The organism is Endozoicomonas sp. ISHI1, assembly GCF_024606225.1.
In the GTDB taxonomy this organism is placed as follows: domain Bacteria; phylum Pseudomonadota; class Gammaproteobacteria; order Pseudomonadales; family Endozoicomonadaceae; genus Endozoicomonas_A.
Map to the genome: position 1 here is coordinate 1 of NZ_JAGRPU010000008.1, position 57,671 is coordinate 57,671.

Below are 57,671 nucleotides of genomic sequence, written 5' to 3' on the forward strand. Positions count from 1 at the left end.
CACCATCGAAAATCTGAATGTAAAAGGCATGGTGAAAAACCGCAAACTGGCAAGAGCAATCAGTGACGCAGGTTTCGGTAAGCTGAGAGAACTTGTTGAATACAAGGCAGAGCTGAGAGGATGTCAGGTTGTGATTGCAGATCGGTTCTTTCCCAGCTCGAAGAAGTGTGCGGTTCATACTTGCGACTACGTAAACGACAATCTCACCCTGTCTGATCGTGAGTGGCGTTGTCCAAAATGTAAAACTCTGCATAACAGAGATTACAGTGCGAGTTTGAACCTTGATAATTATGGTCGAGACACGTTACAGCTCGACGTTAAACCCTACGCAAGAGTGGAGTTAGACACGATTCGTCGTGCATCCACGGTGACGGCGTAGATAAGTCTACATAATTACAGATTATGTTAGATTTTTGGTAGCGGTGTTAACTATCTGAAGACAGAGCTGAAAAACTTCTGGAATGAACGGAAAAAGTTGATTGAAGTATTACGCTACCTCAGCCGAATGGAGCACATTGACCATTTGGAACACTGGGAGGCTGATGCCGAAGCCGCTAAAGCACTGGCCGGTGCGCTGGAGAATACTAACGGTTAAATCTGACCCATTGCAGTTTTTAGCAGCTTGCGTTTTCCGATCAAGTTGCTATATGTTAGGTCACAGACCTGCAACGGTGCCCATTCTAATACGTAGCGAGTGGCCACGGTTGCAGGTTTTTTGCGTTTAGGGGTATGTAATGCAGAAAATCGCTTTTTTTGTGGATGGTGGCTACTTTGTTCGACGGATCAAGTTTTATCACCGGAAACATTTTGAAGCGCACGCATTAGAACCTCAGCATATAGTCACTGCAATATACAACCTTATCGCCTCTTAGTGATTTTGTTATTGCTGATATAAAACGGATTTCTGAGCGAGTTGAATTAGACAGGACGACCTGGCAAACAGAGCCTCATATTGATCCGGCTCCTGCCATTGTCGAAACGCCTGTCTATCGTAAAGAGTTCGGCCTCTGGTCCCACCAGAAATATTTTGTCAAAAAAGCATTTGATGATCACCAAAAAGGCGGGGCCAGATATATTCTGTCTGATCAGGTAGGGCTGGGTAAAACTGTGCAGTTGGCGCTGGCTGGGATGCTGATGGCTCTTCAGGGAAATAAGCCGGTGCTGGTTATTGCCCCCAAGCCTTTGACCCTGCAATGGCAGGATGAATTGATGGAGCTGCTGGATATGCCATCTGCCATCTGGACAGGCAAACAGTGGCTGGATGAGCAGGGTATCTCCTGGCCCTCAACAGGACCTGAAAGTATTCTTAAATGTCCAAGGAAACTTGGCATAGTATCTCAGGGGCTGATTACATCCGGCTCTGAAATCAGCCAAAGAACCAAAAGTATGCTGTTGGCCACGGCAACCCCGGTTCAGCTGCATCCGGTTGAAGCTTTTGATCTGTTAAGCATTCTTGCCTTGGGTAGTGATCAAGTTCTGGGTGATGCCTGGAGCGAATGGCGCAAGGCTGACAGAGCTGTACCCATGGTGATGGGCGATATGGAAATATCTGTCGACGAAGCTTTGGCCTGGAGTTGGGTCAGAAATCCGTTACCACAAGCTGAGGAGCACCGATCTTTCAGGGATCTAAGAAAACGGCTGCACATGCAACCGGGTGATTATGTTGCCGATGCTGCCAGCTTCAATCAGTTGCGTGGACCTGACAAAACAAAGCTTCGCCGGGTTCTTCCGGACTATGGGAGACAGCATAACCCCTTTATCAGACAAATCATTCGGCGCACCCGGGACTATTTGGAAGCTACCATTGACCCGGAAACTGGCGAGCCCTACCTGCAGCCGGTCAAGGTCCAATTGTTTGGTGAGGGAGAGAAAGACTCTATCTCATTACCTCTTTACTTCCAGAAGGCTTATGAGAAAGCAGAGGAGTTTTCAGAGGCATTAAGCAAAAGAGCTAAAGGGGCCGGTTTCTTCAAGACCCTGTTGCTGAGGAGAATAGGAAGCACGCTCTACGCTGGACAAAGAACGGTGGATAAGCTGCTTAGCGAGTGGGCTGGCTCTGGCGATGAGCAGGATTTTTCAGCTTGTCTGGAAGATGAGGATGATGTCGAAAATCTCTCCATCTCTGACTCCATGATCTGGTGGGTTAGGATTGGTGCTGGGTACAGATGCAGCCAGTGATGGACTTAACCTGCAAAGGTTAGGAACCCTGATCAACCTTGACTTGCCGTGGAACCCAACTCGCCTTGAACAGAGAAAGGGACGTATCCAGAGAATTGGTCAGATTCGCAATACGGTCAAAATACTGAATATGAGATACCGTGGTTCAGTCGAAGACCGGGTGCATGAGCTGTTATCAGATCGTCTGGAGGATATTCACGGACTGTTTGGCCAGATTCCTGATGTACTTGAAGATGTGTGGGTTGATGTTGCATTGGGAGAGGTACAGGAAGCCACAAAGCTGATCGATGGAGTGAGACGCCAGCATCCCTTTGATGAAAAGTACAGCCGGGTGGAGAACATTGATTGGGAATCCTGCCAGACGGTGCTGTCGTCGGATGAGCGGAGAGAAATTTTGAGTAAGGGGTGGTTGGTAGCTGATATATCAGCAGTCTGACCCAAGTGTCATGAATCAGAAAATAATCATGAACTGGAAATAGTTGGAGTCCCGGTTGAACCCTATAGGTTAACTGCATAGTTAGATTGTCAGAGGTATTCAGACTCTGGTAGTCAATGATTATGCGACTTTTATCTTTCTCGCTTTTACCTGTTGATCGACCATGGCCATCTGTAATGGACTGGCCATGGTCTTGATAACTGAATAGAGCTTCAGAGAGCAGGAGCGGTCACTGTCTTCATGGAGAGCAAATATGGCCTTATCGACAAAGTCTTCATCAGAGCAGGTTGCCGCGGCTGTCTGGATATAGGCGGTAAAGTAAGCTTTCTCATCACCGGTAAACATCCATGAGCCCAGTTCGTCAGCAAAGATGATCTCATCATCTACAATGCCCTCAAGCAGCTCATAGAGAATATCAAAGCACTCAAGGGCTACTTGGTACTCCTCTTGTCTGACCAGTTTCGTTGACTCAATAAATAACTCGTCAAGTTTTGCGAACCAGGCATCTGTCTCCTCGGGAATGTCCATATAGTTCCTGGAGTTAATATCAAAGGGTGCATAGTAGTCACCATCCAGAGAGCATTTCTGAAAGGCCTTTACTGCCTTGAGAGTGTGATCTGCTGATGCCGGGAATGAAAACTGCTCTTTTGACATAAGGCCACTAAAGATAGTGTCGCGCTGGTTAGTAGACATGGTTTCCCACGCGTTATCCAGTAGGTTCAAAAGCTCTGTCTGGGTTTTTTTATTGAGTATTTCAAAAAGAATAGACTTGTTCATTGTGTGTGTACTCTATAGCTGGAAAGTTTGAGACTTACCTTTGGCAAAGATGGTGATCCTTGAGAAAGGAGTTGATATCACCGGTGCTGAAAACGCAATCCGATAAGGGGCAAATGTTCAGGCAACGACATTGTAGGATAGCTTACTTTTAAATCGAACCCGGGGAGTGGACAGCTCGCTACATGCTACCTTCTGAGCACGAGAGCATTTTGTCAACAAGGTAGGCTTTAACGAAAATGAGGATGTCAGTCAACCTGAGCCATAGCCTATTACACGGTGCTCATTTTTTTCCCATTTATTAGGCACAAAAAAATACCGTCTGCTAATGAACTAGCAGACGGTACAGATTAACAGTCAATCCTGATAGCTAACTTAAGTGTCGGTATCTCCAACACGTTGTGGCAATTGCCAACCTGATTGGGTATCTGACAATCAGAATCTTAACCAGCGTAATTAGCCGCAGCAAAGTCCCAGTTTGCCAGTGCCCAGAAATTTTTCAGATATTCCGGACGCACATTGCGGTAGTCGATGTAGTAGGCATGTTCCCACAGGTCGCAGGTCAGTAGTGGTTTCTGGTCGGTCGTCAGAGGAGTACCGGCATTACTGGTGTTGACGATTTCTACGGAACCGTCGCTGTTTTTAACCAGCCAGGTCCAGGAAGAGCCAAAGTTGTTAACCGCTTTGTCATTGAATGCAGCAATGAAATCGTCAAAAGAACCGAAAGCTTTGTTGATGGCTTCTGCCAGTTCACCGGCAGGAGCACCACCACCGTTAGGGCTCAGGCAGTTCCAGTAGAACGTGTGGTTCCAGATTTGAGCAGCGTTGTTGAAGATGCCGCCTTCAGAAGTCTTGATGATTTCTTCCAGGCTCTTGCTTTCCAGCTCGGTACCCGCGACCAGACCGTTCAGCTTGTCAACGTAGGTCTTGTGATGCTTGCCATAGTGGAAGTCCAGAGTCTCTTCAGAAATATGAGGAGCCAGTGCATTGCGCGCATAGGGCAGTGCAGGAAGTTCAAAAGCCATCTTGTCGTTCTCCACTTGAGGGTTGGTCTTGTTTGACCTGATTCATCTCGCGCGACGATATTAACATTGGTTCGATTACGAATCTATGTGGTGGATAGTCTTGGGGCTTTTGATATCTCTTCAACCGCTGGGTGTTAGAAAAATACCTGGAATGGTATTGAGCGTCGAATATTTTCGGATTGTGATAGATGCTTTCCGTGCTTTTCCGGGTTTTCAGCGGCGATTATTAACTCTGTTACTGTTATTCTGTTCTCCTTTTCATAGTAATATTGCGCCTCAACGACCCTTGGCGAATAAATGCCCACAGTGGAATAGAGACAGATGAGAAACCCATGAGAGAAGAGGATAAGGCAATCAACGATATACCGGATTTCTCAATTGCAGCAGACGAGCGCCCGGGACGCAGGAAAGCCGCGGCTACTGACGGAAAGCCTACCGTCAAGAAAGGGAGTAGTCCCTCAGGTAAAAGTGGAAATGGCTTGGCCTGGCTCACAATGGTCATGATTATTGTGCTGGGAGCCGGTGGCGTCTGGCAGTTCAAACAGGTGCAACAGGAGCTGGCCGATACCCGACAGGCCCTGAAGGCCACGCAGGAAAAACTGAGTACCGTGACCGGAGAGGTCACTGCTACCGGTCAAAACCTTGATCAGAGTGGCTCAGCGCTGAGATCAGAGCTGGAAGTAGTGAGTTCTGAAATTCGCAAGCTCTGGGACGTTTCAAACAAGCGAAACCGGCAGTGGATCCTGATCAATAAGGATAATGTTGTTAAAGCGCTTAAGGAAGCAGAGGAAGCGGGCAAAACAGCAGATAAAGTATCTCGCCAACTGAGCGCGTTGCAGAAAAGTACGCGTGAGATGGATCGGTTAATGAAAGCCATCAGCAGTGAGCAAGTGGCCGCTCAGGGTGTCATGACAGACAGTCTTGAGAAGTTTGAAAAACAGTTTGCCGAAATGAAAAAGCAGGTGGCTGACCAGAAAACGCTTCAGGCTGAACTTATCAGGAAAGTGGAGGATCAGCAGCAGGCAGTTAAAGCCGTTGACTCATTCCGGGTGCAGGTCAACCGCAAACTGCAGCAACTGGAGGATACTGTCAGAGGTCTGACACATCCACCCGGGGAAGGTCTCGGTCTGGAATAATCCTCACTGCCGGAACAATTGGTTACAGAAGCTGATAAGTTCAAAACAACACCCTAACAGCTTCTGGAAACTGCCTTCCATTCAATGAAAAGCGAGATGCCATTTTAAACTGGCTACATTTAAGAATAATAATCCTTTTCGGAGTTGTGGGTCGATGATGGGCTTTTTTCCCATGACAGGGCGGTTATGTCTGTTGGTTGCGATGGCAACCATGACCTCTTCCTGCACACTATTAGACTGGTTTGAGAGTAAACCAGACACTTCCGAGTCCGTTAAAACTGTCGTAGAGAAACCATCAGACTGGACTTACTTTCATCAATGGCAGGTCAAGAACTCTCACTCCGCCCTTAAGTCTCTGGTACCTCACGAAGATATGACCCTGACTGGGCAGTGCTTATTTTCTGCAGATCTTATGGCTCTTCTGGAATCAAAACCAGAGGGTTTGTTGGTTCCTGTTATCAGGGTGGCCCGTGATCTGACATTGTCGCCAGATCTGGAAAACAGTGTGCGAATTTATCAGGTTCTCAGATCTCAATTTCTACTAGCCGGGGCTGGCGACAGCCTGACTTTTTATCAGACCCTTTTATCCAGCATTGAACATACCTGTCCAGTAAACATGACCCGTAAGATCGACAGCTGCCAGTTTAAAAAGTGGCTGTCATATGCCGGTTTAGGGGGAGAAAGTACTGTTTATGATGAAGCTCGGCTCAGGCGCTGGTATAAGTCTCATTCGTACATTAAATACATGATTATAAGTTCCGGTGAATTGTTTAATTCTGACGCCCTGCTGAGTGCACGTTATTCTGCCAATTCCAGAATTATTACCAGGCAGCCGCTTTTTGTGAGAGAAAAAAGTATCAGGCCCTATCTTGGCAAGGTTCGTTTTGACTGGGTCATTCCGGGTAATGGCGGGCAGAAACCTTTTATTAGTCTGGGCTCCTGCACTTTGAGCTGGAAAGAGCTTGAGAAACTAAGGCGCACGAATGGCCCGGACTGGTTGGATACGACGTCACTGGCAGAAGTCAACCAGATCTTGCTTCCCTATTTTATTGAACTTATGAGCAAGGCGACCAAAGCCATGTCAGGGCAACCCAATTGATAATACCGACATTTTGATGCTGCTTCGATGCCTTAAAGGCGATAGAGTCACCCATTGACGAGCTGTGCTTTCAAGCCACCGGAATGCAAAACTCCATAGAAACCCACTGCTAATCTTAAATTGTGAATTCATCCTACGGGTATGAATTCAGCATCTTAGGTGCCGGAATTTGAGCTGTTTCTTGGCAGTTGTGTTGTTTTTCAACGGATGTTGTAGACCGCATGGATTCAAGAAGCAGTGGCATTGGCCCATCCCATAGCCATCACCTGAACAGTACATCAATGCACGACTCCCAGACTTCTGAGGAGCAGATAAGTCATGGTGTGGGTTCGATTCAGCTGCCAAACAGGCTTCAAAAGGGCAATCGTCCGATCACAACCGCTATTGGAAACAGGGATATCGCCCGTGTCGAAGTTGGCGCACCTTCGATTCCAAAACCCTTCAGCATGGTTTGCAGAGCCTCTGTCCACCCAATCAGCCCGGTTCCTGAGCATACTCTTTTCAGGCTCAGAGAAAGCATTAGGCCGGAGATGGTGGAAAAGGCCTGCAGAAAAACCAGACTGCAGATGGCTGAACGTGTGAGCAGGCTTCATGATGAGTTGGGCTGGCGATTTAAAGTGCCTGCTAACTCCGAACAGACAGAATGTGCCCTGGGTGACAACAATGGGCATATAATGACTCTGGCCATGGCCCGGTCCATGATTCATCAGATTGAGGTCATGGAGAACGGTGTTGCCGATGCAATCACAGCGAATGGTCAATCAAAGGAAGCCTGGAAAAGGGGACTGTTGCAGAGACATAAGCTGGAGAAAATGCATCGTGAGGTTCTGGCTCTCGCTGAGTTCTACTGTCAGCAATCCCCCGGGCTAACACATTCTGAAGAGATTTCTATCCCTCAAGACAATGATCCATTTCGAGATCTTGATGTCATCTTTTCAGAGAATAGTTTGGGCATGCCACCGTTGGTGCCCAAACTTGCAACTCCCAGACCGCCAGATGGACCCGCTCTATCGCCTCAAAGTTTCGAGTTATCAAGGGCTCAGCAGGAACTGAGCGGTCTAAGAACAGAGAAAGAAGCATTAGGCTCTGAGCTACAGCAGACTCGTAAGCAGTTGGCTGAACTGACAGATGAGGTAGAAGCGCTTAAACAGAAAGAAGGGAAAGTGCCAGTACATTTTTCTGAAAGACTCAGTGAGCTTGAGAAAGAGCACACCGAATTAAGAGACGAGCTCAAGCAAAGGGATCATCAATTACGTCAGAAGCAGCACCGGATAGTTAACATCCATGATTCTTCTGTTGAAAGCAGAGAATTATCGAGTTCAGAAACGCCCGATCCCGATGATTGGCTGGGTGAGCTGGAAGCTGTGAACAGACAGCTTCAAGTCAAGATGAACGAGCAAAACCAACAGCTGGTTGAAAATGGCGTTACAATTTCACAACTCCAGACTCAGATTGATGCTTCTGGTCAACAGATAGACAGTCTGCAAAGTCAACTTCAGGCCGCCCATCAGAACCATCAGCAATTGGGTCAGCAGGCTGTTTCAGCTCTGGAACAAAAGAATCAGCTGGCACTGCAACTTCAGCAGGAGTATCTGGATAGCTATCGGGCACTTGAAAATGATTTGGAACAGGAAAGAGCCAGGCTGGCAGAGCTTCAGCGGAGCTATCAAAATGCTGAAGAGCGAGTAGCTGATTTATTCAGGCAAAATGGTTTGCTGCACTCTGAAATTCAGGCTCTCAAGCAGGGGCTTGAAGCGTCAAAGCAAGCCGATTCTGAAAGAGTAGAGCAACTTGAGACGCAGGTGAAAGAGCTGACAAAGCATCATGATCATTGGGTTCTGGCTCATGTTGAGGTCACTGGCAGGAAAAAAGAGGTTGAAGAAAAGGCGAGGAAACTGGAAGAGCAGCTGAATCATATCGAAGAAACCCATAAGCAAGAGCTGGATCAGCTTCAAAGGCAATTTGAGGCGGCAAACAGCAGAGCCCATTCAGCAGAGCAATCACTTTTTACCCTTGAAGGAGACCATAAGGGTGCGCTTGCTCGTGAAGAAGATCTGAGAATAGCATTGAGGGATACCAAAAGGGATCTTCAGGAAAAGTTAGAAGAGCTTCAGAAACAGCAGTCAGAGTTTGCTGTAAAAGCCCGGTCATTAAAAGAGATTCATCTGGAACGACAGAAATACGACGATGAAATCAGCGCTTTGCAACAAACCCTCATTGAGCACAAAGATCAGATACGCGGTAAGGAATTTATAGAGGGTCAGGCTCTGGAAGAAAAAGCGAAGCTTGAAGCCTTGTTGTTGACTAAACAATCTGAGCTCGAAGCTTTGCAGCTGAACTATGACAGAGACTTAAAAGGCCTGGAAGAACTGAATGTGCAGTTGGCTGAAGCCAGAGATGAGGTCACTTCTCTGAAAGAGCAAGTACAGAGTCTGCAGCTGGTTCAGAATAAGGGTTTGCAGGAAAGTGAAACTCATCAGGCTGAGATGGCGTTGATCGCAGAGCAACTGAGCCTTGCAGAACAAAACCATCAAAAAGAAAAAGCGAATTTAGAGTCAGAAGTCGAAAAAGCCAAAACCTCTGAGCAGATGGTGCAGGCTCAGCTCACAGCCAAAGAGACAGCACTGGATGAGTTACAGTCAAGGCTAGAGAGCACTGAGCGTGAACTGAGGGAAAAAATAGTCGACCTTGAGAAAGATCTTCGCTCAAAAGAGCATGACCTTTCACAAAGAGATCAGGAGCTGGTGGCCGAGAGGAAAAAAGTTCAGGAATTGATGGTCGGGAGCGATGCGCTTGAAGAGGAGAAAGTGAAACTCGAATCATCACTGGCAGCACTTCGCAGAGAGCTTGAGTTGGCTGAAAGGGCGACCCAGTCGTCGAAAGAAGAAGTCACTGAACACATAAGACAATTACAAGTTGCTGAACAGAACTCAGAGAAATTGCAAAGTAAATTGGCAGAAGCAAAAAGCAAGGAAAGAGAGGCGATGGAACGTCTTGCCATAGCCGATGAGTCTATTCCTGAATTGAAGAAGACGTCAGAGCGTTATCATCGGGAACTTCAGTCAAGCCAGCAGGAAGTGACTCGATTGACGGATCTGCTAGCGGGGAAAGAAGATGAACTGGCCGAGGCCAAAATCAGGGAGAACTCACTGTCATCTTCGATCTCAGCAAAGAATGACAGGGTTCGTGAGCTTGAACAAGCAGAGATTGAGTTCAGGCGTGAGGTTGAAAAAGCCAATCAAAGGACTCAGGAAAAGCAGCAGAAAGTGACTGAGCTTAGCCAGAAAGTAGACGATCAAAGTCGTTCTATTGAAAAGCTGACCCGTAGGGAGCAGCAGCTGATGGCTGAGAAAGCAATGAATGACAGTAAAGTGATTCAGTTGCAAGACAGTATTCAGTTAATTGAACAAGAGCGAGAAGAAGTCAGGCAAAAACTTCTGGAAGCTGAGCGTAGTTTACGAAGTGGTAGTGATGCGGCCGAGTTTGAAAAAACTCAATGGGAAAGCCAGGTCAGGGAGTCAAGATCCAGAGTGGCTGAGCTGGAAAGTCGCCTTAAAGAGACCGAAAAGAAAAGAGACCACTTTCAATCAGAATCCGATGCCCTTGCGCGTGACAGAGATCAGGTCAATAGGCAACTTCATGGCCTTCAGGTCAGTGTCGAAAGTCTGAAAAGTCAACATAGCTTTGAGTTGGAGAGGCTCACTGAAACAAACCAAGGGCTTGATCAGCAACTTCGTGAATCTCAGGAAGAGGTCAGGAAGACAAAACTTGAACTATCTCATAAAGACAGCACACTCGAACAAAAAGAACAAAGCATTGAATGGACTAACAAACAGTTACTTGCTTTGAAAAACAGTCTTGAAGAAAGTCAGGCCAGGGTGTTGAGTCTGGAGAGTGATGCAACAGCATTGGGCAGAGAATATGATGGCTTGGAGCTCGAAGTAAAAAGGTTAACTCAAGAAAGAGATCAAGCCCGTACGGCCTCTTTAAAGCAGAGCGAAGAGCTGTCTCTTTTGCAGGGCAGTCTTGAAAAAGCAGAAATCAATCTAAAGTCTCTGGAAAGGCAGCTTAACGATGAACAAAATCAGAAATCAGTAGCGTTGGCTGATCTTAAAAGCCAGATTCGTCTGGCTGAAGAAAACAAGGATCACTTTAAAATACTTTCAGAGACAGCAGAAGAGCAAAGCAAAATACTCGATACAAAGGTTGCTGAGCTGGAAGCCTTGTTGAGGGGCAGCGAAAAAGAAGCCCGCAGCTTACAAGTTAAAGTGGATGATCTCAATATCAGCCAGGATAGGGCGTTGAAAGAAGCTGAAGAGTTGAAGGTTGAATTAAAAACCCTGACAGATCAGTCCAGACAGGCAGCATCAATCCATACGTTTGCGTTGCAAGAGAAAGAGTTAGCCAATCAACAATTAGTCCAGAGTCTTGAGAAAGAACAGTACGAGCGAGATCAGGAAAAGCAAAAACTTGAAGAGGCTGTCAATAATCTTGAGCAGGAACGAAATAGTTTGCAGTCCAGGCTGGCTGAACTTCAGGTTGCCAGCGATCATCTTAGTGACTCTGATTATGAGTCAGATGCGGCTTCTGCTGACGACCTTTCCGAGGTGGAGTCTGTGAGTTCAACCGCTTTATCCGATCTGTTTTCTGATCAGGTTGATCCATCCGCCGAAGACGTTATTGACCTCACTCAAGATGCTTCTTTGCCCAAATGGACAGACCTGAGGGGAGTCGTTTTAGAGGTCAAGAGCGAAGAATATACTTCTCTGGGGCCCGGATCTTTTGTTATACCGAGCCTGATTCAAAAATTGAGTACGGCATGGTCTGATCTGGCTTCAGGACAGGAACTGATTGAAAAAGAGCAGGAACTTTATCATTTCACCAGCCCGGAGCATCTTCCGGGCAAGAGCAGTTCCCGAAAAGCAGTGATCTTGCTCCATGAGCAATTTCTCAAGGAGCTGAAGTCTATCGGGCAAGCCTATCAAAAAGCCCGGGGTTTGACCTCGGATGGAACTCTTGCTGATGACTTTACCCGCGAGATTGAACGGATTAAAGCCCTGACTCAGGACAACATACAAATACTGGCCAGGAGACAGGACGATTTTCAGGATCGGGTGGACAGGTTTGAAGCCTCTCTTGAAGCCTTAAAGCCTGATGCTCAGGCGGGTCCGGAAGACCCTGAGGTCATAGTTGATTCAGGGTTGACCAGCATAAGTACTGTGTTGGCGAAGAATCCGGAAGAGCTGGACAGGGAGTTCTATACACATGCCCTTTGCGCTATCGCCAGATCTGCTTCGGAGCGTCTGAATGAATCATGGAAGAAAAAAGTCGCAACGATCAGGGAGCCCGATGAAGGACATCGTGCTTTAAGAGACTACGAATACTCACTTCAGAGAATGCTTCCAGAACATCTGCCACCCAGGCTGGGGCGCAGTGTGCCTGAGCATGGTCGTGTATTTTTAGCAAAGTTGCTTGGAAGTCTCAAAACGGAGTTTGAAGTCACACTGGACGAACAGTTGGGAGGCGGTCATAAGACACTGGCAGACCTTTCACTGGAAGAGCGAATGGTCAGGGATCCACAAATTTGTCACAGTCTGTTAACGCTACTGTCCAGTTTACAGGAGCAGCATGAAGGTATTGTCAAACAACTCAGGCCCTCAAAGTTGGCGGCAGGGGCAACGCGATGGGTTGATTTTGACTACGCCGATGCTTCGTTGGTAGGACTCAGTCAGATCAGGGATGAATTTCAATTACCCGCAACACCAACAATGACAAAGGTACTTAAAACCATCCAAAGGGAGCTGAAAAGGCCCGGATCACTGGTTCTGACCATGGCTGTCAGGCAACACAGAGAGAATTACAACACCGAAAAAGAGAGAGACACACGCAGACGTAAGCTGGAAAAACAGTGTACGGAGTTACTGGCTCAGGAAACGAGGCTCGACCCAAAGCAGAAGTTTAGAGGTGTGACCCATGATGTTCATTTAAACCAACCTGTTGGACATCCTCATCAAGCCGAAATTGCCTGTTTTCAACCCGATTCGCCGGTTCCCCTGTTAGATGTTTCAGAACATGTGCAGACTCAGGCTGGCTTCAGGCACAGTGCTCTGACTCAGAACCCTGACTGTCTTATAAACAGTTTCATGAATGGTTTTAATAAGATGGCTGTCCATAAAACCAGCCTTGTTACCGGCGACCAGTATGTTGAATTATCTGAGGGTGCCCAATGTCAACCTTCACTGGTTTTTCATTCCAAAGCGGGTAAGCACTGGCAGATTCAGCTGGATGGACGAACCTGGTCTGTGGATCCAGCTTTTCTTCATGAGCATCCCAATTACCGGATCCCCTTCCAGGTCAGCACTGAAGGAAGAGAAAAAAAGCGGGACTGGATTCCTCTGAAAAGTGCTTCGGGACAAATCGTCATATTGGTTGCTCAGAAAACACCTTCCGATCAGCAGTGCTTTATGTATGAGCTGGGCTCGAACAATCAACTGATCCCTGTTCCCATCCAGGGAGAAAATCCCAGGGCCGAGCTGATTAAGGCGAATTTACTGAGCAAGGCGTGTTTACTGGAGACGGATAGTCCGACGCCATCCAGGGCACGCAAAGAGTATCCATCCGAAGTCCTTGAGCTTGAGTCGTTGAAAAATGCCTGGCTGCCCAATGTTTCCCTGGAGCAAATCGACGGATGTTACAGGGACGTCGTTCAGCAAGTGGACCGTCAATTGCTGAAGCCTCCATTTACCTGTTCACCTTGTGAAGGGCGTGTCAGAAGCCTGCCTGTTGAGCTTCCGGTAGTAAGAAAAGTGGCCCAGGAAAAATCAAGAAAGCCGAAAACCGGTGCTCACCAGGAAACCTTTCATCCAGAACAGTTTTCGCCCTTTACTGTCAATGCCAGTTTTGGCCACGTCGGTCAAGCGTTTCTGAAAGCGAAGAGAGAGCTGTTGGATGATAGTGCTCATAGTGCTACTGAAAGCATCATTAAAACGCTTGAAGGAGAGCAAGATGCTTTTCAGGGACAGGTCTTTAAAAACCTCTCGGTCTACTCCGGTTGCGAGTTGCAAACTCTCGGGCCCCGCGGGATGCCTGATGGGAAAACGTTAAAAATCAACAGGCAGTCGGTTCTGAGAAATTTTGAAAAGGTCATCGTTAACAACAGAAAGCACTGTGTTCGTACACTTCAGTTGAAAAAAGCTCTGGAAAAAAGTTTGGTCAGCTACATTCGCGATGCTTCTGAAGAGGATTTGCAGGGCTTTTCAGATGGCGAGCTGCTGGATCATGCTATTCGTAACTTTGAGAGGGGGCTGGCGCCCGGTGGTCGTGATGTTGACGGCTTTATCAAGCGCATGTCCCAATTGATGCTGGTGGATATTGATCTTGAGCAAAGCAGTCTTATTGGTCAGCAGCTTGAGATACTTCAGCATGAGCTGGTGGACCTGGACTTTGCCGCCTTTGAACAGGTGAGTCAACCTCATGAGTACATCAGGCGTTGTCAGGAATGGAACCTGAATATGGCGCTGCTGGCATCCAGGCAGAGCAATCTCAATAACAGAATCAGCAGTTACGATAACATTTTGCTGGATACCAAAAACCTGGCGCTTCTGTCCTTTGAAAGAAGGCATCATATTGTCTTGTCAGCCGATCAGGCCGAGGAACTGGCTGTGACACTGGAGGGGGTCAGCCAATGGGCCAATGGCCATGAGGTCGCCATGCTGTCTCACAAAGGCACCGGCTACGGTAAAAGTACACTGTTACTGGCGTTGACGGATCACGCTTCTGCGCAATTGGGCTCTGACACGCACCGTTCGGTCATTGTTATGGCTCCCAAAACGAACCAGGCAGAATTGGACAAAGGGTTGCGTGAGTATTATGCCCGCAAGGGGCAGAACTATTGTCGATTGAACCTTGAGACCTGCTTTGCAGCACCCGCTGAGTTATCCGTTGCCAGGTTGTTGGAGGTTGAGAATATCCTGTTGGGCTTACCCGCCGCTACATCAGTGGATGACAGACAATCTTTGTTAGCTCAGGGGCGGGTTCCGGTGGGAGCTTCGATCACGGATGTCCAGATTCTGATGCACCTGAAGCAGGCTTTGCTGGACGCTGAAGGTTTCATTCAGGACAAGCAGGCAATACTGGCAAAACTGGATGCCTGTCTCGATTTGCTTAGAAACTCAATGGTCTTTGCCGACGAGTTTGACAGCGAAATGGTGCCGCACACAGAGGCTGAGTCGATATCAGTGGCTCAGGCCGTTCAGAAGGTGATCAATGGGCTTGGCTATGCCTTTGAAGTAGAACCCCGGAGTATCAATCTGAAACATTCAGAATTCCTGTTTGGCTGTAAAGCCCGGCATTTACTCTCTGCGACTTTGGGAACTTTGTATTGTGCAGCGCTGGCCAGTGCTTCAGGCAGTGTTGAAGAAGTGCGTCACAAGGCAAGGACAGACCCGGTGACCACCAACCAACGTTTCTGGCACTTTCTGTCGCTGGCTGAACCGGTGTTTTTCAGTTCCTCCGACCCGCAGGGCAGGGACAAGGTGCTGACCGATGTTCTGCACAGGGTAGGCCCACGGCCCCAGATTATTTTCTTTGATGGTGCTGAATCGGGTGAAGAGTCTACGGCAAAAGCACACCAGATGAGTCGGACTTTAAACCGGGAACGGCTGGCTATGGGTGGCGTTCAGAAGTCTGTCATCTACTATGACCCTGACAAGAATTTGCAGATGCAGTATCAGGACGATCCGATCTATGGGCAGGGAGCGTCAGCTTCTTCGGAAACCATTACCCAGCTCAGGCGTTCGGGGGGGCAGAATACCGATGGTTACCTGAGTAAAGCCCAGTCCGTGGGCACTGACATGCCCCAGGGTGGTGCGACGGTGGGTATTTTTCACGGGCTGGTGGGTCAGGCTGGTGGTGAAGCCAATGAGAACTATCTGGTTCAGCAACTTGGTCGTCTTATCCGTGACAGCAAGGACTTGCATAAGGCTCAGAAGGTATTCATGGCCGTTGATTTGGATGCGGTTGAGGGCATCAAAGGCGCAGACAAACAGAAAGAGGCATTTACTCAGGCTCTGAAAGCCCTGGATGACTCCATGGCGAGCCAGGATAACCTGTTTCCTGAGGGGATAGAGAATGCCTCTCCTGCTCTGAAAAAAGTGATTGAGCAAACGGTGACGTTTCCTATTCAAAAAACTGAAGAAGGCGGAAAGGGTTATTTAGAGAGGCTGCCTCAAATAAGAAACGAACTGGCTGAGCTGGGTAAAAAGGAGTGGGCAGAGCTGGGTCTTTCTCAGGCAGCCTTTCAGGAGCTGGTTAACCTGAAAGCCTGCCAGTGGGCTTGTAAGAATGCATGGCTTGAACTGGTGGCCGTTGATGTTGCCAATCGTGAGAGAAGTAATCATACGCTTAGCTGTGAGCAAGCGTTGCAGCAGGCCAGGGTCAACAGCCATCTGGATAAAGTTTATGCGCAGGAGCATCACTGGCTGAATAATGAAGCTGTCAGTCTGGTGGATAACCTGGATTTGAAAGCCGCGGGCATTCCTGCGGAAGCGGTTGCTGTTGTCACTAGCAGCCTCAAGTCAGAAGTGACAAACTTTCTCAAATCGATGGATAGGCGGATTGTTCTGCCGGGAACGTATCAGGAGGATTTGCTTGAAACAGCGGATTCAGAACCGATGCGTGAGCGCCTCAGCGGTTACTTCGAGCAATTAAAGAGCGAAGGGGTCAGGCTGGATGGCAAAGACATGGTGAGTGAGACCAATGCCAAGCTGATTCATCAGAGCGACGTCGCTTTAGAAGAAGCTCAGTTGAAAATAACTGAGCTTTATAATGTTGTGAAGAAGTTAGGGGATAGAGCTTCAGGTTCTAAGTATTTCAGGGACATTATCGATAGCCTCGGGAACAGCAGGGAAAAGCTGAAGGCCGAAGGAGGCGTGCAGGAAGCGATGAAAACGGAAGTCACCCTACAGAAGGCTTACCAGCACATGATGGAGGCTGTCATGAAAGTCGTGATTAATCGGGGAGTATTGGATCTTGCTGCAATAGAAAAGCAGATGATGGCCGTGATCACTCAATGTGTTGATATTGATCCGGCTTTACAGCTATCTCTACGCAAGAATACTGTTGGTGTTACCAAAATCAAAGCTATGGATCTCACGCCGCCTGAAGACGTCTCTACCACCTTTCAAAAGTTCAGATGGAGGAAGAAGGGACAACAGGGGCAGTGGACGCTGATTGGGAATTCCAGGCAGGCGATTATGGATTGCGATGTTGCCAAAGATCATTTCAGCATTAAAGCCGACTGTATATCCAACAAAAGTCAGTTGAACAGTATGCAGGCACAAGCCGCTTCCCTGAAGGGCAGACAAACTGAGCTGAATCGTGCCGTCAAGTTATGCCAGCACCCGGTCCAAAAAGAGTTCAGGGACTGTGTGGATGAAGTTGAAAGGGCATTAATGCAGCAGTTTGGCGCATTTGCCAACGGGCAGAAAAAGATCACAGAGCGTGAGCAGCAGTTAATGCTCAGGCAGAGTGAGTTAAGGCAGAGCAGGTTGTACAAGGTTCTGGTTTAAATTTTATACAGGTAGGGCAGTAAAGGAATACAGATTATGTCTATGGTTCCACGCGGCAAGGAACGCCGCAGCATCAAGCGTCATCAGTTGAATGAATATCTGACTGTATACAACAGGAACACGCTCAGGGAAATAGGAAGTATTGGTAACATCAGCAGCAATGGTTTGATGCTCATCAGTACGGTACCGGTTCTCATTGGTGCGGTTTACAGTATGAGAATTAAGCTGCCCGGACCTGATGAAGAGAAAAACCATATTGACTTTGATGCCCGGTGTCACTGGTGTAAGCCAGACGTGGGTCCGGAGTTTTTTGATTCTGGCTACAGTATTGTCAATGCAGGGCATGATATTATTGACTTGGTTGAAGTACTCAAGGAGTACTTTTCTTTCACTGAGTGCTGACAGGTTGAGTGGAAAATATAGCTGACGATCACTCGGTTCATGCTTTTTGAGTGCAACAAGAGAATTGAATGTCCAGCCAGCCCACGGGCCGTTATCGGGTGCCTGATCTATTACCTGACTCCTCTTTTCAGTGGGAAGCGGAAGTCAAGCGAAGCCGTTTTATTACTTTCCTGTCCAGAGTGACCTCAAGAGCCGAAGCGCTCTCCTTCCAGCAATCTCTGAGAAATCAGTTTCCTGATGCCTCCCATCACTGTCTTGCTTTTATTGCCGGTCCTCCCGAGGGAAATACCGTCCTGGGTTTTGATGATGATGGTGAACCCGGCGGCACGGCTGGCAAGCCTATGCTCAATGTTTTACAGCATCGTCAGATCGGAGAGGTAGCGGTCGTTGTGGTACGTTACTTTGGTGGCATCAAGTTGGGAGCCGGAGGACTGGTTCGGGCTTACGGTGCGTCAGTTCAGTCAGCCGTAGAACAGTTGCCTGTGGTTGAATGTGTCCCCATGATTCAGGGAACTGCCTTGCTCGATTATGCCAATGAGCAAGCTTTTCGACACTGGCTGGAATCCCTGTCAGGAGAAATCATTCACTGTGACTATAGTGACCGGGTTGTTATCCAGATTAAATTGCCCGAAGCTACCAGAATTGACTTTACTTCCAGGGTGACAGAATCCCTGAAAGGGAAGATTTCATTGCATTGGCAGGAGTGAACATGCTGAGAAGTTTCTACTGGCACGATTACGAAACCTGGGGAACCGATCCTGCGACGGATTGGCCCTGCCAGTTCGCCGGGATCAGAACCGATGCCGGGTTGAATGAAATCGGGGAGCCTCTCAATATATTTTGCAAGCTACCCCGGGATCATCTGGCGCATCCCATGGCCTGTCTGGTCACCGGTTTGACACCACAGGCAGTCAATGAAAGGGGGATGGTTGAGCCGGAGTTTATTCGTCAGATTCATACCGAGTTGATGCAACCCGGAACCTGTGGCGTTGGCTACAACACAATTCGCTTTGATGATGAAGTGACTCGTAACAGTCTTTATCGAAACTTTTATGATCCCTATGCCAGAGAGTGGCAGAACGGAAACAGTCGCTGGGACCTTATTGATCTGGTGAGATTAACAGGAGCGCTGAGGCCTGAAGGTATAACCTGGCCCAAAAGAGAAGATGGTTTTAACAGTTACAAGCTGGAGGACCTGACTCAGGCGAACGGGATTGATCATGGTGACGCTCATGATGCTTTGTCAGATGTGAGAGCAACCATAGCGATGGCACGTCTGATACGTGAGCGGCAGCCCAGGGTCTTCAACTTTATCCTGAACCTCCGTAATAAGAGGGAGGTTTTCCAGCAGTTGAATCTAACAAAAAAAGAGGCTGTTGTTCATGTCTCCGGTATGTTTGGTGCTGACAGGCATTGTCTTGCTGTTGTGATGCCTCTCGCCATGCATCCCATCAATCGCAATGGGGTGGTAGTCTTTGACTTGTCTGTCTCTCCTGAAGTGCTGATGGACTTGTCGGTGGCAGAGATACAAGAGCGTTTATTCTCTCCCGCCAAAGAAGGACAGGAAAGGATTGCGCTGAAAGTGGTGCATATCAATAAATGCCCGGTGGTGGCTCCCTTGAAAGTACTCAGGCCTGAGGACCAGCAACGGCTGGGGATCGATCTGAATCTGAACTTAAAGAACAGGGAATGGCTGCTGCAGCATCCACAAGTGATGCAGAAGGTTCAGCAGGTATTTGACTCGGTGCCAGAAAAGGTTTCCAGCGATCCGGATCAGATGATCTATTCGGGTGGTTTTTTCTCAGAAGAAGATAAAGAGCGGATGCAGGTGGTCAGGTCTTCGGAGTCTTCCAGTCTGGTGAGACTGGGCTTTTCTTTCAATGATGCTCGATTGGATGAAATGTTGTTTCGTTATCGCGCACGACATTATCCAGAGACACTGGATGTCGAGGAGTTGGATGCGTGGGAATCATATCGAAAGTTGCGATTGTCTGACGGTGACAATCGGATTCTGGGCTATGGCTCTTTTTGGCAGGCTATAGATGAAGCCCGGGGGGTGGCTTCGATCGCACAGCAGGCTCTTCTTGATGAGTTGGCCGATTACGTCAGGAAGCTGGAATCATCTGTGAGTTGAAATGAATCAAACAGCAGCGGCTTCTCCTCCCCCTCCGATCACCTGGTTAAAGTGTTCAGCAAGTCGGCCATAAATAACGGGCTTTTCGATGTAGTCAACAGCCCCTGCCTTAATGGCCGCTACGGCAGTATGCACATCATTATGGTGTCCCAGAACGATGAAAGGAATATCATATTCATCCTCGTTCAGGGCCTCCAGAAGCTTTATAGCTTCTTCACTTTCTTTCTCATTCTCAGCAATGATGCAGTCAGGCTTTCTGCTCTGAATGGCCATCAACAGTTCACTGCTGTTGCTGAAGCATTCCAGTAGCATTGACTTCTCATCACACAGGCCGCGGATGGTGTCGGTAACATTTGTATCCTGTTCCAGTAGATACACGGTAGCTTTTGTTGCCAAGCTCATAGGGGCAGCCTTGATGGTCAATTCAATAACAATACTTGAGTCTTTTGCCGAGACGCCAGCTTCCGTAAGGCAATCAGGTAACCTGCCAGAAGGTGGAGAATCTGTTGTACTCATGCTCTGAAAGAAAGACCTGCTTTCTTAACACAGGGCATTTGTATCCAGCAGAGCGTTACCAGCAATGAAAGAAAAACTTTAGTCGCCATAAGGTAGATGATTTTTCTGAAATAATCGCTTTTTTGTTAATAAAGTATTCAGGTACCCTTGGTAGCCAAAAAAGTTTCGGTCATTTAAGAAAAATTGATCACTGTCTTCAGCTCTCTCAAAGCGTAATAGGAGTTTAGGATTAGACTCAAAATTGCTGAATGGAGGGATGTACTAGACGTTGTACGGGGACTACTTAAAAGGCGGCGCAAGGCTTCGCAGGGAATGTGGAGATAATTGAGAGGAGAGGTACAAGCGTGCAATGGACTGACAAGACACTGTGCAGACCACTAAAAGGAGGGTATGGACCCGGGGCGTTATCCATACAAGACGCCCCGGATTAAGGTCAGGCCTTGAAGTAAAATTCGCCTTCCAGGTGCTCTTTAACCTGCATAACCTGACGCACAAGGTGGGCCAGGGATTTGGTGCCCATTTTTTCCATCACACGAGAGCGGTGGATTTCTACCGTTCTCTGGCTCAGGTTGATGTCAGCAGCGATAACCTTGTTCGCCTTGCCTTCAACAACATGATGAAGGACTTCACGCTCACGGTCAGTTAGTGTGGAAAGACGACGAAGAATTTCTTTGTGCTCCAGCAGCTCACGACGCTGCTGCGCATCGAGTTTCAAGGCATCGTTAATCAGATCCAGAAGCTCCTGGTCACGGAACGGTTTCTGGATAAAATTCATTGCGCCATCCTTGATAGCCTGAACCGCCATCGGCACATCGCCGTGTCCGGTAATGAAAATAATAGGCAGAATGCAGTGCATTTCATTGAGCTTGCTCTGAAGCTCAAGCCCGCTCATTCCTGGCATACGAATGTCCAGAACGATGCATCCCGGACGGTTTTCATCGTAGACTTCCAGAAACTCGGCTGGGGAAAAAAAAGCCTCTACTGTCTGTCCAACAGACTTCATCAGCATTTTCAGCGAATCACGCACAGCCTCGTCATCGTCGATGATGAAAACGGTGGGCTCCTGCTTCATATCCTGTTGCTGCATAACGACTCCACTGTAACTGTATAAAAGTTGCCGTAAACGGATTAGTAATCAAACGCCGTCAGGCAGGAGAAAATTTGCGAAGGTAGAACCACATCATTCATTTTGTTACATGCTTAACGGCTGTGGAATTCGATCTCAGTGTAGCAGAGGTTTCTAACAATGCCTTGGAGTAACAATACGTCACGCTACTAATCTCTGTACCGTTTGATGCCTCTTTGACAGCATACACTAAGTGGGCTGCTCTGCCTGGATTTCGCTGGACGGCTTCTTGCGTACTTCAACCCAGTATACTGAGCTTTGATTATTGGATGTCCGATATTTCCAAGTCGTAATTACGTTTGAATGGTTTAGATAATTTCGCTTTCTACTGATCGCCTCACGGAATACGCAATCTTAATGAAAAAAATATACATTCCAAGTGGTAAATCTACTGTAAATGTACATTAAGTATGGGTAAGTATGCAGAAGGGGAGGTTTTGTGTGATACAACGGTGTGATGCTTCCCATTCCCCAGAGAGGGTCAGCGAACAGAGAATAAATAAACCGCACCGGCAGCAGTGCGGCTTTTCATGCGTCATTTGTCTTGTGTCTTGTGTCTTGTGTCTTGTGTCAATATAGACGACTGATTTTAACGATCAGTGTACCTTGCTGCTCAGGTCCAGTGGCGCAATCATGTTTTCTGGTTTGAGGATTTCGGCCAGTTGCTCATCCGTCAGCAAGCCTTCTTCCTTAACCAGGTCTACTACACGACGACCGGTCTTCAAGGCCGTTTTGGCAATACGGCTGGAGTTCTCGTAACCCAGATAGGGGTTAAGAGCGGTGACCAGGCCAACAGAGTTGTAGACATAATCCATACATATATCTTTGTTAGCAGTGATGCCCTTAACGCAGCGATCGGACAGCATGAACATACCGTTGGTGAGTTGCTGGATGGATTCCAGAATTTTGTAAACCAGTACCGGCTCAGCGTAGTTTAGCTGCAGCTGGGCTGCTTCAGAAGCCATGGTTACTACCAGATCGTTGCCAATAACGTGGAAAGCGATCTGGCTCATGGCCTCAGGAATAACCGGGTTAACCTTGCCTGGCATGATGGAAGAGCCAGGCTGCATTTCAGGCAGGTTGATGTCATTAAAACCACACAGAGGGCCGGAGGAGAGCAGTCGCAGGTCATTACTCATTTTGGACAGCTTTACGGCCATTCGCTTCAGGGCGCTGGAGAAAATGACAAAAGCGCCCATGTCAGAGGTGGCTTCTACCAAGTCACCCGCCAGAATCATATTCTGGCCGGAAATCTCAGACAGGTACTTAACTGCTAAGGGTGCGTAACGGTTGTCGGCAGTGATACCCGTACCAATAGCAGTACCACCCAGGTTGATTTCGCACAGCAGCTTGGCCATATCCTTGATACGGTCAATGTCTTCACCAATGGTGGTTGAAAAAGCACGGAATTCCTGGCCCAGCGTCATAGGCACGGCATCCTGCAGCTGGGTACGACCCATTTTCAGAACGTCCTTAAACTCTTCTGCTTTGACATCACAGGCGTTCTTCAGACTCTTGGCGGCTACAACCAGTTCGTTGTGCTTCAGCACCATGGAAAGACGCATGGCCGTTGGGTAAACGTCATTGGTAGACTGAGCCATGTTGACGTGTGTGTTAGGGTGCAGGTGCTCGTATTGACCACGACGATAACCCATTAGTTCCAGCGCGCGGTTGGCAATGACTTCGTTGGCATTCATGTTAGTGGAGGTTCCGGCACCACCCTGAATCATGTCAACGGTGAATTGGTCATGCAGTTTACCGGCAATAATTTCGTCACAGGCGTCCGCGATGGCGTCGGCTTTGGCTGCGTCCAGCATTCCCAGATCACGGTTGGCCAGTGCGCAGGCTTTCTTAACCATGGCCAGGGCTTTCGGAATGTTAGAGAAGTGGTTCAGTGTGACACCGGAAATGTTGAAGTTTTCCAGGGCTCGCTGAGTCTGGATGCCATAGTAAGCCTCCCGGGGTACAGGGGCTTCACCCAGCAGATCATGCTCGATGCGGTATTCGTTCAGATCAGTATTATCCAGTGCCATTGATGTATCACCACTAAAAAGGAATATCGGCAACAAAAGGTGTGGAGTCTGGTTAACCACCACCTCAAAGAACAAGGGTTAGTCTGTTCCTGCTTAGAACATCCGGCAATATGAAATTCTACTTATCAAACTATTACAGATCTCATCATGAAAGGTCTTAACGGGCATTAACAGGTTATGAGCTTCGCCTTTGGCTATTCTTTTATATAGAGTTTCAAGGGCTTATTGCTAATGTTACTGAAACATATTCCAGGTTTGCTCTTCAACCCGGAAGCGAATGGTCTCAGATTCGTTCCCGGTATAATCAGACAGCCCCTCTAACGAAACTGGTTACGGTCTTTTTCCGGGAATCAGGACCGAAGACGGAATTTATACTCGACTAAGGAGTCAGTGCAATGGATGGCAGCAAGCTCCCAACGGGTCTTCAGCCCACATCAATGAACCCTCACGCAGCAGCGCCAGATGTCGGGGAAACGGAAAAGGTCGGGCGTAGCCGTCGTCAGAACAGAGTGGTCAAATCCATCAGGAATGTTCTGAAAAAGTTGTCAGGACTGGCTAAACGGACGCCTCGTGATGCTCCGATACAGCAGAGACAGGTTGCCATAGTCAGGCAGCCCGAACCCTGGAGGGTGTCTGGCAATACCCGCCCCCCGGCTCAGGCAGACAGCATTTTCAAACAGCAGGGCTATGTCTTTGACGAGGTGACAATGGATCAGGGTGACAAGCCTGAGGTTCAAAGGGCTTATCAGCAGGCCAGAAATCAGTATGAGAGTGCGGCCGTCTCTGTAGCGAAAGAAGTGCTCAGTGAAGCCCGGCAACAGACGGATAGTGGTGAGCTGATTCTGGCAATGAAAGAGTTCATCCAGCAGCATGAGCAAAAGATTCATCAGGACTATGAACCCGTAACGAAAGAGATGTTGGATGATCTTCGGAAGCTCCCTCATAAACTCCTCAACGAATTATCTCTGAGAAATGTCGATAGAGAGGTTGCTGGTGAAGTGTTCAAGATGCATCTGCAGGAAAGCAGGGATACCCAGACCCTTTTAAATCACTACCAGATGCCCGTGTCCGATGCTGAGGTGGCTGTTCCCGGCAGTACTCATGACCACAAAGAGTTTTTCAAGTTACAAAAGCTACAGTTTGATACCGCCAGAGAGGTTCTGAATAATAAACTTCAGTCGGCCCGGGGCGAGGGGGATAAAGAGGTTGCGGCGCGATTGACCAATCTTGATCGACAGCTATTGAATGAGTTAGGACGACTTCAGCAAACGGTTCAGTTAAAAGGCGATGAACCTGTCAGCAAAGAAGAGATGCGCAAGGCCAACGAAGATTATCCGAAAATGCTGCAGGATGCCCTGGTGTCAGCAGGGGTTGATAAACAAACCGTGGCCAGCGATTTCGAGGCGGCTTATATCAACCAGTTAAATAATCGTTCCTGGAAAACGACAGAAAAATCTTTTTCTCAGGCTGGTATTGAATTCATTTCCAGGCAGCAGCCTGCGGCTGAAATCAGAGTGCCTGAGTCTGTAAAGGGTGAAGTATCCCGCCTGTATGATATTGACTATGAAGGTCGTGGGGTCGGCTGTCTTGATTCCACCAATACAGATCATGCCACAAGCCTGAATCGCAGTGATTTTTCGATTAATAATAGCAATGTCTATACTGGCATACGGCATGGGATTGCTGATCCCTATGGTGTCAAAGGGAATCCGGATCTCAGGGCTGAAGGGGGGAAAGCGAGGGTCAAGGAAATCCTGCTTTCGGCCCTTGCAACCCGGCCTGATATTTTTGAACAAGCTCTGGCAGCAGCAGAAGGAGGGCCAGTTCCGACCCTGATGACGACTTCCACTTCTCTGGTCACTACCGGTCTGGGTTCTGGAAAAGAGAGAAAAATCCAAAAAGCTCAGAATGAAGCTTTCAAACACTTTACCGATCCTGCAAAGCAACCTGTTACACTAGAACTTCCGGGGGCTGATGGACAGACCCGAACCATCAAACTTAATTTCAAACAGGCACGCTTTAACATTCCTGTAAACTGGGGTGGGGTGGGTGGCGCTTCTCTGTTAACAGGTGGGCGATCTTTCCAGAAAAAAATGAACGATCCTGCTATGGAAATGCTGGTGGGCAAGTCAGATAAAGCGGGCATTCAAGGGGGGATGGCCGGTGAATTTCTCAGTAATATCTCAAAGAAAGGTGAGGCCATCATGGCGCAGGCCAGGGGCGCCGAAGCGGCTGGTGATAGAAAAAAAGTCTCTGAACTGAATGCTCAACTGGATCAGTTAAAAAGGGATGCTCGATCAGTAGAGGATCTCACTGCCCAGATTAAGTCGATCTATAAAAAAGGTCGGCACTACCATCATCATCATGATGCCTATAAACTGGCGTGCAGAGTAGCCCTGTTGACTCATAAAGTGGGGGCTGTGCCAATATCCAATTGCAAAAGCGGTAAAGACAGAACTGGAATGCTGGATGCCGAAATCAAGTTTCTGGCGGCCAGAATTAATCCGGAAACTGGCAAAGTACCTGAGCCTGGGCCTATTTTGGATCCTGCTGACAGAGCCTTGTTCCAGACGATTCTCCGGGAAAGCGGTAATCTGGAAGTTCAGGAACAAAACGTGGGTGTCCGGGGGTATAAAACAGAACATGTTAAATCGATCACCGAAAGAGTTGGTGATCCTGACATTCGTGAAGAAGTCAGAGGGCTTTCCAAAATAGTGCGCTCCTGAGGAATTTTGTCTGTATGGCGCGGTCTAAGCTGGATGGGAAACAGAAATCAAACATACCGGGAGACACATTTATGAATAATAGGATCAAACACACAGGGATCGTCTTGCTGCTTTCATTCTCTCTGGCCGGTTGTACGACCGATCAGACAGGGACTACCTACTCTGCTTCTGAAGCGCGTCAAATGCAGACAGTCCGGTTTGGTACAGTAGCTGAATCCAGACTGGTCAAACTGGAAGGTACCCAGGGCGAGGTTGGTACTGTGGCGGGTGCAGCGGTGGGTGGTATTGCCGCTTCCAGTATTGGTGGTCAGCGTGAAAGCGCCATTGCTGCAGTAGCTGGAGCCGTTGCCGGTGGTGTTTTGGGTAATATGGCCGAGAAGAAAATTACTTCTAAGCAAGGGGTTGAGCTGACAGTGAGGCTGGATGATGGCTCTTATGTTTCTGTTGTTCAACAGGTTGACCCTGCGGTTAACTTCGCTGCGGGCGATAAGGTAAAGATCCTTACCCAGGGCACTGCCAGTCGGGTTGTTAAGGTGCAGTGAAGTAAAGGTGGATGGGCTTGCTCAAAGCCCTCTGACAGCTTCTCAGAGGATCTCCTGAGGTCTCAAAAGGTAATACTCTACAAACAGTTTTGGCTTATTATCCACTTTAAATTTGGTCACAGGCTCAAATGCAAAACGTCCCAAAAATTCAGCCTCAGGGTAGTTCTTTTCAAGCCGACGCCTGACCTCTCCTGAGTACCGTTTGCCATCCATTATGACAATGATCCCGCCTTTATTGCGGAAATCTTCTTCTTTCATCCAGAGACTTTCTTCCCGGTTCAGGCCAAAATATGGAATGGTTTTTCGATTGCGGCTATACGCCACCAGTTCAGCAACGTGGTAGTGAAGGCCGCCCAGATAAGGCATGTAACGGTCGTTCTCAGGGTGATCTCCCTGATGTAATGCCCATAATTCTTCCGCTTTTAGCATCTGGGCCCGTAGAGGCGTGAATTCCACCGAATCCCAGTAATCCTCATCAAAGACAGGTTTGAACAGCAAGTAGCTGCATCTCAATGAGACAAACAATAGCCCAGTGAATAAACACCAGAACGCCACTCTCTTGAAACGCTGGTCATCAATCAATGGACGAGTCCAGGCCAGCAATAGCAGGGGCAGCCAGGCAAAGTAGGGGGTAGCCCACCGGGATACGAGCTTTTCACCGGTTATCAGTCCAAACAAGAGTGTAAAAGCGAATGGACCTGTAGCTATGGCGATTAGAAATACTTTTTTGAAGCGATCATAATCGACAAGAAGCTTGGGGGCTCTGAAAAGTGGGATCATTAGAAGGAAAAATACAAGAACATTACCCAGGTTGTTCTTAATAAAGTCCAAAGGAAATATCAGATGATCCCAGTTTGAACCTGTTCCGTAACGATCACTGTCAACGTAGTTTTCTCCCAGATAGCTTACTGCCGCAAATTCATGCTCCCATAGCCAATATAGATGGGGGGAGGCGATGGCCAGAGACAGAATCCCGCCCAACCAAGGGCCAATGGAGGAAAGAGCGAGGTTGCCTTCCCGGGTGATTAAAAGAACAATCAGTAAGGGAACAAACAATACAGCGACCTGATATTTAGTCAGGATGGCCAGTCCTGACATGATTCCAGTCAGCAGCCAATAACCCAGAGATTGGCGGGTCACTGCAAAATAAAAAGTCAGGACAAGAAAGGCCCAGATTGGGTGCTGAAGCGTATCTGGTGTTAGCCTTTCTACCCGGTTGCTGTAAAAGAGAATGCCCTGTAACAGAAAGACCGCCAGCAGTGCGCCTGCCTCGGTTAAATATTCTCTTGCAAGACGCCAGACAGCAATAAAAGCAATCACTACGCTGATCTGGGCAAATAGATAGACAGGCCAGTCGCTGGCGTCACTTAAGTTTGAGGAAAGAGCGGCAGTCCAGGCTGCCAATGGAGGATGTTTTTCATACCCCCATTGCCAGAGATTCCCCCAGGCAATGCCTTCAAGTGTGTCAGAGTGAAGCGTGTTTCTGACTATCCAGGGACCGAGGGTCCAGAAAATTAGCTGGAAAAAGCAGATCAGGCTGAGCCAGCGAAAAGGGTGTTTTATTACCACGGATGAGGGTGAAGAGTCAGCAATCATTGCTTCATTCTGCACAGATCCACTCCTGTTTGTTGACAGCTGTCTGGAAATTGTTGGCTCGATAAATAATCAAATTCTAACTGTCTGGCTTTTGGATGATCGAGTTTTTTTTGTCCCGCGGTTTTACCAGGGTGGCACATGATTAGCCCTCTGTCGTATGAATCAGAGAGCCACGATGACATCAGGGTTGCGTAGTTTACTTCCGGTTTCAGTGAATAAACACCAGCAAAGGAAGTATTGGTATTGATGCCCTGATTGATCAATTCACGGAGTAGGTTCTTACTACCGGAACCTTCAATAATATAGCTTTTCAGTTTTCCACCGTGACGGATAACCGGGGTAACGCTTCTCACCCAGAAAGAAGGTGCGGGCTTATGAGCGTCTAATACCGATAACAGAGCATTACGCACCATGGGCAGGTGGTGTATATGCTGATGGCCATCAACAAAGTCCGGGGCTCTGCCGGTAGCGTCTATAAAATGCTGATATTGCGTCGTTATTTCTTCCACCATTGCAGTCCTGTCCAGCAAGCGAAGATGGCTCCTGATTAATAGCTGATTCAGGCTGGGGAACCCGTCCTTGTAAAAGGAACTGAGGCCTTTTCCTTCTGTTAAATTCAGATGCAGGCCAATATCAACCTTTTCCCGGATGTTCGTCAGGCTTCTTGCCTGCTTTATCCAGTCAGGGCCAGTGACGAGGCAGCTAGTGGCCTGAATTGTGCCCTGACTGGCCAGCTGCAGAATAGCTTCTGATACCCCGGGGTGTATCCCATAATCATCTGCGCACAATGTTATTCTTTTCATTTAAAGGCCCAGTATTTGCTCAGGGTATAAGTGACCAAAGGTATTGTGGCCAAAACGATAAAGCTGGCCATCAGATAATTTAAAGCGGTGTAGGTTAACAGGAGGGTATAAAGCGACTGATTGAGTACAAAGCTGCAGAGTAACTGAACCAGCAGGAATTTCACCAGAGCATTGCGATGAACATGCTGCTTGTGATTAAAAGTCCACAGTGAATGCCCCAGGTAGCTTACGACAAAAGCCAGAATGAAAGCGGCAGGGTTGGCCAGCAATGGGGCTAATTGAGTCAGGTCTACCAGAAGCCAGAGGACCCAGAGGTGAACAGCTGCAGCCGCAGCACCGGTGACAATAAACTTAATCGGTCGCATTACTGTCCTTCTGATTTTTGAATCCCAGCTGTCTTTGTATCAGGTACATTGGGCGTTTTTTCACTTCGCAGAAAATACCGGCAATATACTCACCCAGTATCCAGAGAGACAAAAGCTGTATGCCACCGATAAAGGTGATAGCGACAATAACCGTGGGCCAGCCTGGCAGAGGTGCACCGAGAACAAGGGTTCGAAAGATGATAAAGAATGCATAAAAAACCGAGATAAATGAAATAATCAGTCCGAGCCCACCTACAATCCTTAGCGGTAGAGTAGTGAATGCGGTAATGCCTGAAAGAGCCAGACTGGTCAGTTTGCCGTAGCCCCAGCCGGACTGTCCCGCTAGCCGGCTTCTGACCTGAAAGGGTAGGCCTATACTCTTGTAACCCACCCAGGCATAGATGCCTTTCATGAACCGGCTGCGTTCTGGCATGGCTTTCAGGGCATCGACAACGACCTTGTCCATTAGTCGGAAGTCGCCTGCGTGAGCCGGTACATCAATGCCTGTGCTGGAATGCATGATTCGATAAAAAAATTGTGCGCCTTTCTTTTTCAGGAAAGATTCGTTTTCCCTATCTTGACGAACGCCGTAAACCATCTGGTAACCCTGCCGCCAGTAATCAACAAAAACAGGAATCATTTCCAGAGGGTGCTGAAAGTCTGCATCGATCAGAACCACAGCGTCACCGGAAGTGGCATCAATTCCGGCAGTTAATGCGGTTTCCTTGCCGAAGTTTCTTGATAGCTCGACCAGCTTGATCCTCGGGTCATCACAGAATGGCTCGACCAGTTCAACTGTTTTGTCGGTGCTGCCATCATCCACCACAATAATTTCAAAACGCTCAGTGATGGCTTCCAGTTGCTCTTTCAGTGTTTCCATGAACTGACTAATAACCGGACTTTCGTTGAAAACCGGCACCACACAGCTGAGTAAAAATGAGTTATTAACGGGCATCTTGTCTCCGGCTCGATAATTTATAGGGTCATGAGTCTCGCGCCTCATCCTTGAATAGGGAGCGTTACATCCGACTCATGGCTACTTTTGATTGTTATTATTTATCGGCTTGACACTGTTTCCAGTAAGGCTCAATTCATTCAACTGCAGAAAAAGAAAAAGGTTCCTCTTCGGTAAAGATGCCACCTCCATCGTAGTGGCTGATTGAGCACTTCCGGCTCATTCTTGTGGCTATAAATTGAGCAAAGGTCTGCATCCATAGTGGTATGGTGTCAGTGAAAAAGCAAGTCGCGATCATAGTTTGGCAGGACTGAAACAGGATTGGGGATGACTCCTTGTCGTTATCAGAATCTTTTAGCCGGAGCATTCTGTCAGCCCGTGGCACAGAAGCATGACCAATGTCCTGTTGTCTGATAGTGTATAGTCCGGATTGTGAGATCATACACGGACCTTTTGACGGAGTAGCTATGAGAAAGGAGCATCTGATCGCCCTGGCATTTGGTATTGGTATTCTGGCTGTTGCCGCATTGCTTTACCTGATGCAACCCGTTGCTGAGCCCCAGCAGGAAGTTACTAACAGTATACTTGTTGAGACTCCCGTTGAACCCGAGGTAGAAATCAGGGCGCCTGAAGAAGACGATGGCTTCCCTTTGCAGAGCGGTGATGTGACACGGATTATTATTGATGATGAAGCAGAGGATATCAGTGATATTCTGTCTGAGAAGGTTCTGATTAACGACGAAGTGGTGGACCAGAGCGAATTGGATGAAATGGATTAGTGAGATATTTCAGTTGAGGCTTGTTGATTACAAGTTTATGGGTAATATCTCACAAAGCCTGAAGGTTTTTTCCTGCATTCTGTCCACCATTGGGTTGATAGATTGAAGGTGCATGGACAGCGAATTCACACGGATGTGAACCTACCATGGATAAACGGGTAATTGCCCTGAATCTCATCTCAGGGTTCTCGCCCAGCCTTGCCTTTGTTGTGATCAGTTATAAAATCTCCATGAAGTATTCTCATCAGAATGTTTGAGCATTCTCCGGGATAATGGCCCGATGATTCCAGTCATGTTTTTGTTAAAATACAACTCAGATTCACTCCGAAGCTAAATTCAGGTTTTTGGAATAGACTGCGTATCTGACTTATGGCTTATTGGACTCTTACTGAGAGTTCAGATGGATTTATAAGATGTCACCTTTCATAGAACCCGAAATTCTGGAAACCCTGCTCACTGACCCTGAAGTTGTTGTCCTTGATGCCCGCTTTAGTCTCTTTGATCCCACGCTGGGGCAGACTCTCTACAGTCAGGGGCACATCCCTGGTGCCCGATACATTGATCTGGAGAAAGATCTTTCTGCAGCGGTAGTTCCCGGGAAAAGCAGCAGGCATCCTCTTCCGGAGCCCGAGGTGTTTGTTGAACTATTGAGAAATCTGGGTATCAGCAAAACAACCCATGTCGTTGTTTATGATGAGGCTGATTATACTATGGCTGCCCGAGCGTGGTGGCAATTGCATTGGGTTGGTGTGAAATCTGTTCAGGTTTTGTATGGTGGCTTCAAGAGTTGGACTGCTGGCTGCTATCCTGTGACGACTGAAACACCTGTCGTTACCCTCTCTGACTTTACGGCTAACGTTAATCACAGCATGACGGTCTCTGCCAATGAAGTTATGGAACAATTGCAAAATCCGGCTTTTCGTTTGATAGATGCCCGCGCTCCTGAGCGTTTTGCCGGAGAGGTAGAGCCTCTTGACACTAAAGCAGGTCATATACCCGGGGCTATCTGTTATCCATTCACTTCAAATATGGATGATTCAGGTTCTTTTCTTTCTGCAGAGCAGTTGCAAAAACAGTTGGGTAATCTGATGGTGGATGGGCTTGACCCTGTGTTCTACTGCGGCTCCGGTGTTACTGCCTGTCATAACCTTCTCGCTATGGAATACGCCGGTTTGTCGGGTGCCAAACTGTATCCGGGTTCATGGAGTGAGTGGATTACCGATGAAAGCAGGCCCATAGCAACTGGTTTGAATTGAAGCTATGTGCAATCCGGTTGAAAGCCTCCGGGGCAGGATGTTCCCGCCACAAGCGACTAATGACTGAACTCTGTATACTGTGCACTTTTCATTGAATGCGCTAAGGGCAGAGAAATGGGCAGCAGTTATAGATTCCCGATTGGTACTCCTGGTCAAAAGTGGGGAGAGGAAGAGCGTAAAACCTGGTATGAACAAGCCACTATTAAACGTGAATACCAGAAGGAAGTTGTGCCCAAAATCATGGCTTTGAAAGAGCACTACGATGTTGAGCAGTATGGTGCCCTGTCCTACGATGTTGAACGTTTTCCCCTTTATGCCATCAAGAGCCGAAACTGGGACTCCAGCAAGCCCGTTGCTCTGGTGACCGGTGGAGTCCACGGATATGAAACCAGCGGAGTCCACGGTGCGTTAAAGTTTTTGGAAGCCGAGGCTCTGAATTTTGTAGATCACTTCAATATCCTGGTGGCGCCTTGTATCAGCCCATGGGGTTATGAAACCATCAATCGCTGGAATCCCAACGCCATTGATCCTAACCGTTCCTTTTATAAAGACAGTCCGGCGGAAGAGTCTGCCAACTTGATGAAGCTGGTGGCGGGTTTGGAGCAGGAGGTATTGATTCACATCGATCTGCATGAAACTACAGATACCGATGAAACAGAATTTCGTCCAGCTCTGGCAGCACGGGATGGTGAAGACTATCTGGAAGGAGGAATACCTGATGGTTTCTATACGGTTGGCGATACTGAAAACCCTGTTCCCGAATTCCAAAAGGCTGTGATTGATTCTGTCAGGCAGGTGACGCACATAGCACCCGCAGATGCTCAGGGCAATATTATTGGTTCCCCGGTGACTCAGGAAGGTGTGATCCACTATCCAATGAAAAAGCTGGGCCTGTGTGGTGGTTTGACAGACTGTAAGTTTGGTACGACGACGGAAGTTTATCCGGATAGCCCAAAAGTGACAGACGAAGAGTGCAATGATGCTCAGGTCACAGCCGTTGTTGGCGGTCTCAAGTATGTGATCGGTCAACTCTGATTGTGAACCGGCGTTTCCTGCTGTCCGCAATGACTGCAGGAAACATCTGCCGCAAACTGGCTCCGGGAAAATATAAACTGACAGGATTCCGGATCATCAGCGCAGCGGAGTCAGCTCGCGAATATCTTTTTCCATGGCCAGCTTACTGACGACCTGATTCTGACTGGTAAAGCCTGTGACAGACATTTTTACTTCGTAGTGGCCTCTCTCTGGAACCAGTTCAGCAGAAAAATTGCTGATCTTCAGACCGTCTTCTGCACTGGAATTCAGTACTTTTTCAAGATTGTCCAGGCTACCTGTGGTGACCAGTCTGAGTTTAAGCACGCTCACTGTATTCTCCTTCTTTTCCCGTGATGCTTTATTCCGCAAGGGCAAAAAAAAAGCCCCCGGACCTTCTCTTGGTGCGGGGGCTGCGTTCTCTGCTTTTCAGCTATCCACGACAGGCCCCGCAGCACATAATAATGCCACGTTTCATCATGGTTTTGGTCACGGATAGCATAGAATTCATCTTGGTTAATGCGCTTGGCTAAATTTCCAGTGCATTGTATATCAAATTTTTCAATTGTGTGTAAAGGCTTTTTACTGAGAGACTCAAAGTCAAAAAAAGCTGCCCGGTTGTCTCAGGTTAGGCTTTATCCATTACTTTCATGTAAAATGACCCGTTATGTTCATGAGGCAATACGACGCCCTGAGAGGAGTAAATGAAACAATGGCAAGTTGATAGCTGGAGAGAAATGCCTGTCATCCAGCTGCCGGTATACCCCGATCAAGATCACCTTCAACAGGTGGAACAGCAGTTGCACCGCATGCCGCCACTGGTCTTTGCCGGTGAGGTAAGGGCTTTGCGCCAGAAGCTGGCAACTGCTACTCAGGGCAAAGCATTTCTCTTGCAAGGTGGTGACTGTGCTGAGAGCTTTCTGGAGTTCTCGGCAGATAATATTCGGGATACCTTCAAGGTCTTGATGCAGATGGCTGTTGTGCTGACATTTGGCGCCAGCTGTCCAGTCATCAAGGTAGGCCGAATGGCTGGCCAGTTTGCCAAGCCCCGCTCGTCAGGTACCGAAGTCATAGAGGGTATTGAGCTGCCGATTTATCGCGGCGACATCATTAATGGTATGGAGGCCACAGCCGAGTCCAGGATTCCAGATCCTCAGAGAATGCTTGATGCCTATCATCAGGCATCATCGACTCTGAACCTGCTCAGGGCTTTTGCCCAGGGGGGGCTCGCATCCCTGGAACAGGTTCATGCCTGGAATCTGGATTTTGTCGCCAGCAGCCCACAGTCTGAGCAATACAGTCATCTGGCCGATCGAATTGATGAAGCGCTTGATTTTATGAAGGCCTGTGGTATTTCTTCCGAGCATTCCAGAGTGATCAGTGAGACTGATTTTTATACCTCCCATGAGGCTCTGTTGCTGCCTTATGAGCAGGCCATGACCCGTCAGGACAGCCTCTCCGGCAACTGGTATGACTGCTCGGCACATATGCTCTGGGTAGGTGACAGGACTCGGCAGGTTGAAGGTGGTCACGTTGAATTCGTTCGGGGTATCAGCAATCCAATTGGTCTGAAAGCGGGTCCAACCATGCCTCCGGAAGATCTGATTCGCCTGATTGATCTGATCAACCCGGATAACGAAGCCGGTCGTCTGAATGTGATTGTGCGTATGGGTGCTGATAATGTTGAAAAGCATCTGCCAGAGCTGATTCGAGCTGTCGAGCGAGAAGGGCGCCAGGTGTTGTGGAGCTGTGATCCCATGCACGGCAATACATTCAAGGCTTCTAACGGTTACAAGACACGTGAGGTCAGCCGAATTCTGCGTGAAGTGAAACAGTTCTTTGCGGTTCACCAGGCAGAAGGCACCTATGCTGGCGGTGTTCACTTTGAAATGACCGGTCAGAAGGTTACAGAGTGCATTGGTGGCTCCCGTGCAGTGACTGAAGATTCTCTGGGTAATCGCTATCATACTCACTGTGATCCAAGACTGAATGCCGATCAGGCGCTGGAACTGGCTTTCATGATTTCCGATACTTTAAAAGACTGTCGTAAATTGCGAGAAAGTTGATCACGATGATTTAGTCGGACAGGGGCCTTCGGGGAGGAGCGGTGAATGGTGTTGTTAATGCCGCCAACTCAGCAAGGAGGGGTTGGTGTTAATGACTTCTTCAATGGCTATCATTAAGCAGGAATCTTCCCGGCTTGGCTAAGAAAGTAACCATCAGCGGAAAAAACACCTTACACTACAAAAGACGTTCTTGAGCAAGTTGAAGGGTGTTCTTTTTTTAGTCGGCTGAATTTTGTGGCAAATACTTTTGTCAAAGGCGAATCATTTTGGTAGATTAGCCGCCGTTCCGTGACGGGGTCTTAAGAGCCTGTCGCGAAAAAAAGACGGGGTATAGCGCAGTCTGGTAGCGCGCCTGCTTTGGGAGCAGGATGTCGGGAGTTCGAATCTCTCTACCCCGACCAATCTCTTACAACAGAATTATCACAGTTTCTGGACGGAACACGGGGTATAGCGCAGTCTGGTAGCGCGCCTGCTTTGGGAGCAGGATGTCGGGAGTTCGAATCTCTCTACCCCGACCAATCTTTTACGACAGAAGCATTACAGTTTCTGGTCAAACCACATCGGGGTATAGCGCAGTCTGGTAGCGCGCCTGCTTTGGGAGCAGGATGTCGGGAGTTCGAATCTCTCTACCCCGACCATTTTCACTGCTTTTTTCTGTCTATAGTTTTATGTAACAACCAACAAACTACACACAGAAGAAATCCCATGGCGATTTTAGAACTGGTTCCGGAATCCAACCCTGCATTAAGAACTCCCACCACTCCTGTTACTGACTTTGGTTCGGATTTTCAGAAAATCGTGGATGACCTGTACGAAACTATGTATGCCGTCAATGGTGCCGGACTGGCTGCTACCCAGGTGGGTTTGGGAATGAGAGTGGCAGTGATTGATGTCTCATCTGATAAAAGTCAGCCCCTGGTCATTGCAAACCCGGAGATTATTGAGAAGTCAGGTGAACAGAAAATGGAGATGGGCTGTCTGTCACTGCCGGGTTGCTGGGCCGCGGTTAAGCGGGCTGGCTGGGTAAAAGTCAGGGCTCAGGATCGTTATGGTCAATTTTTCGAGATTGAGGGTGAGGGTATCCTTGCAGAAGCTTTTCAGCACGAAATTGATCATCTGGATGGTGTGTTGTTTATTGATAAACTCTCGGCTCTGAAGCAAAAAATGGTGCGTCAGAGAGCACGCAAGGCGCTAAAGCGGCATGAAAGGGGGAATAAATAAGGTTTCAGGCAGTCTTGATTCAGAAATTATCTGACTCCTATGGGTAGCTAAATAAATAGCTTAAAAGATGTAAAATAGAAATGTATTCAAAGTGAAAGGAACCTTGTTTATTTCAGAGTTTTTTTATGAGTAAAATAAAGTCAGCTTCCTGGCAGCAGAATGAAATGATTTAGTCTACTTTTGATAAGGTCATATTTATTGGATTGAGGTTGTTGTTTTGCTCATTAAAAAAATAAAGAATTTTCTTCGAACGGGACGTCGTTCTTTATTCATAGTTTTTATTGTTTCTATTCCCTGGGCTGCTGCTGAAGGATCAAACAGTCTGGTTATTCAAGCACTCGCAATTAATGCTTATCTTGATTATCTCTATAATCTTGGACAGGGTAATCTTGAAGGGGAAAGTACTTCTTCAAGACCTTTTACTATTGGTCTGGATGGACCTTCCGGAGCCGGTAAATCCACCTTTCTTGATGAATTTACTCAAGAACTTCGAGCTGCTGCTGCAAATTATCATCAATTACAGCCGGATCTGGCAGGCAGGGCCTGTAATCTTGAAACGCTGGGGATTGATACCTTTTTACACTCCCGCGCAGACAGACGTGAAATGTTCAGTCATCTGGGCGATGGTGCATCCGGTAACAACGATGGTAAAGAGTATCGCGCGGACTTGAGAGACAGATGTCTGGCAGCAATAGCCCGGGGTGATTCTTTTCGGTATACCCCTTATTGTCGTCATCTGGAGGGTCGGTTGGGCCCGGAAGAAACCCGGAAGATCACCTGCGATATTCTTATTATCGAAGGCACTCATGTTAATGATCCGGGGGCTCGGGCTTCCATTGATCATGCCTTGTTTCTTAATAGTGATGATAATTTAATTAGCTGGAATATGTGGAAGCGAAATTATCTTCTGGGCAATCGGACTCAACAAGAATTGTTTGCCATTTTGCAGGTTTTGTTTGAACAGTTTAAAACCTGGAGGGAAAGAAATGCCGACCTTTCAGATGTTCATTTTTATTGGCATGCAATTAACGAAGTCCCGGAGCTGACGGAAGAGACGGTTGATTCAGTGCTGCCAGAACTGGTTCGACAGTTGCAACTTCATCATTTTAATTCGGGTTTTGCCCTCGCTCGCCTTTTTCAACAGAACCCATTGAGTTCGGAAGTATTTAGTGCTCGTATGCGTCATCACTTTCAACCTTTGATGTCTGGAAGAAGTCTGGTGGCGATGGAGCATGAAAGGTTTCTTTCAAACATTAAGACGTTGTTGGAACCATTGGGGTTAACTCTTTATCAGGTCGAACATGGTAACGAGTGTTTATTTGTTTCACTGGAGTCTGTCCTGCGACCGTATTACTTGAATCGTGACAGAGTCATTGCCCTGTTAAGACAATTATGGAATGCCTGGAAGAATAACAGACTAACTGATGCCCAGAGAAGACTGCTAGGCTGGGTTGCCGGAGATATTGAGGCCGAAGCTGATTTTCTGTCACAAGGTAATTTGGGTGGGCTTCCTACGATTTTGATGACATGGGCAGCCCTGATGGGATCGAGTCATCCACCCGACAAGCCCTTGTATCTTATGATCCGTTTAGGAAGTGTGATTAAGCTTTGGAGCATTAACCTGGATGGCAGCATTAGTGAATTAGCTGCTCTTCCGGAAGGTGAGCCGGTATTGATCTACGATGGTGTCAATCGCTGGATGTTTGCTACGCCCGGACAGGGTGTGCCGGGTGATATGGCTGGGGTGGTTCCGGTGGTTCATCCGAATGCTGGCGTTCACAATGGCGGAGGCAGTGACGATGATTCAGGTTTCTATTCTTCTTCCAGTTCCAGTTCATCTTCGTCGCTGTCATCACTCTTGAGCTCAGCGGTCGGTCCTGTTCGCCAGGTTGATGACATGGTGATCGGGGGTAATCTAACTGAACCTCTGGAGACGGATTCCAATGAGGTTATTTTCCCAGGATTGATAATGCATTCTCAGTAGTAGCCCGCGCGATCTCTTTTACAGAGCTGGAACGTAATTGTGCGAGATGCTTCAGAACAACAGGTAATCGGGCGGGAGTGTTCCTCTGGCCCTGATAGCCTGACATCGGCATATCCGGCGCATCGGTTTCCAGGACTATACTACTCAGAGGCAACGAGGTGGCCAGCTGACGTGTTTTTCTGGCCCTCTCGTACGTGATTGTGCCGCCAAACCCCAGCTTGAATCCCAGTTCTATATATTGTCGGGCTTGTTGTTCACTGCCAGAAAAGGCATGTACGATGCCACCTCTCTCCAGTTTGATTTGTCTGATTTGTTTGAGGATCTCATCGTGTGCTTTTCGGCAGTGCAGAATGACGGGCAGTTTAAAACGGTCGGCAAGTTCCAGTTGTCGGACAAAATAGAAGTGCTGTTCGTCACGGTTTGAGTCAGTCAGCGAGTAGTCCAGACCTATCTCACCCACTGCACAAACGGTTTCGGAATGACGCGTCAGGAATACTTTCAGTTCATCAAGGTGATGAGGTTTATGGCTTTTCAGAAAATAAGGGTGTAATCCAAGTGCGGCATAAAGTCGCACAGAATCTGGCACCGAATGAGCTTGTTTCAGCACTCTGGGCCAGTAACGGGCTTCCGTTGCTGGTATGCAGATTGAGTGGACACCTGAGAGCCAGCATTGTTCAAGGGTTTTATTACGATCCTGATCAAACTCAGGAAAGTCCAGATGGCAGTGGCTGTCGAACAATTCCGGCATGGGGGTCATAATGATCACATATTTGGTCACAGAGCGTCAGTCTGTTATGTTACCCCGATGAAAATAAAGCAGTACACAGGGCTGGGTGTTTTGGTGGTGCTGATTGCAGCATTGGTTTTTTTACCCCGCTACTTCAAGCTGGAATCTGAAACAGGGCTGACCCGACAGAGCTATCAGAAGAAATGTCTGGTGTCTGAAGGATGTCGACTGACGACAGGAGACAGTCAGATTGAGCTGAATATCAGGCCATCCAGCCTGCCAAAGCTGGAACCCCTTGATGTTGAAGTTCGTCTGAAAGGTCTGTCTGCAGACAGGATTACCATGGAGTTTATTGGTCGGGACATGTCAATGGGATTAGCTCCTTTTCCACTCTACAAGCAGCCCTCTTTTTTTGGGTCTACGGTCTACAGTGGTGTGGGCAATCTGACGTTTTGCACGGTTGATAAGGAAATGGTCTGGTTGGCCAAACTGGTGATTGAGTCAGGTTCCGAAGTGACAACGGTTGTTTTTGAACTGGAGAGTTAAAGTATGAAGCCTTTGGCAGCTATTTTCGCAATTGTTTTCCCCGCCATGACATCTATGGCCCTTAAGGCAGCAGATGTTGAGATAAAGGATCAGTACGCAAGAGCGGTACCGGCTGTTTCCAAAAACTCTGCGGCGTTTCTGACTATTACCAATAAGGGTAAACAAGATATCAAGCTGGTCTCTGCTGACAGTGCCAGTGCGGCTCGTGTGGAGCTGCATGGCCACAAGCATGAAGGGAATATGATGAAAATGTTCGAGCTGGAAGATATTGATATTCCGGCAGGCAAGACAGAATCTCTGAAAAGCGGTGGCAATCATATCATGCTGATGGGGTTGAAGAGACCAATGGAAGCCGGTGGTGAGGTTGATATCACCCTGCACTTCTCTGACGGAGATGCTGTAGATGTCAAAGTGCCGGTAAAAGATCTTCGTCAGCAAACTAAAGATGCGGCCCATGACAGTGCCATGAAACATGGTGAGATGAATCACGGCTCAATGGATCACGGCAGCATGGATCACTGAAGCTGGTGCAATTCTGGCGATGCAGATAAGTTGATCCTGCTACTCCGCTTTTTCGACACCTTCTAAAAGCCAAGTGGCAGGATACAGGGGAGGTTAGTGCTCACGGGTCATTCGGTAGGTGATATCCGGGTAGCGTTCCTCTGCCAGTGAGAGATTAACACGGGTGGGTGCCAGATAAGTCAGGTATCCACCCCCATCAATAGCCAGGTTGTCGCCACACTTCCGCTTAAACTCCTCCAGCTTGCGCTCGTCTGCGCAATCCACCCAGCGGGCAGTATTGACGTTGACCGGTTCGTACATGGCTTCCACTTTATATTCATCCTTGAGACGACGCATAACGACATCAAACTGGAGTACACCTACCGCACCCAGGATCAGGTCGTTATTGTTCAGAGGCATGAAAAGCTGGGTTGCGCCTTCTTCTGAAAGCTGTTGCAAGCCTTTCTGAAGCTGTTTGAGCTTCAGAGGATCTCTCAGGCGAACGCGTTTGAAAAGCTCGGGGGCAAAGTGTGGAATTCCGGTAAAGCGGATCTCTTCACCCTGACTGAAAGTATCGCCAATCTGGATGGTACCGTGGTTATGCAGGCCGATAATGTCACCAGAGATGGCTTCTTCCACATGGGAGCGATCACCGGCCAGGAAGGTCACAGCGTCGGCAATTTTTACATCTTTGCCGATCCGTACATGCTTCATTTTCATATTACGGGTGTATTTGCCAGAGCAGATGCGCAGGAAGGCGATGCGGTCACGGTGTTTAGGGTCCATATTGGCCTGGATCTTGAAGACAAAGCCGGAGAATTTGGCTTCGTCCGGTTCCACGGTTCGTTGGTCTGTTTCTCGGATCAGGGGGGCTGGAGCCCACTTGGCAAAGTCATCCAACATTTCACGGACACCAAAGTTGGCCAGGGCAGTGCCAAAGAAAACAGGCGTCATCTTGCCGGCATGATAGGCTTCCAGATCAAACTCGTGGCTGCCGCCACGTACCAGTTCCACTTCATCCACAAAGTCTTCGTGAATATCACCCAGCAGCTCTTTAGCTTCTTCAGACTCAAGTCCCTTGATACGAATGTCGTCGGGTATTGTGTGTCCCTGACCCGGTGTGAAGAGGTGAATGGTGTCGGTGTAAAGGTTATAAACCCCTTTGAAGTTTTTGCCCATGCTGATCGGCCAAGTGATGGGAGCGCACTGGATTTTCAGGATGCTTTCCACTTCGTCCAACACTTCAATCTGGTCCCGGACTTCACGGTCCATCTTGTTGACGAAAGTGAAGATAGGGGTGTCTCTCAGACGACAGACTTCCATCAGTTTAATAGTACGGTCCTCGACACCCTTGGCGCCGTCAATCACCATCAGACAGCTATCCACAGCCGTCAGGGTGCGGTAGGTGTCTTCTGAGAAGTCTTCGTGTCCGGGAGTGTCTAGCAGGTTGACAGTGCAACCTTTATAAGGGAACTGCATGACCGAGGTAGTGATCGAGATCCCCCGCTCCTGCTCCATTTTCATCCAGTCAGAAGTGGCCATGCGACCGGTTTTGCGGCCTTTTACAGTACCTGCCATCTGGATAGCACCACCCAGAAGCAGGAGCTTTTCCGTGATGGTGGTTTTACCAGCGTCCGGGTGACTGATGATCGCAAAGGTTCGACGCTTTGCCACTTCGGGGGATAATCCACTCATTGATGTTTTGCCTGATTTCAGAGCTTGAAAAAATGGCGACATTATATCCGCTCTGTTGCGCAAAGCCAGACTCATCATGAAAGATTGAAATCAGGTGTTGTGCCTGATAACGCAGGACTTTTGGCTAAACCGGCCGATAACAGTTGCGAGGAGATTGGTGATAGGGAAGTGAGTGCTTTGAATCCATCGCAACGGACTTTGCAATGTTTGCAACCCCTGCTGGACAGAGGGCAGCATGAATCCACTGACATTTCTGTCAGAGGCAAGTGGCGTGGTCGGGAGGCCGAGCTGCTGCCGCTACCTGTCAGAGAACTGAGGGAAGGTGAAAAACTCAGTGCCAGTGAAGGGACTACGGCATTTGTATCCAAGTACGGCAGTTTTGTGGAAAATCAGCTTCACAATGATCTCAAAAGCAAGCCGCTGAACCAAAGAACCATTAAAAAGCTGGAAACACGTGCCACAGACCTGTTAAGAGATGTCAGAAAGCTGAATTGTAGCAGTATAGAGCTCTGGCTGGATTCCGATATGGTGGAAAAAGCGTTTGAGACTGCGACACCTTTTAAGTGGCGATCTCTTCCTTCACACGAGCAGGAGCATCTTAAGGAAGTCGTTCAGTTTCAGCTCTCTGGTCATACCGATTATCTGAGCCAATCAAAGGCTCTTGAACTTGCGGTAAAAGCAGTCGGTCATCATGAATCCATCTTCTCAACCACTATTCCCGAAACGGCCCGCTTTCTCAACAGCAAAGCAGAGGGGGGGCATACTCTTTTTCCCGGTCAGCTCAGGCTCTGGGCCGAAGAGCACTTTGATAGGGACAAAGTCCCGGGAACTCCGATAGAAGGTGATGATCTCTATATCAGTCAATACGAGATGAAGCTGATAGGTAATGCCGAGTATTACACCAACCGTGTTTCAGGTCTTCTCTCCGGTTCTCCATTGGAGCGTCTGCAGAACATCAGCTATGCCCAACAGGCTGAAGAAGCCAGAGAGCTTGCCAGGCAGCTTATCAAGACGCTGGACGCACTGGAGCGTCATTCACAAAATTTGCCTGCCCAATTGCAGCAGGCCCTTATCCATGATCTGGTGGGGCAGCTCGATGGTGTGTTGGATTTTATCGATCAGCTGGAGGTCAGTGATCAGGAGAATCCACTGGGGCCGCAGCAGTGGAAAAAGTTTAAATGTCTGGAGATGGTTTCTGCTATTAATGTTCTCAAGCGTGAAATTGAGCATGAAAGTGCACTCATCAACAACTCAGGTAAGGAAGGTCTGTTCAGCAGAAAGAAAACCAAAAAGCTGGCAGAGTTGAAGGCATTGCACCAGACGTGGAGTGACCATTTTAACCGTATTCAGGAAGGAACAGACAATGATCTTCCTCCAGCCAGAGCGAAGCTAACAGGAAGAGCTTCCCACGCTGACGCTCTGCCCGTGGTTGATGCAGAGGCTTATACAGCCTGTATATTGAAGCGGCTTGGAGAGGTGGGTCTGGATAATGCCAGGAAGAAACTGAAAGAATCACGCAGTCTGGTGCTCTCAACAGTTCAATGGGAAAAAATCACTACCCATCTGGATGTGAGGATTGAGGGGCGAACCCGGCATTATGAGAGTCAGCTGACCCCTGCTTCGCAAATGAAATGGGGAGAAGGTGCAAAAGATATCTTTGAACATTCTTATCAGGGTATGGGCAGGCCTTCGACTGAAACCAGTGAACGCTTTCATGCCGTCAATATGGCGCAATCTGAGCTGTCGACTGCAGAAAAGGGGAACAAGAAAGTTCTGTTCAAAGGGTTGCGTTCCGGAACCCTCTGTGCCTATGGGATAAAAGAAAAAGAGCCCCGACTTGCCGCAGCCAGAAACCGGGCCAGGGAGTTGGTGACGGCCGCTGTAAAACAGTTTCTGGATGATAATCCCGACTATTTGACATCGGGGCAGCCTGTTCCTTTGAAAATGCTCTCCACGTCTATGCTCAGTGCCGACAAACTGAGGCACTATCTGCATATTCATGATGATGAACTGAAGATGCAGAGAGAGCAGGTCGCCGCCCTCAAGGAAATTCAGAAAGAACTTAACGAGGGTAAGCCATTGGTCATTTCTGATGCCGACGGCGAAAAACATCAACTCAGAGTCAATATGAAGCTGGCCAACACCAATTATGGTGTCAATTCACTTTCATTGGGTGGTTTGAAGTCCGTTGTCCGTCCCTGGGGTGAGGCCAGGCGGGTCAATAATGAGGGCCTTATTGAACTGATGGGCTCTGTTGAGCAGTTTGATCCCGTAGGAGGTTGGGTAGGCGACTATCTGGCTGGCTCTGCCCCGGAGCAATCCAAGCAGGTTGTCCGTATGCTGGTTGAACAAATAAGGGATCTTCATGTTTCAGGCGACTATCGAACAGAAGGCGAAGATGCTTATAAGATGGTTGAGCGAATCCAGTTGCTGGCATTCAAGATAGGCGCGGTGGGTCATATCAATTGTAAAAGTGGTAAGGACCGAACCGGAGAAGCCGACGCCTCGATCAAGCGCTTTGCTGCCGAGGTGGAGGCCAGAGGCTATGTCCCTGATCCTCGCAAACCCGTTAGCCGGGAAGATCGCAACCTCAGTCAGGCTTTCCAGTTTGGTTCAGGTAATCTTGAATTGCAGCAAATGAATATCAACTTGCCCGGGTTCAAGACTCAGTTGAACAAAAAGCGTCTGGGTGAATTTGCTCATCAGCTTGCTCATAAAGCCCGGTTTAGAGTGAAATAGTCACCGAAGCTCTTGCGGGCTTTAAATCTGCCCACCTTTTTTTTCCGGTGCTCTACGGCGTGAGAATCTCCAACTGCCAAGCCAGGTTTCAATCACTTATGGGATCAAGCTGCACCTCAGAACCCATCAGTTTGATAGACCCTTCATTTTATTCATCTATCAGATTTTGATCTACGATTTCTATCGTCCGGATCGAAGGGGCAAAAATGCTCTCGTTAGAGTAGTCCGAATATTGCCAGGAAGACATTAAAATTAATTATCTGACCTGAATCCACCGTCACAGGATGTCGGGAGCAGTTTATGTCTTTTTTGAGTGAAGCAACGATGGCAGGATCACAGACTGGAAGGACAGGCTTTATCAGCAATGCAGCAAAGATTTCACGTAATGAGAAAATAACAGCAAAATGTTTGAAACCTTTTCATGAAATCACTGTCCAATTTGTCATTATGGTCAGAAATACTGGAAAACAACTGAGGAACCACTTAGCAAGAATTGATTAATCGGCTTATCTCAGCGTCTGTGTCTAACTGACCACTCATGCACAAATTGGAGATTACTATGATAAATGATTTTTCCTTGGCAAAGACTGATGCGAGATGGCATTCATCCCAAAATCATGGAGAGCAAACCACTTCTTCAGTGTTGCCCCTTGTGAACGTCGATTCATCGGCCTTAACACCTGGACCACAAAGTACCGGACTGCAAAGACGCTCCAGAATTGTTGCAATTGAACAGTCATGCATTCGATGCCTGCTACCCAAACCTTTTCGGTTGCATTTAGACCTTAGAGAAAATGAACGCCAGCTTGATAGCTATCGGAATAGCTTTCAAACTTATGCCGATAAGGATGAGCCTTTGGAAGCTTATCAGCGCAACAAATTGGCGTTGAGAACATTGGAGTCTAATATAGATGATAATCTTAAGTGGCCCATACGCAGTCACGATAACAGAAGATACGTCAGGCTACAGAAGAAACTTGATGAACAAATACAGAGCATAGATACGCTTTTGGAAGATAACCTGAAGCGTGCCACCCAATCATTTTCCAGTATCCACCCCCTACTAAACCTCGTCTACTCAGAACTATCTGAGTTCATTGCATTTCCCGATACGCTCTGTTCGTTGAAAGACTCATTAAAGACGTTATTTGACGAGGACCAGGCTCAACACCCTGACTCCGGTAATGCCGAGACTCTCCAGTTGATATACAGGGTTTCTTGTTTGGTCGATCAAAAGATAGAGCAAGAGCAAAAAAGATTGAATCATCTTCGCATTAATCTGCAGACGTGGGGGCAAGATAGAATACTAAGTAACTTAGAGTTTCTTAAAAATTTGAATGCAACACTGAATGACATGGCCGTCGGTAATTTGTGTCGTCACCTTGATTCACTCGACACTATGGAGTCGTTAATAGAATTTGTTGAAAATCATGAAGGATATATAAGAACCCTGTCAGATTTAAGTCATAATTTTCTTATTCAGCGTATGATAAAAACAATAGAGGATTTACCTGAAGAGCTATCCACTGAATCACTGTTTTTACTTGATAAGAAGATGAATGCTATCCGTGAAGACAGTAAAAAAATAATTCTCAAAAAGGCATCTTCTTTACTAATCAACGAGGTCGACTCATTAGCTGCCGGGATAAAGGCTTTTATCAGAGTAAGTCTTGCCGGACTGGGCGGACTGCGCAAAGATGAAGTTGCCGACAGATTATTCTATAAAATGTGCACATTTATTAAAGACTTTGATGATGCACTCCATACATTTAATAAAGTTACTGCCTTAAATTCACATTTCTCAGAACATTTTGATATCTTATATAAAAAAGTGGTATCCCAGGCAGCCAGATTTGAGCACTTTTACCAGCTCACCAAACATACCGCTTTTGATAAAGACAAGAGCACCTTTTGCCTAAAAGCTTTAGCAATAAATCCAGATCATATTGACCTCAGGAAACTTCATAAAAAAATTATTGAACAGAAAATCCATCAGCAGTTTTATAAAGCCGTAGACGCATCAAGAGAAGTTTTTATTAAAAACAGTCAGTCACGGGTTAAAAAGATTATTGACTCACAAAAAGCTAATTATCAACATCAAATTAGCACTCTAATTAGAGAACCAAGTATTCGCATTCGTTATAATGAAAAAATTGAAAAAGCTTTCGAGGAATTTTCTAAAGCTGATCTTGGTTTTCGTTACATTCTAAATCGTTATGATACAGAAAGAGTAGAAAAACCTTTAAAAAAGGCTATTACGCTTTCCTTGGAGGCTATGATAATAGCGCCCACAGACGAAATGAGAGAAAGCGCTGAAAAACTAATCGACAAGTTTTTTAATGAAACACATATGAACCCAAATACTTACCAAAGACATATACCGAGACCAAATATAATAAATACAATGATTAAAAAGATCAAAGCTAATCCAACCACAGAAAACAGATGTCAGAAGATAAAAGAAATGGCCATCGGTAATCTTAAGCGCAAGCTTGACGCTCAGGTCTTAATTAAATCCCATGAATTCGATAAAATTGTGAGCCAGAAAAAGCAAGAATTAGACAACTCATTGTCGTTGCACCATCAGAAGCTTGGCAGTTATTACTATAGCTTGGCTCAAATGAATCCTGCTGCCTGGTTTTTTCCAATAGATGGATTTTGGATGCCGTATGTGTACACTGCCCTGTTAAACCCTGAATATCCCGTCAATATGGGTAGCAGTTATTCATTTGATACCGGTGATGTGCGCGGAGATCTTTCTCCGTCTACTGTCACAGGAAATTTATCCACACCCGCTTCCGGCTTTTTAGATGATATTAATGTCGGGAATATTACAGACCAGCCACTTGATATAAGCTCTGGCTTGCATATTGCCGAGGTGGCTTCTGGATGCTCCGATGCTGTAACCGAAAACTTATCCTTGGACAGCACAAATGGCTCTTCTGGAATAAACCTGTCTATTTCAGATTCAGTCTTTGGGGACGTCCTCGATGTAGGCAGTCTGGATTTAAGCGGTCTCGGTGGCAGTCTCGATTTAGGCAGCTTCGATGTAAGCGGTCTCGATTTAGGTAGCCTCGATGTAAGCGGTCTCGGTGGCAGTCTCGATTTAGGCAGCTTCGATGTAAGCGGTCCAGATATCAGTTTCGATTTAGGTTTCTAGTAAGTATTTTCTGAGGTGGCCACATGCCAAAATATTAGATCCCTGCTCGATGTTAGAGATCAAACACTGTTTTAAAGCGAACAAATTTCGGTTTTTTTCAGGGAGGGTTATCCAGCCAGTCTTCAGGACAGTTGGATAAAGTCACAGATCATTGTGGCTGATGGTCATGTCTGGCAGTCCTCAGGCAACAATGAACCTTTGGAACTGCCCCCCCCCTAATCTGCCCAGTGCCGTAAAATACGTTGACCAATTGGCTATAGGCTGCTTGATCTGACAACCTTGGCTGTTGAAAAAAGTTCATTAAGTCTGGCATAGATAGAAAGTATTTTGCCGCGTTCTCCGAGATATGCATTCTGATGCTATCTTGACTTCAACGATGCGACGGGTTTGGCTTCACGCGAGTGAGTCTTTTTGAGACCCGCTTAGCGGAGTTCTATGTATTTTGAATTGAAATCCTCATTCAAAGATGCTGTTAAAACCGACATTGAAGCCCTGCGCAAGGGTGCTCTCAGAATCAAAAACGGGTTTAAACCAATGAATGAAGCACTGTCCCGAATGGAAGATAATGCGCTGTGTCACGACATGGCGAAGGGCCGGGAGGTCATCGACGAAATTCTTACTGCTCCGCCAGAGCAGTTGAGGCGGCGCGCCTACCTGCTCCAGCTACTGAAACGCTTCGGATGCATATACCAGGGCTGGGAACTGTACGGCGCATTCCAGGAATACATAAGTGCATCGAATTTCGGGTTGCTGCAAATTCCCACGGAGTACGTTGACTTCCTGCTGCTTTGCATCGAACGCGAGCCAGCCTCGTTCATCGAGATAGGCGTGATGTATGGAGGATTTGCGACATTTACCTCTGCGGTCCTAAGTCGATTCAATGCGGAACTTGAATATCATTGCGTGGACATTGAAGACAACTTCCGGGACTGGGATCACTACGCCCAGCGCCTCCCGCTCCGAAAGCAGGTGTCCATGACTTCCGCTGATTTTTGCGGACGGGCTTTTGACGTAGTGTTCATTGATGGTGACCATTCCTATCACGGCATGAAGCGTGACTTTATGAACCTCGGGCGGTACGCCCGCTTGTGCGGCTTCCACGATATTCATGGGACTGAATACGATCACCTCGACGGCGGCACGCGGCGTTGCTGGAACGACCTGCGGCTATCCTATCGGGAGAGGCAGCGTGTCACTGAGATCACTCATATGAACGAACAGTGGATGGGGATCGGTGTCATTGAGTTCCAGTAAACCTGCTGCGGCCATCTGTTCAGAACGTTCTGGCCACAGCAAAACGTGCCAGATCTTCCATCGCGTCACGAAACTCACTGTCAGGCAGGGCTTGCAGGCAGGTAATAGCCTTGTCAGACTGTTCTCTTGCCTTCAGGGATGTATAATTCAGCGCCCCACAGGAACGAACCGCCTCAACCACTTGATCAATCTTATCCAGACCACCCTGTTCAATGGCTTCCCTGACCAGCGCTTTCTGCTCCGGGGTGCCTTCGGAGAGAGTGAATATCAGAGGCAGGGTGGGTTTGCCTTCCGCCAGATCATCACCGAGGTTTTTTCCCATGTCTTCACTGTCGCCCTCATAATCCAGCAAGTCATCCACCAGTTGAAATGCCATGCCCAGATGATGGCCATAATCTCTCAGGGACTGCTCAACCTCGCTGTCCACACCGGAGAGGGTCGCGGCAGTATGAGTAGAAGCTTCAAACAACATGGCAGTCTTGCATCGGATGACATCCATATATTGTTCTTCTGTCACACTGGCATCGTTGATATTCATCAACTGCATGACTTCACCTTCAGCAATGATGTTGGTGGCATCAGAGAGAATCCTGAGCAGTTGCATGTTGTCCAGGCCGACCATCATCTGAAAGGCACGGGAATAGAGAAAGTCGCCCACAAGAACGCTGGGAGCATTACCCCAGAGGGCATTCACTGTGTCACGTCCCCGGCGAAGGTCAGACTGGTCCACGACATCATCGTGCAGCAGGGTTGCGGTATGGAGAAACTCGATGATAGCCGCCAGTGAGATATGATCATGTCCCCGGAAGCCTGTGGCGCGTGCAGTCAGCAGAACCAGAAGGGGTCTGAGCCGCTTGCCTCCGGACTGGATTATGTACTGGCCAATCTTGCTGACCATGACAACATCCGAATGCAGCTGTTCGGCGATGCACTGGTTAACCAGGGCAAAATCTTCGCTGACAACGGTTTGAAAGGAGTGCTTGTTGCGTTCAGGCATATGGCTGCTGCAGAGATTGGCAAATCGAGCATCCTAGGTAGTGGCCGCCTGACTGTCAATAGCTGTATGACTTCAGTGCTTGTTTCATGGGTATAATCTCTGGGAGTATCGTAGACAAATCGGGGTTGCCAGTCGGGTTGCAATTCCTTAGAATTTGCGCCCCTGTCTAACAATCTGGCTGAGAATCCGGGCGGCGGTCCATTTTGTCATGCTTTTGGGCTCTGTTTTCAGAGCTGACCAGAGGCTTATGCGGCGCAGCCCATCTGGAAGTGATGATCAGATAGACGTAGATAGTATTGAAAATTCCGGTCAGAGTACCTTGGCTTTATTCTTTTGAATGAGTCCTGATCTCGCCGGATGCCTTTGACAAAGAGGCTATTTAGGATTTTCGGAGATAAATATGTACGCAGTTATCAAAACTGGCGGCAAGCAGTACCGTGTTGCTGAAGGCACAACCCTGAAGGTTGAAAAGCTGGACGTAGTGGCAGGTGAGAGTCTGGATATCAGTGATGTACTGCTGGTAGCCAACGGAGAAGAAGTCAAAATTGGCGCTCCTGTTGTTGAGGGTGCCAAGGTTACTGCTGAAGTTGTAGCTCATGGTCGTGGTCCAAAGATCAAGATCATCAAGTTCAAGCGTCGTAAGCACCACCGCAAGCAAATGGGCCACCGTCAGTGGTTCACTGAGCTGAAAATTACCGGCATTGCTGGCTAATTCAGGCCTTTAAAAGGCATGGCTGATGGGCTGGAAGCAGTTCGTTAAATACTTCTAAGGTCTGCATCTGGTGTGGTAGCCGGCTGTTGGACCGAGCTAAAAGGAGAGCAGCATGGCTCACAAAAAAGCGGGTGGTTCTACTCGTAACGGTCGCGATTCAGAAAGTAAACGCCTTGGCGTTAAGCGTTTCGGCGGTCAGGTCGTCAGCGCAGGTAACATCCTGGTTCGACAACGTGGTACCCGATTCCACGCGGGTGAGAATGTCGGCATTGGCAAGGATCACACTCTGTTCGCCAAGGCTGATGGCAAGGTTGTTTTTGAGGTTAAAGGTCCTCAGAAGCGTAAGTACGTTCGCATCGAAGCTGCGTAACAGTACTTCTGGTGTTCGCCCCCCTGTTGAGGGTGACGCCATAGAAAAGCCCCGCTTTTTGGCGGGGCTTTCTTGTATGTGCGTAAAGTGATTTGAGTGGTGTAGACTCCTGAGGTTGAGTGTCTGGAGGTCAATGCTTTTCTTTTGCTGTGGGCATCTGGTTGAGTATTTATCTGCAGGTATTGACCGTTTGAAGTCATTGCTGCGGGAGGTTTTGAATGAAGTTTGTTGATGAAGCCACCATCAAAGTTCAGGCTGGCAAAGGTGGCAATGGCTGCCTGAGTTTCAGGCGTGAAAAATACGTTGCCAAGGGTGGACCGGACGGTGGTGATGGTGGTGACGGTGGCAGCATCTATGTGGTTGCAGAGAATGACCTGAACACGCTGGTGGATTATCGTTATCAGCGCAGTTATAAGGCAGAAAGTGGCGAAGCGGGTCGTGGTCGCAACTGTTCCGGTGCCAAGGGGCAGGATTTAGAATTGCCGGTACCTGTAGGCACTACGGTTGTGGATGATGAAACAGAAGAAGTGATGGGTGATCTGACTCACGTGGGCCAGAAACTACTGGTAGCCCAGGGGGGGTGGCACGGTCTGGGTAACACCCGTTTTAAATCCAGCGTCAACCGTGCTCCGAGGCAGACTACCAAAGGTTCTCTGGGTGAAGAGCGTTCGCTTCGACTGGAACTCAAGGTTATTGCCGACGTGGGTCTACTGGGTATGCCCAATGCAGGTAAGTCCACCTTTATTCGCTCAGTCTCTCAGGCTAAGCCGAAAGTGGCAGACTATCCCTTTACCACACTGGTGCCTAACCTGGGTGTAGTGAGTGTGGAGAAACATCGCAGTTTTGTTATTGCTGATATTCCCGGTCTGATTGAGGGTGCCGCTGAAGGTGCTGGCTTGGGGATTCGATTCCTGAAACATCTTTCACGTTGTCGTGTACTCCTGCATTTGGTTGATGTGGCTCCATTTAATGAGAGCGATCCTGTACATGTTGCTAATGCCATTGTGGATGAATTGAAACGTTTTAGTCCTGCCCTGGCTGAGCGTGAGCGATGGTTGGTATTGAACAAGCTCGACCTGTTGCCGGAAGATCAGCAGAAGAGAGTCTGTGATCAGGTGATCTCAGAACTGGGTTGGGAAGGTCCTGTTTATAAGATTTCTGCAATCTCTTCCCGGGGCACAGAAAAGCTGGCTCAGGACCTGATGACTTACATTGAAGAACGTAATCTTCAGGAAAGCGAAGATGCAGAAATGGCCGCTCAGGAAGCAGAGGTTCGTCACAAGCTGGAACAAGAGGCTCGCAGGCGAATGCGCGAGCTGGCAGAAGAGAGAAGGCAGCAGCGTCTGGCCAGAAAGGCTGAAAAAGCGGCTCGAGACGATGATGATCATGACGACGATGATGACGTTGAAGTGTTCTACGCACCCTGATCTTAAAGAAGAGAGCGCAGGAGAGTAGCATGAGTGAGCGTAGCAGACTGAAAACAGCCCGGCGCTGGGTGGTCAAAATAGGCAGCGCCCTGTTAACGGATGAAGGACGTGGTCTGGCCGTTGAACAGATTGATGGTTGGGTTGATCAGTTGTGCGAACTGCGTAGACAGGGCATTGAGCTGGTTCTGGTATCATCCGGGGCGGTAGCGGCAGGTATGGAAAAGCTTGGGAAAAAGCAGCGGCCGAGTGCTCTGAATGAGCTTCAGGCTGCTGCTGCTGTGGGTCAGACGCGACTGGTTCAAACTTGGGAAAGCAGTTTTCAGAGGCATGATGTTCAACCAGCCCAAGTGCTGCTGACTCACGCTGATCACAGTAATCGTCAACGATATCTGAATGCTCGCAGTGCCCTGAGGACGTTGCTCGATATGGGGGTGGTGCCCGTCGTTAATGAGAACGATACCGTTGTGACCGATGAGATTCGATTTGGTGATAACGATACCCTCGGTGCACTGGTGGCCAATCTGGTGGAGGCCGATGTTCTGGTGATTCTGACGGATCAGAATGGTTTGTATACAGAAGATCCTCGTAAAAACCCCGCTGCGAGATTGATGAATGAGGCCAGAGCCCTTGATCCTGTTTTGGATGCTATGGCGGGTGGTGTCAGCGGTCGTCTGGGTCGCGGTGGTATGCAAACCAAGCTTCGGGCAGCTCGTCAGGCTGCGGCTTCTGGTGCGGCAACAGTCATCGTCGGTGGGAAGATTGAGAATGTCATCCGTCGTCTTTTTGAGCAGGAAGTTCTGGGTACTTTGCTCACGCCGGATCATGAACGAATGGCTGCTCGCAAGCAGTGGTTGCAGGGGCATATGCAGACTTCAGGTAAGCTGATGCTGGATGCGGGTGCAGTGAATGTGCTTAAAAATCAGGGCAAAAGCCTTCTTGCTGTCGGGGTAAAGGCTGTAGAGGGGCGCTTCCTCCGCGGGGAGATGGTGGCCTGTGTCGATGAGTCCGGCCATGAAGTGGCTCGTGGTTTGATCAATTATGGTTCAGATGATGCCAGGAAAATTATTGGTAAACCCAGTCACAGGATTGGTGAATTGCTAGGTTATTCGGGAGAGCCTGAGCTTTTGCATCGAGATAATATGGTGCTTGCAGGGCATTGAGCCAGTTATGGGGTCTATGGGACCAGATCGTAACTTATTTTGAAAGTAGACTTCATGATCTGATCCCGGTTTTCACACTTTTATTCCTGTTTGTTTTTTCTCCACAGAAAGGATGATGCTTTTGCCAAGTGTTTGCCCAGCCAGGCAGTATGGCTGGCAATCAATCCTGATTGTTTGGCAGCCCAGAGAATCAGGAAAAAGTTGGAGGCGACAAATTTTTTGCCGTAGTAAGGCCAGTTTTTGGCACTGATGGCGCTGTGTTTCCTATTGTATTTGAAAATGGGGATACAGTCTTCCAGAGGGGAGCCTGTCAAACTTTCAAAGATAATGTTAAAGGCAGCCTGACCAAATGAAACACCCAGAGCGCTTCTTGCGCCCATGCCTAAATATTTGGCCGCTGCCATTTTGATGGAGCTGAAGGTAAATGCAGAGACTGCGACTTGTTGGCTCAGAACAGCCCATGAGGTGGTTGCTACAGTGTTATAATCTGTGCCTTCCGTGTGTAACTTCTGATACTCCTCTTTTACTGTCTCTAAAGCATAGCCTCCGGTATCCCAATCGTCTTGAAACTCGGCGCCCTTGTTTTGTTGGTAAAGAAGGTTTGCCTGAGCAATGATGCCGGCGGTATTCAGTGTCAAGATAGTCAGTGAATTCCAGATGCCTGTTTGGTGAAACGAAATACCCAGAGCGAGTGCCATAACGTAGTAAATGGTGTATTCAGAGGCACCGGCTGCACCGAATGCCAGAGGTGGAAGCAGGAGGAGCATGCCGGTATTTTTGCTCATATAATCGCTGATTCCACTATTGGTCAGGCCGGAATCTTTTTGTTCGGAGGCTTGAGCATTCCTGGAGTCCATGAAAACCTCTTTTGCGTTCTCCATGGCGATAGTTCGGTAAAGGAACTGATTGTCGCCCCTGGCGAATGTCTCGAACGACGCGTGAGTCTTGGTAACAGCATCTGCGATCTTCCGGAAGAACTCATGATCGCTTTCGGTCGGAGTAGGGTGATTGCCAATTTTGGCTATCTGCATGATCTTTGTGATCTCGCCGGTGCAGACGACTTTTGGAAGTGTGGGGTAATCAGACACCGTCTCTTGTACGATTGCAGCAGCCTCGACGGGGTTTATTTTGTAGGCGAATTTGGCTATTCCCATCTCGGTAATTACCTCAGTCGATGTGCCTTTTGGGGCGCAAAATACCAAAGTGAATTCCTGTGGAGCGGGCGTCGCATAAGAGAGCGTTGCTGTCAGGCAGCTGAAAGCGAGCAAGAGTAACGAATAAACATACCGCATGATTAAGATCCTCGTTGAGAGGGGGTAGAAAGAAACAATGCGGAAGTATAGTTGTGAATTTAAAGTTTCAATTTGTAAAGGCATAAAAAAAGCCGGTAAAAAACCGGCCTTTTTGTAATGCCCTTGCTACGCGGGGCTAACAATTATGCAGACAGAGCTTTGATCTGTGCATTCAGGCGGCTCTTGTGACGAGCAGCCTTGTTTTTGTGGATGATGCCTTTGTCGGCCATGCGGTCGATCACTGGCACAGCCGCGATGTATTCAGTTTTAGCCAGTTCAATGTCTTTGGCTTCGATGGCGCGAACTACTTTCTTGATGGAAGTACGAACCATGGAGCGCAGGGAAGCATTGTGATTACGACGCTTCTCAGCCTGACGGGCGCGCTTCTTGGCGGATGGAGAGTTAGCCATTTGTGGTGCTCCTAAGAATCTTGATTAACCGTTTGCACTGTCTTTAAACAGGGCTGCTTCGGGCACCCTGTTGGGAGTATGGTGTTTGCCGCGTCACCGACGAATCCCCCGGGCAAGGGCTTCACCAGTGCCATACCCATACAGTCGAGTCGCGGAATCATGCCTATTTGAACAAGGGTTGTCAATAAGGCTTCTTGACGCTTTGGCACGCAAACCCGCATCATGCTGTTATTAACTTTGACAACTCAGTACTATCGCCAGTTTTTGATCGTTTGAGCAACCTGAATGTCCATAGAGAACCTATCAGAGAGCCCTCAGAAGAGTGAAGATGAGGATAAAACGCCCGGTTTGTTGAGATCGAGTGTGGTTGTGGGAATGATGACCATGCTTTCCAGAGTGTTGGGGTTGGCCAGAGATGTAGTCATTGCAGGGTACTTTGGTTCTACTTCGTCAGCAGATGCATTCTTTGTAGCCTTCAAGATTCCAAATTTTCTTCGTCGGCTGTTTGCTGAGGGCGCTTTTTCCCAGGCATTTGTACCAGTGTTGTCAGAGTATCGTAGTAAACGCAGCTTTGAAGAGGTGCGCTATCTGCTCAGTCGGGTCAGTGGTACTCTGACGGTTTTGCTGCTGCTGGTGACTCTGGTCTGTATGCTGGCCTCTCCCCTTTTAATCCGCCTGTTTGCTCCGGGTTTTGTTGATTACCCTGAAAAGCTGCTGCTGGCTGAAGAGATGCTGAGGATTACTTTTCCCTATCTTTTGCTGATATCGCTGACTGCTCTGGCGGGCTCCATACTGAATAGTTACAACCGGTTTGCGGTACCTGCCTTTACCCCGGTCCTGCTGAATCTCAGTCTGATTGGCTCAACTGTCTTCCTGTCACAATGGTTTGATGAGCCTGTCATGGCTCTGGCCTGGGGGGTTGTGATTGCCGGTGCGTCACAGTTGTTGCTGCAAATTCCTTTTTTACTGCAGATTCACCTGCTGCCTGCCCCCGGGTGGGGACATAAGCACGAAGGTGTGAGGCGAATCGTAAAACTGATGATTCCGGCGTTATTCGGGGTATCCGTCAGTCAGATCAACTTGTTGCTGGATACGGTGCTGGCATCTTTTCTGGAAACCGGAAGTGTTTCCTGGCTTTATTACTCTGACCGCCTGTCAGAACTGCCGCTGGGTGTTTTTGGTATCGCCATTGCCACAGTGATTCTTCCGAGCCTCTCTCGCAAGCATGCTGATGACGCCGGAGATCAGTTTTCCAAAACCCTGGATTGGGCTATTCGTCTTGTCCTGTTGATTGGCGTTCCAGCGGGCATTGCGCTGTTCATATTGTCAGAGCCTCTGCTGGCAACATTATTTGATTACGGTGAGATGCAGAACCGGGATGTGGTGATGGCGGGTATGAGTCTGCGGGCTTATTCTCTGGGTTTGATCGCCTTTATGTTGATCAAGGTGCTTGCGCCAGGCTACTTTGCCCGTCAGGATACCAAGACTCCGGTCAAGATTGCCATTATCGCGATGGTGGCCAATATGGCTCTTAATCTGATGTTGGTTTTCTGGCTGAAACATGCTGGTCTGGCTCTGGCTACCACTTTGTCTGCCTTCTTGAATGCCGGGTTATTGTTGTGGGGGTTAAAACGTTCCGGAGTATTCACTCCTGAATCGGGGTGGTGGTTATTCTGTGGGCGTCTGATCTTTGCCAATCTTGCAATGGCGCTGCTATTGGTCTGGATGGCGGGGGAGGCTGTCTGGTGGTTGGATGCCACGCTCTGGCAGAGAGTGTCTGAAATGGCGAAAGTGGTTGGTGCCGGACTTGCTGTTTACGCAGCGGCACTCTTGGTCATGGGATTGCGCCCTGCTCAATTCAGACATTAAAGACCAGGGTCCGGCGGACAGCTTGTTATTGTCTGCCAGATTTCCTTTTAGCAGTTTCAT

Annotated in this window: 43 protein-coding genes and 3 tRNA genes; 30 read left to right on the plus strand and 16 right to left on the minus strand. The window is 48.1% G+C overall.

From position 1 onward, the window contains the following. The 3 genes from KBW69_RS07075 to KBW69_RS07085 form a co-directional block, all read left to right on the plus strand. A partial coding sequence (locus KBW69_RS07075; RefSeq protein ID WP_257280445.1) for a transposase occupies positions 1-379 on the plus strand: 379 nt, incomplete at its 5' end. Positions 380-969: 590 nt separating this feature from the next. Beyond that, entirely contained in the window at positions 970-2,178 is a 1,209-nt protein-coding gene (locus KBW69_RS07080; protein ID WP_368736481.1) for an SNF2-related protein, read from the plus strand. Continuing rightward, the gene (locus KBW69_RS07085) at positions 2,153-2,614 is read left to right on the plus strand and encodes a helicase-related protein (protein WP_257280446.1); all 462 of its coding nucleotides are present in this window, start codon (positions 2,153-2,155) and stop codon (positions 2,612-2,614) included. Before KBW69_RS07080 ends, KBW69_RS07085 begins: the two co-directional genes overlap by 26 nt. Before the next feature lie 120 nt (positions 2,615-2,734). Here the strand turns inward: KBW69_RS07085 and KBW69_RS07090 are convergent, their stop codons facing one another. After that, on the minus strand, positions 2,735-3,391 hold the full coding sequence (locus tag KBW69_RS07090; protein ID WP_257280447.1) for a hypothetical protein: 657 nt from the start codon (positions 3,389-3,391) through the stop codon (positions 2,735-2,737). Positions 3,392-3,831: 440 nt separating this feature from the next. Beyond that, on the minus strand, positions 3,832-4,413 hold the full coding sequence (sodB, locus tag KBW69_RS07095) for a superoxide dismutase [Fe] (RefSeq protein WP_257280448.1): 582 nt from the start codon (positions 4,411-4,413) through the stop codon (positions 3,832-3,834). A gap of 332 nt (positions 4,414-4,745) precedes the next feature. Here sodB and KBW69_RS07100 point away from each other — a divergent pair, with 332 nt between their 5' ends. From KBW69_RS07100 to sbcB, 6 genes are all read left to right on the plus strand, one after another. Continuing rightward, entirely contained in the window at positions 4,746-5,549 is an 804-nt protein-coding gene (locus KBW69_RS07100) for a hypothetical protein (protein ID WP_257280449.1), read from the plus strand. Between the two features lie 154 nt (positions 5,550-5,703). Beyond that, positions 5,704-6,648 carry a hypothetical protein gene (locus tag KBW69_RS07105; RefSeq protein ID WP_257280450.1) on the plus strand — a complete coding sequence of 315 codons (945 nt, stop codon included), beginning with the start codon at positions 5,704-5,706 and terminating at the stop codon, positions 6,646-6,648. Positions 6,649-6,929: 281 nt separating this feature from the next. Further along, entirely contained in the window at positions 6,930-17,216 is a 10,287-nt protein-coding gene (locus tag KBW69_RS07110; protein ID WP_257280451.1) for a hypothetical protein, read from the plus strand. A gap of 36 nt (positions 17,217-17,252) precedes the next feature. Further along, complete coding sequence (locus tag KBW69_RS07115) at positions 17,253-17,618, plus strand: PilZ domain-containing protein (protein ID WP_257275201.1); 366 nt, start codon at positions 17,253-17,255, stop codon at positions 17,616-17,618. Between the two features lie 68 nt (positions 17,619-17,686). Beyond that, positions 17,687-18,325, plus strand: a complete 639-nt coding sequence (locus KBW69_RS07120) for a YigZ family protein (RefSeq protein WP_257280452.1) — start codon at positions 17,687-17,689, stop codon at positions 18,323-18,325. A 2-nt stretch (positions 18,326-18,327) separates the two neighbouring features. Next, positions 18,328-19,752, plus strand: coding sequence for an exodeoxyribonuclease I (gene sbcB, locus KBW69_RS07125; protein ID WP_257280453.1), 1,425 nt, complete (start codon positions 18,328-18,330; stop codon positions 19,750-19,752). Between the two features lie 6 nt (positions 19,753-19,758). Here the strand turns inward: sbcB and KBW69_RS07130 are convergent, their stop codons facing one another. From KBW69_RS07130 to aspA, 3 genes are all read right to left on the minus strand, one after another. After that, entirely contained in the window at positions 19,759-20,268 is a 510-nt protein-coding gene (locus KBW69_RS07130) for a response regulator (RefSeq protein ID WP_257275983.1), read from the minus strand. A 433-nt stretch (positions 20,269-20,701) separates the two neighbouring features. Next, positions 20,702-21,355 (minus strand): response regulator transcription factor, encoded by a 654-nt coding sequence (locus KBW69_RS07135; protein WP_257275982.1) that lies wholly within the window; start codon positions 21,353-21,355, stop codon positions 20,702-20,704. A 635-nt stretch (positions 21,356-21,990) separates the two neighbouring features. Continuing rightward, the gene (gene aspA, locus KBW69_RS07140; protein ID WP_257275985.1) at positions 21,991-23,427 is read right to left on the minus strand and encodes an aspartate ammonia-lyase; all 1,437 of its coding nucleotides are present in this window, start codon (positions 23,425-23,427) and stop codon (positions 21,991-21,993) included. Positions 23,428-23,822: 395 nt separating this feature from the next. Between aspA and KBW69_RS07145 the strand changes: the two genes are divergently transcribed. Then, on the plus strand, positions 23,823-26,153 hold the full coding sequence (locus tag KBW69_RS07145; RefSeq protein WP_257275980.1) for an inositol phosphate phosphatase SopB: 2,331 nt from the start codon (positions 23,823-23,825) through the stop codon (positions 26,151-26,153). Positions 26,154-26,224: 71 nt separating this feature from the next. Next, positions 26,225-26,695, plus strand: coding sequence for a glycine zipper 2TM domain-containing protein (locus KBW69_RS07150; RefSeq protein WP_257275978.1), 471 nt, complete (start codon positions 26,225-26,227; stop codon positions 26,693-26,695). Positions 26,696-26,737: 42 nt separating this feature from the next. On the opposite strand, the gene KBW69_RS07155 is transcribed toward KBW69_RS07150, so the two are convergent. From KBW69_RS07155 to KBW69_RS07175, 5 genes are all read right to left on the minus strand, one after another. Further along, positions 26,738-28,291, minus strand: coding sequence for a glycosyltransferase family 39 protein (locus KBW69_RS07155; RefSeq protein WP_257275977.1), 1,554 nt, complete (start codon positions 28,289-28,291; stop codon positions 26,738-26,740). Further along, entirely contained in the window at positions 28,288-29,094 is an 807-nt protein-coding gene (locus KBW69_RS07160) for a ChbG/HpnK family deacetylase (protein ID WP_257275976.1), read from the minus strand. Before KBW69_RS07160 ends, KBW69_RS07155 begins: the two co-directional genes overlap by 4 nt. Beyond that, on the minus strand, positions 29,091-29,459 hold the full coding sequence (locus KBW69_RS07165) for a GtrA family protein (RefSeq protein ID WP_257280454.1): 369 nt from the start codon (positions 29,457-29,459) through the stop codon (positions 29,091-29,093). The genes KBW69_RS07160 and KBW69_RS07165 overlap by 4 nt, the downstream gene beginning before the upstream one ends. Next, a complete protein-coding gene (locus KBW69_RS07170; protein WP_257275972.1) occupies positions 29,446-30,414 on the minus strand; it encodes a glycosyltransferase family 2 protein in 969 nt (322 codons plus the stop codon). The genes KBW69_RS07165 and KBW69_RS07170 overlap by 14 nt, the downstream gene beginning before the upstream one ends. Positions 30,415-30,550: 136 nt before the next feature. Further along, a complete protein-coding gene (locus KBW69_RS07175; RefSeq protein ID WP_257275970.1) occupies positions 30,551-30,856 on the minus strand; it encodes a hypothetical protein in 306 nt (101 codons plus the stop codon). Positions 30,857-30,881: 25 nt separating this feature from the next. Between KBW69_RS07175 and KBW69_RS07180 the strand changes: the two genes are divergently transcribed. The 3 genes from KBW69_RS07180 (at position 30,882) to KBW69_RS07190 (ending at position 33,484) form a co-directional block, all read left to right on the plus strand. Beyond that, on the plus strand, positions 30,882-31,193 hold the full coding sequence (locus KBW69_RS07180; protein WP_257280455.1) for a hypothetical protein: 312 nt from the start codon (positions 30,882-30,884) through the stop codon (positions 31,191-31,193). Positions 31,194-31,606: 413 nt separating this feature from the next. Next, complete coding sequence (locus KBW69_RS07185; protein ID WP_257280456.1) at positions 31,607-32,449, plus strand: sulfurtransferase; 843 nt, start codon at positions 31,607-31,609, stop codon at positions 32,447-32,449. 114 nt (positions 32,450-32,563) lie between these two features. After that, the gene (locus KBW69_RS07190) at positions 32,564-33,484 is read left to right on the plus strand and encodes a M14 family metallocarboxypeptidase (protein ID WP_257280457.1); all 921 of its coding nucleotides are present in this window, start codon (positions 32,564-32,566) and stop codon (positions 33,482-33,484) included. A 96-nt stretch (positions 33,485-33,580) separates the two neighbouring features. On the opposite strand, the gene KBW69_RS07195 is transcribed toward KBW69_RS07190, so the two are convergent. Continuing rightward, positions 33,581-33,814: a hypothetical protein gene (locus KBW69_RS07195; RefSeq protein WP_257275964.1), complete on the minus strand. Its 234-nt coding sequence runs from the start codon at positions 33,812-33,814 to the stop codon at positions 33,581-33,583. Between the two features lie 371 nt (positions 33,815-34,185). Here KBW69_RS07195 and KBW69_RS07200 point away from each other — a divergent pair, with 371 nt between their 5' ends. The 6 genes from KBW69_RS07200 (at position 34,186) to KBW69_RS07225 (ending at position 38,752) form a co-directional block, all read left to right on the plus strand. Then, positions 34,186-35,547 (plus strand): class II 3-deoxy-7-phosphoheptulonate synthase, encoded by a 1,362-nt coding sequence (locus KBW69_RS07200; RefSeq protein WP_257275962.1) that lies wholly within the window; start codon positions 34,186-34,188, stop codon positions 35,545-35,547. Between the two features lie 324 nt (positions 35,548-35,871). Beyond that, positions 35,872-35,948: transfer RNA gene (locus KBW69_RS07205), tRNA-Pro, on the plus strand. A 40-nt stretch (positions 35,949-35,988) separates the two neighbouring features. Next, positions 35,989-36,065, plus strand: a tRNA-Pro gene (locus KBW69_RS07210). A 43-nt stretch (positions 36,066-36,108) separates the two neighbouring features. Continuing rightward, positions 36,109-36,185 (plus strand) — tRNA-Pro (locus KBW69_RS07215). 67 nt (positions 36,186-36,252) lie between these two features. Beyond that, positions 36,253-36,768 (plus strand): peptide deformylase, encoded by a 516-nt coding sequence (def, locus tag KBW69_RS07220; protein ID WP_257280458.1) that lies wholly within the window; start codon positions 36,253-36,255, stop codon positions 36,766-36,768. 217 nt (positions 36,769-36,985) lie between these two features. Beyond that, positions 36,986-38,752, plus strand: a complete 1,767-nt coding sequence (locus KBW69_RS07225; RefSeq protein ID WP_257275320.1) for a P-loop NTPase fold protein — start codon at positions 36,986-36,988, stop codon at positions 38,750-38,752. Here the strand turns inward: KBW69_RS07225 and KBW69_RS07230 are convergent. After that, the gene (locus KBW69_RS07230) at positions 38,718-39,530 is read right to left on the minus strand and encodes a TatD family hydrolase (RefSeq protein ID WP_257275321.1); all 813 of its coding nucleotides are present in this window, start codon (positions 39,528-39,530) and stop codon (positions 38,718-38,720) included. The genes KBW69_RS07225 and KBW69_RS07230 overlap by 35 nt on opposite strands. Positions 39,531-39,557: 27 nt before the next feature. Here KBW69_RS07230 and KBW69_RS07235 point away from each other — a divergent pair, with 27 nt between their 5' ends. Next, on the plus strand, positions 39,558-40,025 hold the full coding sequence (locus KBW69_RS07235) for a hypothetical protein (protein ID WP_257275322.1): 468 nt from the start codon (positions 39,558-39,560) through the stop codon (positions 40,023-40,025). Positions 40,026-40,028: 3 nt separating this feature from the next. Next, positions 40,029-40,547 carry a copper chaperone PCu(A)C gene (locus KBW69_RS07240; protein WP_257275323.1) on the plus strand — a complete coding sequence of 173 codons (519 nt, stop codon included), beginning with the start codon at positions 40,029-40,031 and terminating at the stop codon, positions 40,545-40,547. Between the two features lie 93 nt (positions 40,548-40,640). Here the strand turns inward: KBW69_RS07240 and KBW69_RS07245 are convergent, their stop codons facing one another. Next, a complete protein-coding gene (locus KBW69_RS07245; protein WP_257280459.1) occupies positions 40,641-42,221 on the minus strand; it encodes a peptide chain release factor 3 in 1,581 nt (526 codons plus the stop codon). Between the two features lie 120 nt (positions 42,222-42,341). On the opposite strand from KBW69_RS07245, the gene KBW69_RS07250 reads away from it, so the two are divergent. From KBW69_RS07250 to KBW69_RS07260, 3 genes are all read left to right on the plus strand, one after another. Continuing rightward, positions 42,342-44,960 carry an inositol phosphate phosphatase SopB gene (locus KBW69_RS07250; protein ID WP_257275325.1) on the plus strand — a complete coding sequence of 873 codons (2,619 nt, stop codon included), beginning with the start codon at positions 42,342-42,344 and terminating at the stop codon, positions 44,958-44,960. A 559-nt stretch (positions 44,961-45,519) separates the two neighbouring features. Then, positions 45,520-48,120, plus strand: coding sequence for a hypothetical protein (locus tag KBW69_RS07255; RefSeq protein ID WP_257280460.1), 2,601 nt, complete (start codon positions 45,520-45,522; stop codon positions 48,118-48,120). 435 nt (positions 48,121-48,555) lie between these two features. Further along, positions 48,556-49,374 (plus strand): class I SAM-dependent methyltransferase, encoded by an 819-nt coding sequence (locus KBW69_RS07260; RefSeq protein WP_257280461.1) that lies wholly within the window; start codon positions 48,556-48,558, stop codon positions 49,372-49,374. Positions 49,375-49,393: 19 nt separating this feature from the next. Here KBW69_RS07260 and ispB read toward each other — a convergent pair whose 3' ends face one another. Next, entirely contained in the window at positions 49,394-50,371 is a 978-nt protein-coding gene (gene ispB, locus KBW69_RS07265) for an octaprenyl diphosphate synthase (RefSeq protein ID WP_257280462.1), read from the minus strand. Between the two features lie 400 nt (positions 50,372-50,771). Between ispB and rplU the strand changes: the two genes are divergently transcribed. The 4 genes from rplU to proB all read left to right on the plus strand — a co-directional run bounded on the left by rplU (position 50,772) and on the right by proB (position 54,040). Next, the gene (gene rplU, locus KBW69_RS07270) at positions 50,772-51,083 is read left to right on the plus strand and encodes a 50S ribosomal protein L21 (protein ID WP_257274520.1); all 312 of its coding nucleotides are present in this window, start codon (positions 50,772-50,774) and stop codon (positions 51,081-51,083) included. Positions 51,084-51,195: 112 nt separating this feature from the next. Further along, a complete protein-coding gene (gene rpmA, locus KBW69_RS07275) occupies positions 51,196-51,453 on the plus strand; it encodes a 50S ribosomal protein L27 (protein ID WP_257274522.1) in 258 nt (85 codons plus the stop codon). Between the two features lie 218 nt (positions 51,454-51,671). Then, positions 51,672-52,880: an Obg family GTPase CgtA gene (cgtA, locus tag KBW69_RS07280; RefSeq protein WP_257280463.1), complete on the plus strand. Its 1,209-nt coding sequence runs from the start codon at positions 51,672-51,674 to the stop codon at positions 52,878-52,880. 29 nt (positions 52,881-52,909) lie between these two features. Then, positions 52,910-54,040: a glutamate 5-kinase gene (gene proB / locus KBW69_RS07285; protein WP_257274524.1), complete on the plus strand. Its 1,131-nt coding sequence runs from the start codon at positions 52,910-52,912 to the stop codon at positions 54,038-54,040. An 80-nt stretch (positions 54,041-54,120) separates the two neighbouring features. Here the strand turns inward: proB and KBW69_RS07290 are convergent, their stop codons facing one another. Further along, complete coding sequence (locus tag KBW69_RS07290; protein WP_257280464.1) at positions 54,121-55,332, minus strand: hypothetical protein; 1,212 nt, start codon at positions 55,330-55,332, stop codon at positions 54,121-54,123. 143 nt (positions 55,333-55,475) lie between these two features. Further along, positions 55,476-55,742 (minus strand): 30S ribosomal protein S20, encoded by a 267-nt coding sequence (gene rpsT, locus KBW69_RS07295; protein ID WP_257255220.1) that lies wholly within the window; start codon positions 55,740-55,742, stop codon positions 55,476-55,478. 285 nt (positions 55,743-56,027) lie between these two features. On the opposite strand from rpsT, the gene murJ reads away from it, so the two are divergent. Further along, entirely contained in the window at positions 56,028-57,611 is a 1,584-nt protein-coding gene (murJ, locus tag KBW69_RS07300; protein WP_257280465.1) for a murein biosynthesis integral membrane protein MurJ, read from the plus strand. Positions 57,612-57,671 lie beyond the last annotated feature (60 nt).

What these genes read in the sequence shown, in the direction of transcription:
- KBW69_RS07090 (WP_257280447.1), bottom strand. Translation starts at nt 3,391, where the DNA reads ATGAACAAGTCTATTCTTTTTGAAATACTCAATAAAAAAACCCAGACA.
- sodB (WP_257280448.1), bottom strand. Translation starts at nt 4,413, where the DNA reads ATGGCTTTTGAACTTCCTGCACTGCCCTATGCGCGCAATGCACTGGCT.
- KBW69_RS07100 (WP_257280449.1), top strand. Translation starts at nt 4,746, where the DNA reads ATGAGAGAAGAGGATAAGGCAATCAACGATATACCGGATTTCTCAATT.
- KBW69_RS07105 (WP_257280450.1), top strand. Translation starts at nt 5,704, where the DNA reads ATGATGGGCTTTTTTCCCATGACAGGGCGGTTATGTCTGTTGGTTGCG.
- KBW69_RS07110 (WP_257280451.1), top strand. Translation starts at nt 6,930, where the DNA reads ATGCACGACTCCCAGACTTCTGAGGAGCAGATAAGTCATGGTGTGGGT.
- KBW69_RS07115 (WP_257275201.1), top strand. Translation starts at nt 17,253, where the DNA reads ATGTCTATGGTTCCACGCGGCAAGGAACGCCGCAGCATCAAGCGTCAT.
- KBW69_RS07120 (WP_257280452.1), top strand. Translation starts at nt 17,687, where the DNA reads ATGTCCAGCCAGCCCACGGGCCGTTATCGGGTGCCTGATCTATTACCT.
- sbcB (WP_257280453.1), top strand. Translation starts at nt 18,328, where the DNA reads ATGCTGAGAAGTTTCTACTGGCACGATTACGAAACCTGGGGAACCGAT.
- KBW69_RS07130 (WP_257275983.1), bottom strand. Translation starts at nt 20,268, where the DNA reads ATGAGTACAACAGATTCTCCACCTTCTGGCAGGTTACCTGATTGCCTT.
- KBW69_RS07135 (WP_257275982.1), bottom strand. Translation starts at nt 21,355, where the DNA reads ATGCAGCAACAGGATATGAAGCAGGAGCCCACCGTTTTCATCATCGAC.
- aspA (WP_257275985.1), bottom strand. Translation starts at nt 23,427, where the DNA reads ATGGCACTGGATAATACTGATCTGAACGAATACCGCATCGAGCATGAT.
- KBW69_RS07145 (WP_257275980.1), top strand. Translation starts at nt 23,823, where the DNA reads ATGGATGGCAGCAAGCTCCCAACGGGTCTTCAGCCCACATCAATGAAC.
- KBW69_RS07150 (WP_257275978.1), top strand. Translation starts at nt 26,225, where the DNA reads ATGAATAATAGGATCAAACACACAGGGATCGTCTTGCTGCTTTCATTC.
- KBW69_RS07155 (WP_257275977.1), bottom strand. Translation starts at nt 28,291, where the DNA reads ATGATTGCTGACTCTTCACCCTCATCCGTGGTAATAAAACACCCTTTT.
- KBW69_RS07160 (WP_257275976.1), bottom strand. Translation starts at nt 29,094, where the DNA reads ATGAAAAGAATAACATTGTGCGCAGATGATTATGGGATACACCCCGGG.
- KBW69_RS07165 (WP_257280454.1), bottom strand. Translation starts at nt 29,459, where the DNA reads ATGCGACCGATTAAGTTTATTGTCACCGGTGCTGCGGCTGCAGCTGTT.
- KBW69_RS07170 (WP_257275972.1), bottom strand. Translation starts at nt 30,414, where the DNA reads ATGCCCGTTAATAACTCATTTTTACTCAGCTGTGTGGTGCCGGTTTTC.
- KBW69_RS07175 (WP_257275970.1), bottom strand. Translation starts at nt 30,856, where the DNA reads ATGATCTCACAATCCGGACTATACACTATCAGACAACAGGACATTGGT.
- KBW69_RS07180 (WP_257280455.1), top strand. Translation starts at nt 30,882, where the DNA reads ATGAGAAAGGAGCATCTGATCGCCCTGGCATTTGGTATTGGTATTCTG.
- KBW69_RS07185 (WP_257280456.1), top strand. Translation starts at nt 31,607, where the DNA reads ATGTCACCTTTCATAGAACCCGAAATTCTGGAAACCCTGCTCACTGAC.
- KBW69_RS07190 (WP_257280457.1), top strand. Translation starts at nt 32,564, where the DNA reads ATGGGCAGCAGTTATAGATTCCCGATTGGTACTCCTGGTCAAAAGTGG.
- KBW69_RS07200 (WP_257275962.1), top strand. Translation starts at nt 34,186, where the DNA reads ATGAAACAATGGCAAGTTGATAGCTGGAGAGAAATGCCTGTCATCCAG.
- def (WP_257280458.1), top strand. Translation starts at nt 36,253, where the DNA reads ATGGCGATTTTAGAACTGGTTCCGGAATCCAACCCTGCATTAAGAACT.
- KBW69_RS07235 (WP_257275322.1), top strand. Translation starts at nt 39,558, where the DNA reads ATGAAAATAAAGCAGTACACAGGGCTGGGTGTTTTGGTGGTGCTGATT.
- KBW69_RS07240 (WP_257275323.1), top strand. Translation starts at nt 40,029, where the DNA reads ATGAAGCCTTTGGCAGCTATTTTCGCAATTGTTTTCCCCGCCATGACA.
- KBW69_RS07245 (WP_257280459.1), bottom strand. Translation starts at nt 42,221, where the DNA reads ATGAGTGGATTATCCCCCGAAGTGGCAAAGCGTCGAACCTTTGCGATC.
- KBW69_RS07255 (WP_257280460.1), top strand. Translation starts at nt 45,520, where the DNA reads ATGATAAATGATTTTTCCTTGGCAAAGACTGATGCGAGATGGCATTCA.
- KBW69_RS07260 (WP_257280461.1), top strand. Translation starts at nt 48,556, where the DNA reads ATGTATTTTGAATTGAAATCCTCATTCAAAGATGCTGTTAAAACCGAC.
- ispB (WP_257280462.1), bottom strand. Translation starts at nt 50,371, where the DNA reads ATGCCTGAACGCAACAAGCACTCCTTTCAAACCGTTGTCAGCGAAGAT.
- rplU (WP_257274520.1), top strand. Translation starts at nt 50,772, where the DNA reads ATGTACGCAGTTATCAAAACTGGCGGCAAGCAGTACCGTGTTGCTGAA.
- rpmA (WP_257274522.1), top strand. Translation starts at nt 51,196, where the DNA reads ATGGCTCACAAAAAAGCGGGTGGTTCTACTCGTAACGGTCGCGATTCA.
- cgtA (WP_257280463.1), top strand. Translation starts at nt 51,672, where the DNA reads ATGAAGTTTGTTGATGAAGCCACCATCAAAGTTCAGGCTGGCAAAGGT.
- proB (WP_257274524.1), top strand. Translation starts at nt 52,910, where the DNA reads ATGAGTGAGCGTAGCAGACTGAAAACAGCCCGGCGCTGGGTGGTCAAA.
- KBW69_RS07290 (WP_257280464.1), bottom strand. Translation starts at nt 55,332, where the DNA reads ATGCGGTATGTTTATTCGTTACTCTTGCTCGCTTTCAGCTGCCTGACA.
- rpsT (WP_257255220.1), bottom strand. Translation starts at nt 55,742, where the DNA reads ATGGCTAACTCTCCATCCGCCAAGAAGCGCGCCCGTCAGGCTGAGAAG.
- murJ (WP_257280465.1), top strand. Translation starts at nt 56,028, where the DNA reads ATGTCCATAGAGAACCTATCAGAGAGCCCTCAGAAGAGTGAAGATGAG.